The organism is Spirillospora sp. NPDC049024 (genome assembly GCF_040649235.1).
Classification (GTDB): Bacteria; Actinomycetota; Actinomycetes; order Streptosporangiales; family Streptosporangiaceae; genus Spirillospora.
Genome location: NZ_JBEZFD010000003.1, coordinates 1 through 56,599 on the forward strand (window position 1 = coordinate 1; position 56,599 = coordinate 56,599).

Sequence of the window (56,599 nt, forward strand, 5' to 3'; positions counted from 1 at the left end):
CAACCGACCCCGCGCTATCTTCGGATTCAAGAAGCCCAAGGAAGTGTTCGCCGAGCTACTGACCAGCGGAATTGCTTCCACCGGTTGAGGGCAGGATGACCAGCGGTCGGGGGCCATGGTCCGAGGTTGCCCTGTGGCATTGCTTTCGCATTTCCCAGCATGGCACTTTGCGCGATGCTCGGCCAGGGGATGCCGGAAACGAAGGTCGGAATGTTCGACCCGAACGTTTTGACAGTTCCCCATGAAACGGTCATAGCGGAATGCATTTTCGCAATCTGCCTGGCGAATCGGACAGGACGGAGCGGCTCGTCGTATGCATCCATTCACAAAGGACGTCGCGGGGATATGCGGCGAGGACGTTTCCACGCTCGTCCTCGAACCGGACGAGCAGGCGCCGGCCAGGGCGCGGCGGTTCGTCGCCGAGCGCTTCGCCGCTTGGGAGGTCAGCGACGACCACAACGGGCAAGTCATCGTCTCCGAGCTGGTCACGAACGCGCTGCTCCACGGGGAGGGGCCGATCGTCCTCCGGGTGTTCCGGGACGAGCGCGACGGCCTGCCCACGATCGAGGTCTGGGACGGCGGCGCGGGGCGGCCTGTCGTCCGGCAGGAGAGCCTCACATCCATCGGCGGGCGCGGTCTGCTGATGGTGGCCGCTCTCGCACTCGACTGGGGGACGCGGCCGCTGGTGGAGGGAGGGAAGCTCACGTGGGCGAAGTGCGGGCTGTAGCCGCCCTTGCCGAACGCCACCTGCTGCGGTGGCGCACCCGCCGGGGCCACGAGACGGCCGCGCGGTACCTGGACGAGCTGGCCGCCGTCCTGGCTCCGCAGGGCTGGCGGTTCGTGAAGTTCTACCGGCGCGAGGAGTTCCCCGTCCCGGTTCCGCTGCTGTGGATCCACGCGAGGGGGACCAAGGACGTCGGCATCGTGGTGAGCGTCCTCGCGACCCCGGGAGGCGCCTGGGCCTACCACGACGCCCAGCGGGGGCGGCACGGCTACCTGTGTCCGTGCGGCGACGTCAAGAAGGCGGCCGCGCAGATCGACCTCCTCCTGAAGCACCGCCTCTTCCCCTCCACCTGGTGACGGCCTCACTCGGCGGCGCGCCGGACACGCGTTCTATCGCGTTTTGTCGAAGGCGTCCTAGTCTGTCCCCGTGGCTGACTCCCTCCCCCTTGAGCCCGTCCCCAGCGGCTCGGTCGAGTTGAGGCTGCTGTCCGGGGTCGCGTGCCGGGGACGGGACGTCACGAGCCCGCGCCTGCGCGGGCTGCTCGCCCTCCTGGCGGACGAGCCCCGGGCGGGCGTGTCCGTCGTCCGGCTGGTGGACGGGCTGTGGCCGGAGGAGCGTCCGGAGAACCCGGTGAAGGCGCTCCAGGTCGTGGTCTCCCGGGCGAGGTCGCAACTGGGCACGGACGTCATCGCCAGCATGCCGACCGGGTACCGCCTCGGCTTGGACGAGTCCGCGGTGGACGCCTCCGCCGTGCTGCTCGCCGCGTCCGCGAGCGCGCGGAGTTCCCGCGACGGCGACCACGCGGGCGCGCTCGCCCACGCGGAGGTCGGGCTGGCGCTATGGGACGGGCCGCCCGAGCCGGACGACGGTGACGATCCGCTGTCCGTCCTGCGCGCGAACCGGGCCTCGACCTATTGGACGCTGACCCGGGCCCGCGCTCTGGCCCTGGCGCGCCTCGGCAGGCACGCGGAGGGCTTCGAGGCGCTCAGCGGCGTCGCACGGGACCGTCCGCGCGACGAGGAGGTGCTCGCGGAGCTGCTGCGCTGCGAGGCCGCGACGGCGGGTCCCTCGGCCGCGCTGGCGCGGTACGAGTCCTACCGGCGCTCGTTGCGGGACGATCTCGGCACCGATCCGGGAAGCGCGCTCCAGCGCGTCCAGCAGGAGTTGCTCCGGGACGAGGCGCCTGCCGTCCGGCGCGGCGTGGCGCACGAGCCGAACCAGCTGCTCGGCCGGGACGGGGACCTCGCCGCCGTCCTGGGCCTGCTGCGCACCTCCCGCGTCACCTCGATCGTCGGGGCGGGCGGGCTGGGCAAGACGCGGCTGGCGAACGCCGTCGCGCGGGAGGCTCCGGAGCGGGCGGTGCACTACGTCCCGCTCGCCGGAGTCGCGCGGGACGAGGACGTCGCGGGCGAGGTCGCGTCCGTCCTCGGGGTGGGCGAGTCGCCGCGGGCCCGCGGCCGCCTCGGCGGGCCGGGCGACCTGGCCTCGGCGATCGCCGAGGTGCTCGGGCCCGGCTCCGCCCTGCTCGTGCTGGACAACTGCGAGCACGTCGTGGAGGGCGCCGCCGGCCTCGCGGGCGCACTGGTGTCGACGACCGGGGACCTGCGGATCCTGACCACGAGCCGCGCGCCGCTCGGGCTGTCGTCGGAGTCGGTGTACCCGCTGCCCGCGCTGGACCCGCCGACCTCCGCCGAGCTGTTCCGCCGGCGTGCGCACGCGGCGCGTCCGGGTGTGGACCTGCCGCCCGGCCCGGTGGAGGAGCTGTGCCGCCACCTGGACGGGCTGCCCCTCGCGATCGAACTGGCGGCGGCACGCGTCCGGGTCATGTCCGCGGCCGAGATCGCCCGCGGTCTGGACGACCGGTTCGCCCTGCTGCGCGGCAACGCGCGCGACGCGCCGTCCCGGCACCGGACCATGCACGCGGTCGTGGACTGGAGCTGGAACCTGCTCTCCCCGTCCGGGCGGCAGGCCATGCGGCTGCTGTCGGTCTTCCCGGCCGGTTTCACCGCGGCGGCGGCGCGCCACGTCCTGGGCGGCGGCGACACGCTGGAGGTCCTTCAGGACCTTGTCGACCAGTCCCTGCTGGAACCGGCCGAGGGCGGTCCCGAGACCCGGTTCCGGATGCTGGAGAGCGTCCGCGAGTTCAGCGCGGCCCATCGGGAGGCGGAAGGGGAGACCGACCGTGCCGTGAGCGGCATGCTCGCCTGGGCACGGGAGTTCGGCGCGGCGCACCACGAGGCGCTGTTCGGCACCGAGCCGTTCGCGGCCGCAGAGCGCGTGCGGGTCGAGCAGGACAACCTCCAGCAGGCACTGCGCCACGGCCTCGCCCGCCGGGACGGCCCGGCCGTCGCGGCGGTGACCGCCCTCCTCGGCGGCGCCTGGACGCTGGAGGCGGCCTACAGCCGGCTGACCGTCCTGGCGGAGGAGACGGCCGGGCTCCTGAGCCGCCTGCGCCCCGGCCCGGAGGACATCGAGGTCACACGGGCGGCACTGTCCCTCAACGTCCTCGCGACGGGCCTGCTCAAGGGACCGCAGGCGACCCGCGCGCTCGTCGCGCTGCGCCGCCTCCCGCCCGCGCCGCCGACCGGCCTCGTCTCCGCGCTGGCGACGGTGCTGGCCGCCCTGCCGGAGATCCTCGCCCCCGGCGGCTCCGTCCTGGACGAGATGTGCTCCCGGGACGATCCGCTCGTCGCCGCCCTCGCGAACTGCGCCGCCGGATACGTGCGGGAACGCGACGGCGACGTGGCCGGGGCGCTCGCGGCGACCGAGGCCATGCTCGAGAAGACCTGCGAGCCGGACATCCCGTGGTGCCGGCTGCTCGCCCATTCCCGCCTCAGCGAACTGCTGATGCAGCTCGACCAGGCTGACCGGGCCCTGCACCATCTGCGGATATCGCTGGGGCTGCTGGAGCGGTACAGGTGGCCTGACATGTTCGGGCTGATGTGGGCCATCGCGTCGGGCCACCTCGCGCTCGGCGAGTACGACGAGGCCGAGCGGTGGCTCGACCGGTCGCTCGTCCACGGGCCGGAGGAGTCCTTCGGCACGGCCGCCTTCTACCTGGGAGCCCGTGCGGAGATCGCCCTCGGCCGCGGCGACGCCGACACCGGTCTGCGCCTCTGGCGGGAGGCGGTGGAGCGGCTCGCGGCCGAGGAGGGCCCGATGCCGCACACCGGCCTCGACCCGTGGACGGTGGAGGCCCACTGCGTCACCGCCGTCGCGCACGCCCGGCACGGCCGCGTCGCCCTCGTCGAGGACATCGTCACCGGCCTCCTCCCCAGACTGGCGACCCTGGTCGACAGTCCGCCGTTCCCGATGCCCGCGTTCTACATGGACCTGCCCGTCTGCGGCGGGCTGCTGCTCGCGCTGGCCATGGTCGACCTCGCCCGTCCCGATGCCGCCCAGACCGTCCGGACGCGGGCCGCCCGCGCGATCGCGCTGGCGCAGCGCCTCCACCACATCCGCTCCTTCCAGTCGACCATGTCCACGGCGGCGATCAGCCGCGCCGCGCTGGACGCCGACGGGCCGGCGTACCACGACGCGGTGTCGGAGTACGCCGGCCTGGGCCGTGCGGAACTGCTGGCCGCCGCCCGCGAACTCGCGCGCGAGTACACGGCGGGCTGAGCGGCGAGGCGCCGGGTTAGCGGGGCGCCTTCCGGTCGAACAGCACCTTGGAGAACGCGTAGCCGGCGACGGCGAGGCCGACGCACCAGGCGACGGAGACCGCCGCGTCCCGCCCGCTCGGCGTGCCCGCCAGCAGCCCGCGCAGCGTCTCGATCATCGGGGTGAACGGCTGGTACTCGGCGAACCACCGGACCCCGGCCGGCATCGACTCCGGCGGGACGATCGTGCTCCCGACGAACGGCAGGAACTGGATGATCAGCGGCGTGTTGCTCGCGCCCTCGGGGTTCTTCGCGAGCAGCCCGAGCGTGACGGCGACCCAGGTCAGCGCGAACGTGAGGAGCAGCAGCAGGCCGGCGGCCGCGAGCCAGTCCGCCGCGCCGGCGCTCGTCCGGAAGCCCATCGCGACCGCGACGAGGACGACGGCGGCGGTGCTGACCACCGTCTGGATCATGCTGCCCACGACGTGCCCGGTGAGCAGCGACGACCGTGAGATCGCCATCGTCCGGAACCGGTCGACGATGCCCTCGGTCATGTCGACGCACACCGAGACCGACGTCGCCATGCATCCGGACGCGATGGCCATGAGGATGATGCCCGGCGCGACGTACTGGATGTAGTCGCCCTTGGCCGCGCCGCCGACGCCTTCGCCGAGCGCGTTGCCGAACACGCCGACGAACAGCAGCAGGATCAGGATCGGCATCATCATCCCGCCGATCGTCAGGGACGGGTAGCGCAGCGCGTGCCGCAGGTTGCGGCGCAGCATCGTCGCGGAGTCGGCCGCCGCGTGCGTGAGCGTGGTCATCGCGAGGTCACCTTCTCGTCGGTCCTGCCGGACGTGCGGGTCGTGTCGGTCCTGCCGGTGAGGGCGAGGAAGACGTCGTCCAGATCGGGGGTGTGGACGGACAGTTCGCCGACCTCGATCGAGGCCTCCTCCAGCCGTCCGAGCAGCGCCCGCAGGGAGGCGACGCCGCCGTCCCCGGGCACCTGGAGGGCGAGCGCGTCGTCGTCCCGCGTCACCGGGCCGAGCGTCCGCGCCGCCGCGTCGAGCGACGCCTGGTCCGAGAACCGCAGCCGGACGTGGCCGCCGGGGACGAGCCGCTTCAGCTCGTCCGAGGTCCCCTCGGCGACGAGCCGGCCGCCGTCGAGGACCGCGATCCTGTCGGCGAGGTGGTCGGCCTCCTCCAGGTACTGCGTCGTCAGGAAGACCGTCACGCCGCCCCTGACCAGCTCGCGGATGATCTCCCACATGGTGCGGCGGCTGCGCGGGTCGAGCCCGGTCGTCGGCTCGTCCAGGAAGATGATCTGCGGGTCGCCGATCAGCGTCATCGCGATGTCGAGCCGCCGCCGCATCCCGCCCGAGTAGGTGGCGGCCGTCCGGTCCGCCGCCTCCACCAGGTCGAAGCGCTCCAGCAGCTCGGCGGCGGCCCGGCGCCCGCCGGCCTTGCCGAGCCGGTGCAGGTCCGCCATGAGGATCAGGTTCTCCCGGCCTGTCAGCAGCCCGTCCACCGCCGAGTACTGGCCGGTCACGCCGATCGCCCGGCGCACCCCGTCCGGGTCCCTTCCGAGGTCCCGGCCCGCCACGCTGACCTCGCCGCCGTCCGCGGGGATCAGCGTGGACAGGATCCGCACCACCGTCGTCTTCCCCGCCCCGTTGGGGCCGAGCAGGGAGAAGACCGTCCCGCGCGGGACCTCGAAGTCGACCCCGGCGAGGACGGTCTTGTCCCCGAACGCCTTCCGCAGCCCGGTCACCTGGATGGCCGTCTGCCGTGCCTCGATGTTCATGCCCCGAAGCGTGCGCGCCCCTGGCTTCAGGCCGCTTTCAACCGGCTTTCAGCCCCGGCTCCGAGCCCTTCAGGGACTGAAACTCACCAGGTCAGGGGCAGGGTCTCCAGGCCGAGGACGAGGCTGGCGTGCTCGACCGGCCGCGCGTCCGGGGCGATGCGGTAGTCGGGGATGCGTGCGTGCCACTCGCGCAGCGCGATCTGGAGTTCGAGCCGGGCGAGGTGGGAGCCGAGGCAGCGGTGCGGTCCCGCGCCGAAGGCCAGGTGCCGGGCCGGCGGCCGGTCGATGTCGACGGCGGAGGCGGCGGGCACGGCGCGCGGGTCGCGGGTCGCCATGGCGGTCGGGAGCATGACCATGTCGCCCGCCTTCATCGGGCAGCCGTGGATCTCGACGTCGCGGGTGAGCTTGCGGGCGGGCAGGACGGGCGCGTAGACGCGCAGGAACTCCTCGATCGCGTCGGGGATGACGTCCGGGTCGCCGGCCATGCGTGCGCGGGCGGCGCCGTCGCGCGCCAGATGCCAGAAGATGTAGGAGAGCTGGGCGGCGACGGTGTCGAGGCCGGCGAGGAACAGCAGGACGCAGAGTTCGAGCAGCTCCTCGTCGGTGACGGGCCGGCCGTCCACGGTGAACCCGGTCGCGGCGCTGATCAGGTCCTCGCGCGGACGGGTGCGGCGGTCCTGGATGAGCTCGGTGAGGCAGGCCGTCAGCGCCGCCATGGCCGCGCCCCGTCCTCCGGTGGAGGGAGGCGAGTGGAGGATGGCGTGCTCCCACTCGAGGAACTCCTCCAGCCGCTCGGTGGGCAGGCCCACCAGCTCCAGGAAGATGGCGGTGGGGTAGAGCCGGGCGAAGTCGGTGACGAAATCGCATGATCCCCGGGACGCGAAGCCGTCGATCAGCGCGGCGCAGTGCCGGGTGATCCGGTCCCGCAGGACGGCGGCGGCGACAGGGGTGAAGAACGGCCGGAGTAACCGCCGCCACGTCGTGTGGAGCGGCGGGTCCAGCATGACGGGGATCCACTGGTGCGCCGGGTCGGGGTCGGTGACGGCGATCGCGCGGCTGGAGAACGTCTCCGGGTCCTGGAAGGCCGCGAGGATGTCGTCGTACCGGGTCAGCACCCAGAACCCGTGCCCCGCCGTGCTGCGGAACGCCGGGCGCGCCTCGCGCAACTCGTCCATCCGCGCGTGGGACGCCCCGGCGGGGTACGGCCCGGCGAACGGATCGAACTCCACGCGCGGCCCGCCCTCCCCGCTCTGCCCTGTCAGGTCCTGCACGATGGCCTCCTCAGTCACGAGGGCGCGGGGCGGTCCGCACCGCCGCCTCCCCGCTGGATTCAGTTGTGTCCCGTTGGCCAGGATGACACGAGTCCCGGAGCCGGGCGCGGGGTCGGCGGCGCCCGCCAGGCGGGCGCTGCGAGCCGTCGCAGATCAACCCGCCGGTGCTACTCCGCGGTCCGGAGGGTCGGCGCCCGCCGGACGAGGGTCGTGGTGAGGAAGACGGCCAGAAGGGCGGCGATCAGGAGCAGGATTCCCGGGACGCCCACGGCCGGGGCGGCGAGGGTCACGAGGAGGACCAGGAGGGCCGTGGCGACGAGGAGCGCGGGATGCGCGCTCATGGACCCCATCGGAGCGTGCAGCACCCAGAGCATGACCAGGACGATCGCGACCGGGACGGTGACGGAGGCGGCGACCAGCCGCGGGCCCGCCTCGGCGTGATGGGCGAACGAGGCCACCGCCGTCTCCAGGCCCGCGCCGATGGCGGCGAGCGCGGCGAAGAAGACGTAATGGCCGTACCCCCACAGGAAGCGCAGGTCGCGGCTCCGCCCCAGGCCCTCCCCCGCCGGTTCGAGGTAGTAGATCCACCAGAGCGCGAACAGGATGGCCAGCCCCGCCAGGGCGATCGTGATCAGCTCGCCGCTGACCCCGTGGGCCACGGACTGCTGCACCGCGTCGGTGGAGGCGAACACGCTCTCGCCCAGCAGGATGATCGTGAACAGCCCGTACCGCTCGGCGATGTGGTGCGGGTGCCAGGCCGTCCCGCGCCGCCGCTCGGCGAGCGGCGGCACGGACAGGTCGAGCGCCGCGAGCAGGAAGAACACCCACGTCGGGCCCTGGTCCGGCAGGCCGAGCCGCGCCACCCAGAACACCTGGGTGACCGACAGGCCCACCGCGTACCGCAGGGCCGTGGCGCGGCCCTCGGGGTCCTCGACGGCCGCGCGCAGCCAGAGGGCGACCAGCCCGACGCGCATGACGAGGTAGCCCATGGTCATGGTGGTGACGTCGCCGTCGAACGCGGAGGGCACCCCGGCCGCCAGGACGAGGACGCCCGCCAGCTGCACGAACGCCATGAGCCGGTACGGGACGTCGTCGGTGTCGTAGGCGGAGGCGAACCACGTGAAGTTCATCCACACCCACCAGATCGCGAAGAACGTCATCAGGTAGGGCGTGAAGGAGCCGCCGAGGCGGCCGCTCTCGATCGCGCCGCCCAGGCGTCCGACGGTCTGGAACACCGCGGCGACGAACGTCAGGTCGAACAGCAGCTCCAGCGGGCTGGAGACCCGGTGCGGCTCGTCGGGGTCGCGGGCGACCATGCGGCGTCGGAGCGGCGGCATGGCGATCACTCTACGGGGTCGATCATCGCCCCAGAGTGACGCTCCGTCCGCGGTCAGAGGAAGGCGGGGCCCCGGCGCAGGAGGGTCTCGTACAGCATGTGCTGGACCCTCTCGCGGACGTGGTCGGTGAGCTCGAAGACCGTCATGGGGTCGTCGGCGGCGTCCTCGTCGTACTCGTCCAGCGTCATCGGCTCGCCGAAGCGGATCACCCACTTGGACGGGAGCGGGATGAGGCCGGCGGGACCGAGCAGCGGGAACGTCGGGGTGACCGGGAAGTACGGGAGGCCGAGCAGCCGGGCCAGCGGGCGCAGGTCGGCGATCTTGGGGTAGATCTCCTCGGCGCCGACGATGGCGCACGGCACGATCGGGACCCCGGCGCGCAGCGCGGTGCCGACGAAGCCGCCGCGGCCGAAGCGCTGGAGCTTGTAGCGCTCGGAGAAGGGCTTGCCGACGCCCTTGTAGCCCTCGGGGAAGACGCCGACGAGCTCGCCCTTGGAGAGCAGGCGGGCGGCGTCGGCGTGGCAGGCGAGCGTGTGGCCGGCCTTGCGCGACAGATGCCCGAGCAGGGGGATCTGGTAGACGAGGTCGGCGCCGAGGAGGCGGACCTGCCGGTCGGCGTGGTCGTGCAGGGCGACCGACAGCATCAGCGCGTCGAGGGGGATCGTGCCGGAATGGTTGGCGACGAGGAGGGCGCCGCCGTCCGGGATGTTCTCCAGGCCGTCGAGCTCGACGCGGAACCAGTGCTCGTAGAGGGCGCGGGCGAGCGGCAGGAGGACGGCGGAGTTGAACTCGGGATCGAAGCCGAACTCGTCGACCTCGTACTCGCCGGACAGCCTGCGCCGCAGGAACGCCAGGCCGGAGGCCAGCGCCCGTTCGAACTGGCCCGGTTCGGCCGGGTCCTTGCCGGGCGCCTCCCCGCCGGGCGCGCCCCCGCCCGGGCCGTCCCCGCCCGGGGCGTCGTCGCGGACCGCGGCGAGCCGGATGACCTGCGCGCCCTCGTCGTCCCCGGAGTGAGCGTCCATCGTCATCTCGGCTCTCCTTTCAGGCGCGTCCCGAACGGCTCAGGCCCGTCCCAGCAAGGCCGTCAGGCCGCCCCGGACGAAGCCCCGGGCGGCGGCGAAGTCGGCGAAGGCGGCCTCGGAGCTGTACTTCGGGTGCCAGGCCAGCTCCCGCTCCAGTGCCGTGGTGTCGATGACCCGGCCGTACGTCAGCCAGCGCAGCAGCTCCGGGGAGAAGCCGGACAGGCCCGCGAAGCGGCGCCCCATGTCGCCGAGCACCGAGATGGACGGCGCCGGGACCGGCAGGTAGGGCCGCCCCGCGCGGCGCAGGGCCTGCGACAGCAGCAGCACGCCGTCCCCGGCGACGTTGTAGCAGCCGGGGTGGTCCTCGACCGTCATGCGCCGCAGCACCTCGACGCCGTCGTCCTCGTGGACGAACTGCAGCCGCGGGTCGAACCCGAGCACGGTCGGGACGACCGGCAGGCGCAGGTACCGGGTGAGCGGCGAGTCGACGCCCGGGCCGAGGAAGTTCGCGAACCGCAGCACCGACACGGCCAGGTCGGAGCGCCGCCGCATCAGCCCGCGGACGTACCCCTCGACCTCGACGGCGTCCTTGGCGTAGCCGCTCTTCGGCGGCTCGACGGGCTCGTCCCGCTCGGTGAAGACGGCCGGGTCCATCGGGGACGAGCCGTACACCGCCGCCGACGACCGGACGACGAGCTTGCGCATGTCGGGCGAGCGCTGGCAGGCCGCGAGGAGCTGCATCGTCCCGATGACGTTCAGCTCCTTGACCTTCGCCCGCGGCACCGACGAGGAGGTCACCAGGTTGAGGTGCACCACCGTGTCCACCGCCGCCGACGCGATGATCTTCGCGATGCCGGGCGTGCGGATGTCGACCCGGACGAACTCGGTGCGGCCGAGCGACTCCGCCGGCGGCACCGTGTCCACCCCGATGACACGCTCGATGCCCGGGTCGGCTTGCAACGTGTTCGCGACCCGCGCCCCCAGGAAACGGGAGACGCCCGTGACGAGGACGACACGGGCCGCGGCGGCGGGCATGGAGGACACTGGGCCCTACCCCTTCACGGCTGGACGGCCGGTGCGGTCACTTCTTGTTGCGGCGCTGGATGCGCGTCTTCTTCAGCAGCTTGCGGTGCTTCTTCTTGGCCATCCTCTTGCGGCGCTTCTTGATGACAGAGCCCACGGAACCTCGCTCGGCGTATCGGGTGATGTGCAGGAGACGGGCGTGCCGCAGGAGAGCGACTCTCGGTGAGCGGGCACGGTCCGAGGCCCCAGGGTACCGCTGCGGCGGTGGAGATCATGCCGCGGCCTGCCCCGCGGCCCCGGAAAGGCGGGTACGGACGGCGGCCGGCACCGCGCGTAGCACGGCGCCGGGCACCGTTCCGTCCGGGCGGGCGTGGCCGCCGGCCAACGCCCGTCCGCTCGGTGTCCGGACCGTTCTGCCGGTCCTCGTCCTGCTTCCCCAGCTTCGGGACGGTCCCTCGGGACCCTCCCGACGCCCCCTGCACGGCCGGGTACTGAGTTCGCGGCGGGGTCATGCCCCGCCCTTACCCGTTATCCGGCTTCGATGTACGCGTCGCGCAGGTAATCGTGGACGGCCTGCTCGGGAACCCGGAACGAGCGGCCCACGCGGATCGCGGGAAGCTCGCCCGAGTGGACGAGGCGGTAGACGGTCATCTTGGACACCCGCATCACCGCCGCCACTTCGGCCACGGTCAGGAACCTGACCTCGCTCAGAGGTCGCTCGCCTGAGGTCATCGGACGCCCTCTTCCACACGTGCCGCGCACCGGCCCTTCGGGTGACTTTGATCACGCACGTGTACTTCCTCCAGCGTAAATCGCGCACCGGCAGTCGCAAGAGGGGAGTTCCGCACATTTCCGTCTCCGACCTGACCGTGGGGATACAGTGCTGATTCCCTACGGAGCGTGGAGCTGACGGCACCGCCCGTGCCATGACGAACGGTTGTCAACCAAAACCACGGATTGACCTGCGGTTTCGCAGCGTCCGACGGCTCCCGGCAAGCCCATGCGCCTCGTTACGGCAGCCCTGTCACACGCCGTGACAGGCGAGCGGTCGCCACCCAGGCGTCCCCCCGGAGTAAGCCTCCGGTACGGCCGGTCAGCCGGACGGGCGCAGGCCCGCTCGATCGAGGATGTACGCGGTCAGCGGCGCGTAGTGGTGCGCGGAGACCCCGTCGTCGAGCGGGACGACCACGTCGATCTTGCCCTCCGCGGCCCCGGCGAACAGCGCCGGGTCGTTACAGTCCGCGAACCCGACGGTGTCGATGCCCGCCTGCCCGGCGGCCCCGGCCCAGCCGTGGTCGGCGATGGCCAGATCCGGCCAGATATCGGGTTTAGCTTCCCCGCTCTCCCGAAAACCGGTAGTGGCGGCCTCGGAACCGGCGGCGGCGAGCTCCCTGAGCATGGCCTCCATCGGGTGCGGATCGTGCGTGTGGTGCGTGCGGAGGTCCTCGCCCTCCAGCATCGCGACGCCGGGGTCGGCGTACACGAGGCGGCGCAGCTCCGCGCCGCCGTACCCGGTCTCGACCTCGTAGGTCCAGCCGGCGGCGGGCGTCAGCACCCGGCAGCCCGCCTCCCGCAGCGCCCGCGCGACCGCCTGGTACAGCGGCGTCAGCGTGGCCGGATGGCCGGTCGCGACGACCACGCACTCCTTGCGGCGGGCGGCGAGGCCGATGCGCTCCCCCATCGCTTCGAGCGTGTCGAGCGTGATCTCGGGATCGATCGTGTCGTCCCCGTAGATGTGCCTCGGGTCGGGGTCGACGCCGCACCGCTCGACCATCATCTCCAGCACGGAACGCTCCGTCCACGACGGCTTCAGTTCCAGGCCGAACTGGTAGTACGGGTGGCCGTTGGCCATCCGCCGGAAGTGCAGCAGGTTGTTCTGGCGCGGCGTGGCCACGTCACCGGCGATCATCGTCCGGACCAGGTGGGCGCGCAGCTCCTCCCTGGTGGGCACGGGGTTGCCGGGCACCCGGTTCTCGGACACGGCGTTGTCGGGCACAGCGTTCTCAGGCACAGCGTTCTCAGGCACGGCGTTCTCAGGCACGGGGGTCATCGGGTCCCTGGGCGGAGGTCATGAGCGGGGTTCACTCGTCGGTCATCGGGTCGAGGCCGTGCTCGGGGAACACCGCCCGGCGGGTCGCCAGGACCGCCTGGTCCACGGGGTTCCCCGGGTCGTAGCCGTCCCCCCACCTGCTGACGTCGACCGTCTCCGTGCCGTCCGTCATGCGGCGCGGGGCGATCTCCTCGGTCCGCTGCCGGACGAACTCGCGCCAGTCGTCCGGCGTCGCGGTGGCCGGCGGGACGGGGCCGCCCGCCGCCTCGGCCAGCAGATGCGTCCACGCCCGCGGGACGACCTGGACCAGCTCGTAGCCGCCGCCCCCGGTGAGGACCCACCGGCCGCCCGCCGTCTCGTGCGCCAGCCGGTGCAGCATCGCGTAGGCCGTCCGCTGCCCGTCCACGCTGAGGATCAGGTGGGCCAGCGGGTCGAGCGCGTGGCCGTCGGCGCCCTGCTGGGTGACGAGGACGTCCGGGCGGAACCGGCGCAGCAGCGGCGGCACGATCGCCTCGAACGCGCGCAGCCACGGCCGGTCGCCGGTGCCGGGCGGCAGGGAGATGTTGACCGAGGTGCCGTCCACGCCGGTCTCGTCCGGGAATCCGGTGCCGGGGAACAGCGTCCGCGGCGACTCGTGCAGGCTGATCGTCAGCACGCGCGGGTCGTCGTAGAAGGCGGCCTGGACGCCGTCGCCGTGGTGGACGTCGATGTCGACGTAGGCGACGCGCTCGGCGCCGTTCTCCAGCAGCCACGCGATCGCGATCGCCGGGTCGTTGTAGACGCAGAACCCGCTGGCGGCGTCGCTCAGCGCGTGGTGCAGGCCGCCGGAGATGTTCGCGGCGTGCTCGGCGCGGCCCGTCCAGACCGCCTCGGCGGCGGCCACCGACGCGCCCGTGACCAGGGCGGACGCCTCGTGCATGCCGAGGAACACCGGGTTGTCGGGCGTCCCGAGGCCGTGCCCGAGCTCCGGCAGGCCGGTGGCCCCGGAGTGCTTGACCGCCGCGATGTAGGACTCCTCGTGGACGAGCCGGAGCAGCTTGTCGTCCGCCGCCGCGAACTCCGAGACCCGGACGTTCGGGCGGTCCAGGACGCCGAGCCCGCGGGCGAGCGCCATCGTCAGCTCGACCCGCACGGGGTTCATGGGGTGCCCGGGGCCGAAGTCGTAGGAGATGAGCCGCTCGTCCCAGAAGATCTCCAGCCCGCAGTTCTCGGGACCGGCGGACTGGGACGAATCGGAACTGCTCATGACCTCACGGTATCGCGAGGGGGACGTGACCCGGCTCACGGCACCCGCACCGCGGACGCACCGGGGCGGCCCGGCCGGGCCGCCGCCCGCAACACACCTGTGACGTGAATTACACGCAGGAAACGGGCATACCTACATCAGACAGATATCTCCTACGGGGGGGTAAATGGACGACGGCCCCAGCGTTCGCAGCCGCGCGATCAGCAATGCGCTCCGCCTGGGCGTTCGTCCCTTCCTGCACTACCTCCCCGGCCACGCCACCAGCATCCGCACCGCGCGCTCGACGGTGGACGCCGCGTCCCTGCTGCTGCGGCACAGCCCGCACGTGCGCGTCGAGTCCCTGAACGACCCGCCGCCCGACGACGAGGACGGCCGCCCGATCAGGGGCGAATGGATCGTTCCGCGGACTCCCTCCGAGAAGCACGCCGCAGAGGAGCACGCGGCCGAGAGGCGCGCGACGCGGAAGCACGCCGCCGAGGAGCCCGCCCCCGGCGCCGTCCTCTACCTGCACGGCGGCGGCTACGTCGTCTGCTCGCCGCGCACGCACCGCCCGATCACCTCGCGGCTCGCGCTGGACACGGGCCTGCCCGTCCTCGCGCCCCGGTACCGGCTCGCGCCCGAGCACCCGTTCCCGGCGCCGCTGGAGGACGCCGTCGCCGCCTACCGGTGGCTGCTCGCGCGGGGCGTCCCGGCGTCCGGCATCGTCCTCGCGGGCGACTCGGCGGGCGGGCACCTGTCCGCCGCGCTGACCGGCGAACTGTGCCGCCAGGGCCTGCCGAGCCCGGCCGGGCTCATGCTGTTCTCCCCGTGGGTCGACCTGACCTGCGAACTGTCCATGGGCGCGCAGAGCCGCGCCCGCGACCCCTACATCAGCGCGGCCTCCGCGCGCCGGATCGCCCGCCTCGTCGTGGGGCCGACCGGGTTCGAGGACCCGCGGCTGGCCCTGCTCACGTGCGCCTGGACCGAGATGCCGCCCGTCCTCATCCAGGTCGGCGGCGCCGAGGTGCTGCGCACCGAGGCCGAGGCGTTCGCCGACGCCCTGCGCCGCGCCGGCGCCCACTGCGACCTGCAGATCTGGAAGGGGCAGATGCACGTCTTCCAGATCCTGAACCGCGTGCTCCCGGAGGCGAGCGCCGCCATGCGGGAGGCCGCCCACTTCGTCCGGACGGTCACGGGCAGGCCGGCGAAGCGGGCCAAGGCCGGGAAGCGGACGAAGGCCGCCTAGCTCCGGCCGTCCTTCCGCTTCGCCAGGAGCCCGGCCAGCAGGGCCGCAGCGTGGTCTGCCATGAAGCGCGGGACCCGTGCTTTGAGGAGCGCCCTGTGCAGTGCGGACGCCGGGAACGGCATCTCGCCCGGACCTTCGCGCCGTTCTTCCATCCCGGCCCCCATTCCAAGATCAACTGGATGGTAGCCGGGCAGGGGCGGACATGACGCCGAAATCAAGATCTTTTCCTACGCCCCGCGCAAGCTCCATCACGCTGAGTCCACACCTCGCGGCGTCACTCCGCATGCCTTTCGCTCAACGCGCGCTTTCGGGTCCGCGCGGCCGGGCCCGGGTCAGCCGCTCGCGAGTTCGCGGCCCCGGTTGCGGGCCGCCTCGATGGCCTCCAGGACGGCGGCCCGGACGCCGTGCCGCTCCAGCTCGCGGATCGCCGAGATCGTCGTCCCGCCCGGGGAGGTCACGGCCTCGCGCAGCAGCACCGGGTGCTCCCCGGAGTCGCGGAGCATGATCGCGGCGCCGACCGCCGACTGGATGACCATCTCCAGCGCGGCGGCGCGGGGCATGCCGAGCAGGATGCCCGCGTCCACCATCGCCTCGACCAGGTAGTAGAAGTACGCCGGGCCGCTGCCGGACAGGGCCGTGGCGCCGTCCTGGAGCGACTCGGGGATGCGCAGCACCTTGCCGACCGGCGACAGCAGCTCCTCGGCCAGCTTCAGGTGCTCCTCGGCCGCGTGCGACCCGGGCGAGATGACGCTCATCGCCTCGTCCACGTGGACGGGCGTGTTCGACATGACGCGGACGACGGGCACGCCCTCGGGCAGCCGCGCCTCGATGAACCCGGTCGTGATGCCCGCCGCCATCGAGATCACCAGCCGGCCGGGCGGCACGTGCGGGCCGACCTCGTCCAGCAGGGCCCCCATGTCCTGCGGCTTCACCGCGAGGACCAGCGTGCCGGCCGTGGCGGCGGCCTCCGCGTTCGACACGATCTCGATGCCGTACCGCTCCCGCAGCAGCGCGCCCCGCTCCTCCCGGCGCGCGGTCGCCATCAGCTCGGACGGGCGGCGGCCGGCCCGGAGCACCCCGGACAGCAGCGCCTCGCCCATCTTCCCGGCACCCAGAATCGCGATCATCGACATACCTTGACGTGGGGTTCCAACGACCCGTCCAGCCTATCGCCGGGCCGGCCGGCCCCGCCGCGGGACCGCCCTAGGACCGCCCCGCCAGCGAGCGGATGAAGAAGCGCAGGTTGGCGGGCCGCTCGGCCAGGCGGCGCATGAAGTACTCGTACCATTCGCGGCCGTAGGCGACGTAGACGCGGACCTGCGCGCCGTCCGCGGCGAGGCGGCGCTGCTCCTGCGGACGGATCCCGTAGAGCATCTGGTACTCGAACGTGTCGTCGTCGCGCTCGTCCAGCACCGACAGCGCGGCGGCGACCTCGATGAGCCGGGGGTCGTGCGTGGCGAGCATCGGGTAGCCCTTGCCGGCCATCAGCACCTTCATGCAGCGCACGTACGACCTGTCGACCTCCTCCTTGTCGGTGAAGGCGACCGCCGCGGGCGCCGCATACGCGCCCTTGCACAGCCTCACCCGCGAGCCCTCGTAGGCCAGTTCCGCGCAGTGCTCCTCCGCGCGGCGCAGGTACGCCTGGACGACCGCGCCCACGTCCGGGTAGTCACGCCGCAGTTCGTGGACGATCCCCAGCGTCGAGTCGACGGTCGTGTGCTCTTCCATGTCCAGGGTGACGGTCGTACTGGCCGAGCGGGCGGCGGTGCACACCCGCCGCGCGTTCTCCAGGGCGAGGTCTTCGTCGAAGGTCTGCCCGACGGCCGAGAGCTTGAGCGACACCTCGGCACGCCTGCCGAACCCGGCGGCGCCCAGCCGTTCCAGGAGCTCCACATAGTGCGCGACGTTCGCCTCGGCGCGGCCCTTGTCGTGGGTGTCCTCGCCCAGGACGTCCAGGCTGACGAGCAGGCCCTCGCCGGTCAGCCCGCCGGTGACGCGCATGGCGTCGTCGATCGTCTCGCCGGCGACGAAGCGGCGGACCACGTCCTTGGTGAACGGCGCGGTCTCCACCAGCCTGCGCGCGCCGCCGCTGCGCGACGCGGCCAGCAACGCCTGACGAAGCACTGTGCGAACCCCTCGTCCCCGTGCGAACCCGGTCCCCGTGCGTACCGTTTCCTGGCTACCGTCCCAGGTTATGCCGCCGGGGCCCGGCGATCACGACACGGTGCCGAGGCTGTTCCCGGGCCCGTACTGCTGCACGTACTCCTGCATCTTCGCGGTCTTGACCGCCTCGAACAGGGTCTTGGCCTTCGGCCCGTCCAGGAACACGACGCTCTGCTTCTTGCGCATGCCGGTGCCCTTGTGCGGCAGCGTCATGAACATCACGTCGGACGGCCGGATGCCGCGCATGCTGAGCGCCAGCGAGCGCAGGTCGCCCGCCGACACCCCCTCGTCCACGCTGATCGACTTGGTGAGCGCCGACAGGAACCGGTCGAGCTTGAGCGGGTTGGTGAGCGTGCCCCGGTCGGCGGCCTGCTTGGCGAGGGCGCCGAGGAACGCCTGCTGGCGCTTGATCCGGTCGAAGTCGCCGTTCGGCAGGTTGTAGCGCTGCCGGACGAACAGCAGCGCGTCGTCGCCGTTCAGCTTCTGGCGGCCCGCCTCCCAGCGCTTCTTGCGCGCCGGGTCGTACACGCTCTGCTTGATGTTGACGGTGACGCCGCCGAGCGCGTCCGTCATCGACTTGAAGCCCTCGAAGTCGATCGCGCCGAAGTGGTCGATGCGGACGCCGGTGAGGTTCTCCATCGTCTCGATCAGCAGCTTCGGCCCGCCGAACGAGAACGCCGCGTTGATCTTCTGCGCCCCGTAGCCGGGGATCTCCACCCACGAGTCGCGGGGGAACGAGACGATGTAGGCCTTCTTCCGGTCCGCCGGCAGGTGCAGCAGCATGATCGTGTCGGTGCGCTGCTGCCCCGGCTTCCAGACCTGGTTGCCCTCGCCGGTGGTCGCGGAGTCGGCCCGCGAGTCCGAGCCGACGAGCAGCCAGTTCTCGGTCCCCTCGACGTTCTTGCCCGGCCGCCGCGCCCCGTCGTCCGGCATCACGCCCTTGATCCGGTCGATGTTGCCGTTGTAGGAGGACTGGCGCTGCCACGCCAGGCCGCCGATCCCGGCCACGACCAGCGCCAGGAACACGCCCACCGCGATCAGGACGCGGGGCCACCGCCGCTTGCGCCGCGTCTCGCCGCCGCCGTCCGAGCCGCCGCCCCAGAACGCGTCCTCGGCGCCCGGCCCGGGAGCGCCCGGAGCCTCGGCGGCCCCCGGCCCCGCGGGCGTACGCGCCCCCTCGTCGGACGCCTGCGGCCCGTGCGAGCCGTGAAGATCTGGGGAGGTCATGGCGCGAAGCTACCAGCCCCGCCGCGCGGGGACGGCCGACTTCGCCCGCTCTGTCCGCTTACGGCGCACTCGCCCGTCCGGGTAAACCCCGCCCCCCGTTCGCGGGTCGGGGGGCTGCACCAGGCGGGGCTCACGCGCTCCGGCGGCGGAGGGTCACCGCGCCCAGCAGGAGGGCGACCGCCACGAAGGCGGCCATCACGGAGACGTCGAGGGCCAGGGTGCCGCTGAAGTCGGGGCTGGTGCTGATCTGCTGCATGCCCTCGACCGCGTAGGTGAGGGGGAGGACGTCCGCGATCGCCTGGAGCCAGGACGCCATGTTCTCGCGCGGGACGATCAGGCCGCAGAGCAGCAGCTGCGGCAGGACGAACGCGGGCAGGAACTGGACGGCCTGGAACTCGGTGCGGGCGAACGCGCTGGCGAACAGGCCGAGCGCCATGCCGAGCACCGCGTCCAGCACCGACACCAGGACCAGGGACGCGAGCGAGCCGCTCAGGTCGAGGCCGAGCCAGGTCAGCGAGATGGACAGCACGACCGCGACCTGGACGAGCGTGAGCAGCCCGAAGGCGAGGGCGTAGCCGAGCAGCAGGTCGAGCTTGCCGAGCGGCATGGTCATCAGCCGTTCGAGGGTGCCGCCGGTGCGCTCGCGGAGGGTCGCGACGCTGGCCACGACGAACATGACGGTGAACGGGAACAGGCCGAGCAGCATGGGCCCGATCCGGTCGAAGACCATCGGCTGGTCGAACACGTACCGCAGCAGGATCATCAGCAGCGACGGCACGCCGACCAGCAGGGCGAGCGTGCGGTGGTCGTGCCTGAGCTGCGCCAGGATGCGGCGGGTCGTGGCGAGTGTGACGGCAGCGCTCATGTCGGGCTCCCGGCCCTCTCGTGGATCAGGTGGAGGAACGCCTCTTCGAGGTCGGCCGCGCCGGTGCGCGAGCGCAGGCCGTCCGGCGTCCCGTCGGCGAGGATCTCGCCCTCGCGCATCAGCAGCAGCCGGTCGGTGCGCCCCGCCTCGTCCATGACGTGGCTGGACACGACGAGGGTGGTGCCCCGGTCGGCCAGCTCGCGGAACAGCTCCCACAGCTCCTGCCGCAGCACCGGGTCGAGGCCCACGGTGGGCTCGTCCAGGACGAGCAGTTCGGGCGCGCCGAGCAGCGCGACGGCGAGGTTGAGGCGGCTGAGCTCCCCGCCGGACAGCGTCGCCGCCGTCTGGTGGCGGTTGCGGCCGAGCCCGACCTCGTCGAGGACGCGGACGACGTCCGAACGCGGGGCGCCCAGGACGGACGCGAAGTAGCGCAGGTTCTCGGTGACGGTCAGGTCGGCGTAGACGGCCGGCGTCTGCGTCGCGTACCCGACGCGGCGCCGCAGGCCGGGCGACCCGGCGGGCTCGCCGAGCACGGTCACCGTGCCGCTCAGCACGATCTGGACGCCGACCAGCGCCCTCATCAGGGTCGTCTTCCCGCAGCCGCTCGGGCCGAGCAGCCCCACGATCGAGCCGCGCGGGACGTCGAAGGCGAGGTCGTGCAGCACCTCCTGGCCGCCGCGGACGACCCGCAGGTCGCGCACCCGCACGGCGGCCTCGGACGCCTGGGCGGGACTAGAACTCATCATGTGTTGAATTTATGTCGGCATGGGGATCCGGTCAAGTGCCCGAAGGTCCTTTCGCGCAGGACGACCGTCGAGAGCGCGAGCACGAGAACTCGGCGCGGCCCGGTCGCGACCGGGCCGCGCCGAGGAAAAGGCGCGTCGGGAGCGACGACTGGACGAGCAGCGGTGAAGGGGCGGCGGCTCAGGGCGCCAGGTAGCGCTGGAGGGTCGGCGCCACCAGCTCGACCAGTTCCTCCGTGGAGGCGGAGGCCAGCGGTTCGATGCGCAGCACGTGCCGCAGCACCATCAGGCCGACCATCTGGCCCGCGGCCGCCTGGATGCCGAGCGGGGCCGCGTCCGTCGCCTGCGAGGCCCGCCCGAACAGCGCGGACGCGACGAACTCGCGCAGCAGCGCGGCCGCCCGCTCGTTCGTCATCGCCGAGCGGAGCATCGCGAGCATCGGGGCGCGGCGCTCGTCGTCCTCCCACACCTGGAGGAAGGTGCGCGCGACCGCCTCACCGCGGCGCTCCCGGGGGAACGCCAGGATGCGCGGCAGCAGGACGGCCGGATCGACCGGGAAGCGCATCGCCTCGATGAACACGCCCTCCTTGTTGCCGAAGAAGTGGTGCACCAGCGCGGGGTCGACCTCCGCGGCGCGGGCGATGGCGCGCAGCGACGCCCCGTCGTAGCCCTTCTCGGCGAACAGTTCCCGCGCCGAGGCGAGGATCTTCTCGCGCGTCTCGGTCGGGCCCGGCCGGCGTCCCGGACCCCGGCCGCGCGCCCTGGCGGGTTCCGCCGCCCCGCGCCGTTCCCGGGGTTCGCTCACCGGCGCACGCCCCGCCGGGTGACCTCCCCGGCCGAGGTGACCTCCCACGTGTGGGCGGCGGCGGCCAGGTGCAGGCGCGCGAACGCGAGGGCCTCGGCGAGGTCCTCCATCCGCTCGACGCGGCTGGACGCCCGCCGCGTGTTGACCTCCAGGACGATGTGCCCCTTGAAGCCGCCCTCGGCGAGGTTCTCCAGCATCGCCCCGCACGGCTGGTTGCCCCGGCCGGGGACGAGGTGCTCGTCCTTGTTCGTGATGCCGACCCCGTCGGCGAGGTGGATGTGCCGCAGGCGGTCGCCCAGGCTCCCCGCCATGTCGATGGCGTCCGAACCCGAGACGGCGGTGTGCGACAGGTCGAGGGTGACGTGCGGGTAGTCCTGGTCGACGGGGTTCCAGTCGGGCAGGTACATGCCCGCCTCCGCGCCGCGCGCCTTGAGCGGGAACATGTTCTCGACCGCGAACAGCACGTCCGTCTCGTCCTGCATGCGGGCGAGGCCCTCGACGAACTCCTTCGCGTACTCGCGCTGCCAGCGGAAGGGCGGGTGCACGACGACGACCTCGGCGCCCAGTTCCTCGGCCACGTCCTTCGAGCGCACCAGCTTGCCCCACGGGTCGCGACCCCAGACCCGCTGGGTGAGCAGCAGGCACGGCGCGTGGATCGACTTGATGGGGACCTGGTGGTAGTCCGACAGCCGGCGCAGGACGTTCAGGTCCTGGGACGAGGCGTCCGTCGAGACCATCACCTCGACGCCGTCGTAGCCCAGCAGCGCAGCGATCTCGAAGGCGCTCGGTACCTTCTCCGGGTACACGGACGCGGTGGAGAGCGTGATCGGCGCGTCCGGTACGCGGAGCGCCGGTGAAGGGACGCCGTTGTGCTGCGGAGTCAAGGCTTCCTCGCCAGGAATGATCGCTAGGCCGTGTTCGTGAAGCTGTCTCGCGAAAGCTGTGTTCGTAAAAGAGAGCCTATGCCGCCGCGGCCGTGATGAAACACTCGCCCGGAGTGATCTCGCTTGCTCTGCCCGGAGCGCGGCTACCCTCTGTCCCCGTGGCCGAGATCGCGCGGGGCGCCGTGCCGAGCCCCAACATCTGGAACTCCCCTCAGGTCTACGAGCTGGAGAACCGCGCCGTCGACCCCGACGGCGTGCTGGCCGGCGCCATGCGGGCGATCCGTCCCTGGAAAGGCGCCGACGTCCTCGACGTCGGCTGCGGCACCGGCTTCCACCTGCCCTTCTTCGCCGAGGACGCGCGCCGGGTGATCGGCGTGGAGCCGCACGCGGGCCTCGCCTCGGCCGCCGCGCGCCGGACCCGGGACCTCCCGGGCGTCACCGTACGCGTCGGCACCGCGCAGGCGCTGCCGCTGCCCGACGCGTCCGTCGACGTCGCCCACGCGCGGTGGGCGTACTTCTTCGGCCCGGGCTGCGAACCGGGCCTCGCCGAACTGGACCGGGTCGTCCGGCGCGGCGGCGCGATCTTCATCATCGACAACGACGCCACCCGCTCCACGTTCGGCCGCTGGTTCCGGCGCGGCCTGCCGAAATACGACCCCGCCGCCGTCGAGCGGTTCTGGACGCGGCGCGGCTTCCACCGGGAGCCGCTGACGATCCGGTGGGCGTTCCAGAACCGGGAGGACCTCGCGGCCGTCCTGCGCATCGAGTTCCCGCCCGACCTCGCCGACGCCTGCCTGCGCGAACACCCCGGCCTTGAGGTGGACTATGCCGTGAATTTGTGGTGGCGTTGCCCCTGAGTTACCAGTCGGTTGGGTCACGGGAGGAACGCACCATGGGTCGCGCCGCCGCCACGAGCCGAGTCACCGCCGGGAGGGCGCTCGGCGGTCTCCTCGCCGCCACCGCCCTCGGCGCGGCCGGCGCCGGCGCCGGGCTGGTCGCCCAGCGCCGCGCCATGCGCGCCCTGCAACTGCGCCCCGACCCGTTCGCGGGCGAGCCGTTCGGGTCGCTGCGCGGCCGCCCCCTGCCGGTCCGCGCCGACGACGGCACCCGCCTCTACGCCGAGATCGACGGCGAGGACCGCACCGACCTCGCCGTCGTGTTCTGCCACGGCTGGACGCTCACCCAGGACTCCTGGCACTTCCAGCGCAAGGCCCTGCGCGGCCTCGGCCGCCTCGTCTTCTGGGACCACCGCGGCCACGGCCGCTCCGACGGCGGCGCCCGCGACGGCTACGCCGTCCCCCGCCTGGCCCGCGACCTCGGCGCCGTGATCGACGCGACCGTCCCCGCCGAGACGCCCGTCGTCCTGGTCGGCCACTCGATGGGCGGCATGACGATCATGCGGTACGCCGACGAGAACCCCGAGCTGGTCGGACGCAAGATCCTCGCGGCCGGGCTGCTCTGCACGTCGTCCGGGGGCCTCGGCGAGGTCACCCTCGGCATGCCCGCGCTCGTCGCGCGCGTCGCCCACCGCGTCGTGCCCCGCGCCCTCGGCGCGCTGGGCGCGAGCTCCGGCGCCGTCGAGCGGGTCCGCCATCTGGGCCGCGACGCCGCCGCCCTCCTGGAGGACATGGTCGCCTTCGGCCCGGACGCCTCCCCGGCCGCGGTCGCCTTCGCCGAGCAGATGATGACCGACACCAGGATGGACGCCTTCGTCGACTTCCTCCGCTCCATGATCACCATCGACGTGATCAGCGACTGCGCGTCGCTCGGCGGCGCCGACACCCTCGTCCTCGGCGCGGAGAACGACATGCTCACCCCGGTCGAGCACAGCCTGAAGATCGCCGCCTGCGTCCCGTCCGGGCGGCTGGAGGTCGTCCCCACCGCCGGGCACATGGCCATGATGGAGCGGCCCGGCACGGTGTCCGACCACCTCGGCGACCTGATCGAGCGGGCCCGCAAGAACAGCTGACCTCGCCGCGCCCGCGCAGAAACCGGGACGAACCGGGCGCGGGACGGGTGCGGGACGAATACTGTCGGTGTCCGGCTCTACGCTTCCGCGCATGGCGAAGGCGAAGACGGCCAAGGCCGCCTACCGGTGCTCGGAGTGCGGGTGGCAGACGTCCAAGTGGGTCGGGCGCTGCGGCGAGTGCCAGACATGGGGAACGGTCACCGAGGCCGCGTCGGCGACCCCGGCCCGGGTCGTGTCGGCCGGGCCGGTCAGCTCACCGGCCCGCCCGATCGGGCAGGTCGACGTCCGGTCCGCGCAGACGCGCCCCACCGGCCTCGACGAACTCGACCGCGTCCTCGGCGGCGGCATCGTGCCCGGGGCCGTCCTGCTGCTGGCGGGCGAGCCCGGCATCGGCAAGTCGACGCTGCTGCTGGAGGTCGCCGCCCTGGCCTCGACCGCTTCCGGCGACACGGGCGGCTCGGGCGGCTCGGGCGGCTCCGCGGGGCCTGCGGGCGAGAACGTCCTGTACGTGACGGGCGAGGAGTCGGCCGAGCAGGTCCGGCTGCGCGCCGACCGCGTCGGCGCGATCACCGACCGGCTCTACCTGGCGGCCGAGACGGAGCTGTCCGCCATCCTCGGCCACATCGAGTCGGTGGATCCCGGGCTGCTCGTCGTCGACTCCATCCAGACGATCGGCACCTCCGAGGCCGACGGCGCACCCGGCGGCGTCACCCAGGTCCGCGAGGTCGCCGCCAACCTGATCAGGGTCGCCAAGGAGCGCGGCATGACCGTCGTGCTGGTCGGCCACGTCACCAAGGAGGGCTCGATCGCCGGGCCCCGCCTGCTGGAGCACCTGGTCGACGTCGTCCTGTACTTCGAGGGCGACCGGCACTCCCGGCTCCGGATGATCCGCGCCATGAAGAACCGGTACGGCCCCACCGACGAGCTGGGCTGCTTCGACCTGTCCGAGGTCGGCATCGTCGGGCTGCCCGACCCGAGCGGGCTGTTCCTCACCCGCCGCGAGGAGGCCGTGCCCGGGACCTGCGTCACCGTCACCCTCGAAGGGCGCCGCCCCCTCGTCGCCGAGGTGCAGTCGCTCGTCGCCAAGTCGCACCTGCCCGCGCCGCGGCGCGCCACCTCCGGGCTCGACACCTCCCGCGTCGCGATGGTCCTCGCCGTCCTCGCGCAGCGCTGCAAGATCTCCATGCACGAGCAGGACGTGTACGTCTCGACCGTCGGCGGCGTCCGGCTCGCCGAGACCTCCGTCGACCTCGCCCTCGGCCTCGCCGTCGCGGGCTCCACCGTCGAGCAGGCCCTCTCCACCAGCCTCATCGCGCTCGGCGAGGTGGGCCTCGCAGGGGAGGTCCGCATCGTGCCCGGCGTCCAGCGGCGGCTGGCCGAGGCGGCCCGGCTCGGGTTCAAGTACGCCGTCATCCCGCGCGGCTCCCTCGAACTGGCCGACGGGCCCCTCAAACGCGCGGATCCGCAGCTCAGCAGCTACGAGGGAATGAAGGTCATGGAGGTCGACAGCCTCCAGCAGGCGCTGCAGGTGGCCTTTACCGCGCCCTGACAGGCGTCCCGCCAGAGTATTACTTCACACAACGCACGCTTGCGACCTGGGGAGGAACCAGCGCGCGGCCCGCCTCGGTAAACTGGCGCCCGTCCAGCGACCTCCGGGGGTCAGGTGCCAGTACACGACAAGAGTCATGACGAACGACGCCGCGCCACCTTGGCCGCGGTGGCTCCGGGCACCCAGATCCGCGACGGGCTGGAGCGCATCCTGCGGGGCCACACCGGCGCGCTGATCGTGCTCGGCTACGACAAGCCCGTCGAGGACCTGTGCTCGGGCGGCTTCGAGCTCGACGTCGAGTTCTCCGCCACCCGGCTGCGCGAGCTCGCCAAGATGGACGGCGCGATCGTCCTCGACGACAGCCACACCCGCATCGTCCGCGCCGCCGTCCACCTCGTGCCGGACTCCACCCTCCCCACCGAGGAGTCGGGGACCCGCCACCGCACCGCCGAGCGCGTCGCCCGCCAGACCGGCCTGCCGGTCATCTCGGTGAGCCAGTCGATGCACATCATCGCGCTCTACCTCGACGGCATCCGCTACGTCCTGGAAGACTCCGCCGCCATCCTCTCCAAGGCCAACCAGGCCCTGGCGACGCTCGAACGCTACAAGCTGCGCCTCGACGAGGTGTCCGGCACGCTGTCGGCGCTGGAGATCGAGGACCTCGTCACCGTCCGGGACGTCAGCGCCGTCGTCCAGCGCCTGGAGATGGTGCGCCGCATCGCCGACGAGATCGAGGGCTACGTCGTCGAGCTCGGCACCGACGGCCGGCTGCTGTCCCTCCAGCTCGACGAGCTGGTCTCCGGGGTCGACGTCGACCGGCAGCTGATCGTCCGCGACTACCCGTCCGCCGACACCCGCACCCGCGGCGTCGACGCCATCCTGTCCTCCCTGGACACCCTCTCGGCCAACGAACTGCTCGACCTGTCCACGGTCGCCGAGGTGATGGGCTTCGCCGGCCCCGACGCCCTCGACCTGCCCGTGAGCCCCAAGGGCTTCCGGCTGCTCGCCAAGGTGCCCCGCCTGCCGAGCACGGTCGTCGAGCGGCTCGTCGAGCACTTCGGCGGCCTGCAGAAACTCCTCGCCGCCAGCATCGACGACCTCCAGGCCGTCGGCGGCGTGGGCGAGTCCCGCGCCCGGAGCGTCCGCGAGGGCCTCTCCCGCCTGGCCGAATCCTCCATCCTGGAGCGCTACGTCTGACCAGGCCCCCAGGCCACCCCTACCAAACCGCCCGCTGAGGTCCGCCCCACCAGGCCGAATCCTCCGTACTCGAACGCCTCGTCCAGCCCAGGCACCGGAATCAGCGAACCTGCCCCCCGGAGTGTCCGCGAGGCCTGCCCCGCTAGCCCGAATCCTCCATCCTGCGGCCCTTCATCCAGGGCGTGGTTCGAAGTGGGGTGAGCGCGTGAGCCTGACGCAGTCGGGTCTCCGGTAGATGGGTCTCGCCACGAAGGAACCCAACTACAGGGGCTGGGTCAGCGGAGGGTGAAGACCAGTTTCTTGGCCGTCGCGCCCTTCAGGGTGGCCACGTAGGTGCCGGGGCGGGCGCGGACCTTGCCCTCGCAGTCGCGCCGGCGGTTCCAGGCGACCTCGTCCACAAAGGGGATGCCGCGCTGGAGTGTCGCTTTGGGCTCGCCCTCCTTGCGGCACTTGGCCGACGACCAGATCCGGTCCGCGCCGGAGGTGATGCGAACGTCCAGCAAGCCCCTGTCGAACACGCACGAGCCCTCTCCCGTGCTGACGACCGTGACGCGGAACTCCGGCCGTTCGGTCCTCGCGTAGACGTTCTTCGCGGCGGACATGTTGACGACGAGCTCATCGGGATCGCAGGGGCCGCCGTCGGCCTGCCCCGCCCCGGGCGTGGTCGTCGTGGTGACGGTCACCGTGGGCATAGCGCTCGGCGGCGGCGGAGGGCTCGCGCCGTCGACCGCGCCCGCGTCGCGGACCCGCTCGTCCTCCCCGGCCCCGCCGGTGCCGCCTCCGCACGTCCAGGCCAGGAGGCCGACGGCGCCGAGGACGCCGGCCAGGGCCAGCGCGCGCCGCTTCCAGTACCGGTCGAGCCCGATACCATTTCCATCACTATCAGTGTTCGCCCCCATGCGGGCAGTATGCATTCGCCGAAGCGGAAAGAGCGGACGACCCGCCGCGTGCCACAATGGCGACGCGCCATGAACACCGACTCCGCCTACACCGCCCCGATCCTCGACTGGTACGACGCGAACGCCCGGGACCTGCCGTGGCGGGCGCCGGACGCGACCCCCTGGGGCGTCCTCGTCAGCGAGATCATGCTCCAGCAGACGCCGGTCTCCCGCGTCCTGCCCGTCTGGGACACGTGGATGACGCGCTGGCCGACCCCCGCCGCGCTCGCCGCCGAACCGTCCGGCGAGGCCGTCCGCGCGTGGGGACGGCTCGGCTACCCGCGCCGCGCGCTGCGCCTCCACGCGACCGCCCGCGCGATCACCGAACGGCACGGCGGCGACGTCCCCTCCTCGCACGCGGACCTGCTGGCGCTCCCCGGCATCGGCGCCTACACGGCCGCGGCGGTCGCCAGCTTCGCGTTCCGGCAGCGGCACGCCGTCCTCGACACCAACGTCCGGCGCGTCCTGGCCCGGCTGCTCACCGGCGTCGAGTACCCGCCGAAGACGCAGACCAGGGCCGAGGTCAGGCTCGCGGAAAGCCTCCTGCCGCTCGACCCGCCGACCGCCGCCCGCTGGGCCGTCGCCGTCATGGAACTGGGCGCGCTGGTCTGCACCGCCCGCTCGCCCCGCTGCGTCGACTGCCCGGTCATCGACAGGTGCGCGTGGCAGTCGAACGGCCGTCCCGCCTACGACGGTCCGCCCCGCCGGGGCCAGACGTACGCAGGCACCGACCGTCAGTGCCGGGGCCGCCTCCTCGCCGTCCTCCGGGACGCCGAGGAACCGGTCGCGAAACCGGCCCTCGACGTCGTCTGGTCCGACCCCGTCCAACGCGAACGCGCCCTCGACGCCCTCATAGCCGACGGCCTAGTAGACCCCCTAGAAGACGGCCGCTACGCCCTACCAACCTGACCCAGGGCCCGCGAGTACCGCGTGGAGCGCAATTCGGCGTCTTTAGGTAAGGCGGACGCCGGCTCTCTGGGCGCGGATTTCGGAGCGGACCAGTTCCAGAAGCCGTCCCACCCAGTTGCGGCCTTCGGCTCCGCGTGCAATCCAGTGGTCGGATCCGCTTCCGCTGTAGGCGAGCGGCGCGTCGGCCGTGTCGAGCAGGAGGTCCGCCAATTCCGAATGCTGCGCGTATTTGGCGCGCAGAAGCCCGCTCATCACCGCTGTCCTGACGTGCGGCCAGTCCTGACGGCGGGGCGCCCCTGCCGCGATCTCCCGGGCCTCGTAGGGGCGTTCAGCTGCGCGGATCCGCTCGCGGGCCTCGGGATCCTCTGTCGACAGGGCCCAGTAAGCGTGCGTGACCGTCGGGTAGACGACTCCGCCGACCTCGATCGGAGCCGGGTAGTCGTTCTGCAGGGCGTCGACTCCCGGGTCCGTCGGCCACCCCTTCGGAAACACGCGGCTGCCGAAGTGAATCGTCGCCGACACAGGTTCGGGTGAATCGTCGGCCGGGCGTTTCGCTTCGAACTCGGCGCGAGCGCGCTCCTCCTCGGCGAAGTAGTCGAAAGCCCATTCCCGCATGGCTTCGGTGACCACTTCGTCCTCGAACCAGCCGCCTATCGGACGCTCGCCGATATCGGTACAGAGGAAGACGATCGGCCGATCCTTGCTGTCCATGTCACCGAGCGCGTAATGGCGCTTGTGCTCGGGGATCGCCAGGTACGCCTCGCGCAGCGCCAGCCGGTCGGCCTCGTCCCTGGACTCCAGATACCGGTCCAGCACGGCCAGGCAGCGGTCGGTGGAGTCCGGACGTCCGTTGAGCCGCTCGATGTCGTCGGCCACCTCCCCCAGCAGCATCTCCGCGGTGAGGCCGAACATCGGGTCGGCGGCCTTCCACCGCCCCAGTTCGAAGGCGCTGATCTCGCCGCCCTCGGGTACCTCTGTGACCACCCAGCCGCATTCGAGCTTCTCCCGCAGGCCCTCCAGGTCGACCCACTCCCAGCAGTCGATCAAGCCGTCCGCGAAGACCCGGAGGTCCGTGAGGTGGTACGTGAAGTTGTGGATGAAGACGGGCCTCGCCACTCCCTCGATGCGCCGGCCGTCCTCAACGCGATAGATCCGTTTCAATGCGGGGACTCCTCAATCCTCGTCCAGTGGCGCGGAGCGCGGCCACTCGACCGTTGCCGGCTCACCGGGGGACGCGACACCACATCCCGGACATGCGCGTCCGGAAGATCATGGTCGGGCCTCCCACGGGCGTCAACGAATATTCGCTCGTCAGCCCCGGCCGCCGGCTCGTACCGTACGCACGTGCGCGATCTGCTCAGCCTGCCCAAAGCCCACCTGCACGTTCACCTTGAGAGCACCGTCCGCCACGCCACTCTCCGCGAGATCGGCGCCGCGAACGGCGTGCGGGTCCCGGACGATGTCGGCACGTTCAGTGACTTCGCCTCCTTCTTCGCGCAGAACGAACTCGTCCGCGCCTGCCTGCAGCGGGCCGACGACTTCCGCCGCGTCGCCTACGAGTTCTGCGAGGACGAGTCAGCCCAAGGCGTCCGGTACGCCGAGGTCTCGTTCACCGCCGCCGCGCATGGCGAGCGCCTCGGCGACCTCGGCATGCCCTTGGCGGCCGTCCTGGAGGGCCTGGAAGCGGGCCAGGAGGCCTTCGGCATCGAGTGCCGCCTGATCCTCGACCACTCCCGCCGCCGCTCCGTAGAGCGCGCCTGGAAGACCCTGGAGCTGGCCCGCCGGCACGACCGCGTGGTCGCCGTGGGCCTCGCGGGTGACGAGGCCCACCCCGGTGACCCCTTCACCGAGGTCTTCGCCGCCGCCCACGACACCGGGCTCCACGTCGTCCACCACGCGGGCGAGGGCGAGGGACCCGCCAGCATCCGTCAGGCCCTCGGCCCCGGCCGCACCGAGCGCCTGGGCCACGGCATCCGGATCCTGGACGACCCGGACCTGGTCGCCGAGGTCCGCGAACGCGGAATCGCCCTGGAAGTCTGCCCGTCCTCGAACGTAGCCCTGGGCTTCGTCCCGTCCCTGGACGCGCACCCCCTCCCCCGCCTCCGCGACGCGGGCCTGCTGGTGACCCTCAACACCGACATCCCCGCCCTGATCGACACCCCTCTCGCCACCGAGTACGCCCACGTCCGCACCGCCTTCGGCTACGACGACCCAGCCCTGGCCGAGCTGGCCCGCGCGGGCGTGACCGCCTCCTTCGCCCCGCCCCGCACCAAAGAGACCCTCCACGAAGCCATCACGGCCTGGCTCACGGCACCGCCCACCGCCCCTTGACCAAGCCCTCCCGTCCGCGCGACCCCGCCCCGAGCAGGCCCGAGCCGGACGGCCGGAGCGGGGCCGAAGCCCAGCCACTCTGAGCAGAACCAGCGGGATCCGACGAGCAAGACCCAATCCACCGTGGCTCTGATCCAAGGATCCGCGGCGGCGGCGGACGCCGGCGACCGAACGGCGTTCTGTGGATTACTCGACCGGGGCCTCGGGCTCGCGGATGAAGAGGCAGAACGGGTGCCCTATGGGGTCCAAGCAGACCCGGACGTCATCATCCGGCTGGAAGTCGGCCAGAACGGCCCCCACGGCCTCCGCGTGCTCCAACGCGGCGTCCAGGTCCTCCACCTCAAAGTCCAGGTGGACCATCTGCAGTTGGGCGCCCTCGGCGGCGGGCCAGGTGGGGGCCTTGTAGAGCGGCTCCGTCTGGAACGACAGGCCGGTGCCGCCACCCGGCGGACGCAGCTTCACCCAGTCGGGCTCGTCCTGCACGACCGTCCAACCGAGGAGCCGCCGATAGAAGTCCGCCAGCGCGTGCGGGTCAGGAGCATCGAGGACGGGGGCGGACAGGATCAGACGGCTCATCACGACTCCCGGGGGGCAGTTGATCATGTGAGAGGGATCCTGCCCATGAGAAACCCGGACATGCGGATGCCCGACCCGCGATGGCCCAGAATGTGCGGGCCGATGGTCCGCGGACGTCGAAGCCGCGTCCGCACAGGTGCGGTCGGCTCGACCCGCCTCCTGCGGCAGGACATGACGCTTAGCGCCCACCTCAGCCACTGTCCTCCGGCCAGCAACAACCGGCGGGCCTCGCGATCGCGTCCGAAGGCAGATTCGAGCGAAGCAAGAATCTGATCGCGCAGCGAGCCGCAAGGCGAGCCGCAGCGATGCCAGCGATCGCCGCAGTGCCCGACGCCTCTGGCACCCACCTCAGCCACCACCACAACCACGCAACGACCCCGACACCCGCGATCGCGTCCGAAGGCAGATTCGAGCGAAGCAAGAATCTGATCGCGCAGCGAGCCGCAAGGCGAGCCGGAGCGATGCCAGCGATCGCCGCAGTGCCCGACGATGGAGGGCCGCCAAGGCCCGAAGGAGGAGAGCGCTGCAATAGACACAGAACCCGCACCGGCAAACCGGTGCGGGCCCTTGTGCGCGGACGTCAGTCCTTGTTGAAGTTGACCGCGCCCTCGATGGGGGGCGGGCTGTCCGGGACGGTGGACGGCTTCGGCACGCCCTTGAACGTGAACTTGGCGTTCTCGGCCGAGTCCTTGTTCTCGGGGTCGAAGCCCTCCGTGCCGACGATCACGATCTGGCCGGGCTTGAGCTCGTTGTACAGGATCTTCTCGGACAGGTTGTCCTCGATCTCCCGCTGGATCGTGCGGCGCAGCGGCCGGGCGCCGAGCACCGGGTCGTAGCCGCGGATCGCGAGCAGGTCCTTGGCCTCCTGGCGGAGCTCGATGCCCATGTCGCGGTCGTGGAGCCGCTGGTCCACCTTGGCGATCATCAGGTCGACGATCTGGATGATCTCCTTCGGCGTGAGCTGGTGGAAGACCACCGTGTCGTCGACGCGGTTGAGGAACTCGGGCCGGAAGTGCTGCTTGAGCTCCTCCGAGACCTTCGCCTTCATCCGCTCGTACGAGCCCTGCTCGTCGTTCTGCCGGGCGAAGCCCATGGAGACGCCCTTGGAGATGTCCTTGGACCCCAGGTTCGTCGTCATGATGATGACGGTGTTCTTGAAGTCCACGACGCGGCCCTGCGCGTCGGTGAGGCGGCCGTCCTCCAGGATCTGCAGCAGCGAGTTGAAGATGTCCTGGTGGGCCTTCTCGATCTCGTCGAACAGGACCACCGAGAACGGCTTGCGGCGCACCTTCTCGGTGAGCTGGCCGCCCTCCTCGTACCCGACGTAGCCGGGCGGGGAGCCGAACAGCCGCGAGACGGTGTGCTTCTCCATGAACTCGGACATGTCGAGCTGGATCAGCGCGTCCTCGTCGCCGAACAGGAACTCCGCGAGCGTCTTGGAGAGCTCGGTCTTACCGACACCGGACGGGCCGGCGAAGATGAACGAGCCGCCGGGGCGCTTGGGGTCCTTCAGGCCGGCGCGGGTACGCCGGATCGACTGCGAGAGCGCCTTGATGGCGTCCTCCTGGCCGATGACGCGCTTGTGGAGCTCGTCCTCCATGCGCAGCAGGCGGGTCGACTCCTCCTCGGTCAGCTTGAAGACCGGGATGCCGGTGGCGGTGGCGAGGACCTCGGCGATCAGCTCGTCGGTGACCTCGGCGACGACGTCCATGTCGCCGGCCTTCCACTCCTTCTCCCGCTGCGCCTTCTGGCCGAGCAGCTGCTTCTCGGAGTCGCGCAGCGCCGCGGCCTTCTCGAAGTCCTGCGCGTCGATCGCGGACTCCTTGTCGCGCCGGACGTCGGCGATCTTCTCGTCGTACTCGCGCAGGTCCGGCGGCGCGGTCATGCGGCGGATGCGCATCCGCGAGCCGGCCTCGTCGATCAGGTCGATCGCCTTGTCGGGCAGGAACCGGTCGCTGATGTAGCGGTCGGCGAGCTGCGCGGCGGCGACCAGCGCGCTGTCGGTGATCGACACGCGGTGGTGCGCCTCGTAGCGGTCCCGCAGGCCCTTCAGGATCTCGATCGTGTGCGACAGCGACGGCTCGGCGACCTGGATCGGCTGGAAGCGGCGCTCGAGCGCGGCGTCCTTCTCCAGGTGCTTGCGGTACTCGTCCAACGTCGTCGCGCCGATGGTCTGCAGCTCACCGCGCGCCAGCATCGGCTTGAGGATCGAGGCGGCGTCGATCGCGCCCTCGGCGGCGCCCGCACCGACCAGCGTGTGCAGCTCGTCGATGAACAGGATGATGTCGCCGCGGGTGCGGATCTCCTTCAGCACCTTCTTCAGGCGCTCCTCGAAGTCGCCGCGGTACCGGGAGCCGGCGACCAGCGCGCCCAGGTCGAGGGTGTACAGCTGCTTGTCCTTGAGCGTCTCGGGCACCTCGCCCTTGACGATCTTCTGCGCGAGGCCCTCGACGACGGCGGTCTTGCCGACGCCGGGCTCGCCCACCAGGACGGGGTTGTTCTTGGTGCGGCGGGACAGCACCTGCATGACCCGCTCGATCTCCTTGTCCCGGCCGATGACCGGGTCGAGCTTGCCCTCGCGCGCCGCCTGCGTCAGGTTGCGGCCGAACTGGTCGAGCACGAGGGACGTGGAGGGAGCCGACTCCGAGGGACCGCCGGAGGCGGCCGGCTCCTTGCCCTGGTAGCCGTGCAGCAACTGGATGACCTGCTGGCGGACCCGGTTCAGGTCGGCGCCGAGCTTCACCAGCACCTGGGCCGCGACGCCCTCGCCCTCACGGATCAGACCCAGCAGGATGTGCTCGGTGCCGATGTAGTTGTGGCCGAGCTGCAACGCCTCGCGCAGCGACAGCTCAAGGACCTTCTTGGCACGCGGAGTGAACGGGATGTGGCCCGACGGCGCCTGCTGGCCCTGGCCGATGATCTCTTCAACCTGCTGACGCACGGCCTCAAGACTGATCCCCAGGCTCTCCAGAGCCTTGGCGGCCACGCCCTCACCCTCGTGGATCAGACCCAGGAGGATGTGCTCGGTGCCGATGTAGTTGTGGTTGAGCATCCTGGCCTCTTCCTGAGCCAGGACGACAACCCGCCGCGCGCGGTCGGTGAACCTCTCGAACATCTCGTCGCTCCTCACAGAGCGGTTGGGCAGAGTCCGGAACGTCCGGAACTGTCCTTCCGCATGCTAGCCCGCCCCGAGGAGGCCGCCCGGTGCACTCCCACCAGGAGACGTTCCCCAGCTATGCGCTGTTCAGTCTCATCCAACTACCGCATCGGTGCGTCATGTTCCCGCTACGCCCCAAGCGAACGGGGGACTTTTCGCAGGTCGGTCAAGGCGCGGGCCGAGAGTGCCGAATGGGGGTGGAGTTTCCACCCGCGCGCCCTGTGTACCTCACGGCGGACTCGGCGAACCGCGCGGACGCTACGCCACAAGCGAACGGCTCACCGGGAGAACGGCCGCCCTGCCGACGGAGCGCCCCGCTAACGGCGAACGGCCCGCCCCGCGAACGGTGACGGGCCGCCGGTGGTCCGGGCGGATCAGTTGGCCGCCTCGTACTGCTCGATCACGTGCGCCGGGATGCGGCCGCGCTCATTGACCTTGATGCCGTTGTTCTTGGCCCAGGCGCGGATCTCGGCACTGCGTTCGCGGCTGGAAGCGCCGCGCTGCCGGCGGCGGCGGTTGACCGTGCCCGCCTTACGGGACTTCTCGACGAACGGCTGCAGCGATTCCCGCAGCTTCGTCGCGTTGGCGCCACTGAGGTCGATCTCGTAGGAGGCGCCGTCGATCGAGAACGCTACGGTCTCGTCCGCCTCGCCACCGTCGAGGTCGTCGACGAGAAGCACCTGAACCTTCTGTGCCATGGGGACAGACCTTTCGGCTTGAGCAAACTCTAATCGAGTGCCAAAGATATACCTAGAACTTCGCAGATGACAATTCCGGCGTCCACCATGAACCGGCAGTCGAGGGAAACCGCCTTCCGCCCGTGACCGGCTGTAATCGGCCTCGTCGTTTCGGGTGCGCACAGACCTCGGATGACGCCCGGACCCGGCCCGGGCGCCATGAATTCCCCAACCCGCGGCGACGCGCCCGGGTTTTCAACCGTGACCGGCGTCACTGCGTACCGCGCTGACCTGCGCAGGGGTGCGCGCATTGGGCCGGGTTTGCGGACGGCGCCGCCCCGGCCGCGATTAACCTCCCGTATCGGGCACTAACCGCCTGCCCGCGCGGTAATGCGCAGGTGACCGCAGTGCCTGATCAACCCCCGGTACCGGTGGACGTGGACGAATAACGCCCGAGGGCCCGGCCCCGAAATCTGTTGCCGCGGCAGGACGGGCGCGGTCCTCGCCCTGCTCGCGCCGCGGAAGCGGGGTGCCGACCGGTGCCGCGAAATCAGGAGATCGGGACACAATCCCACCGTCTGCCCCAGTTCTTCAACCCGGCCCCGGAGACCGGCGGAGCCACGCCTCAGGCCCGGCTTCCACCGCGCGGGGCATGCCGTGCGAAAGGTCCGTTCCAAGGGCGAGGGCATGCCATCCGGAGTAAGTCCAGGCCCGCTATCAAGCGGTCGCGTTCTGGCCACGGCAACGGCATCGGAGGGAACTCTCAAAGCGGAGGCGACGTCCGGGACGCGACACATCCCGCCGGTTTCAAGACCGCAACCGGAAGGAACGGGCATATGCCGCCCGCCCCTGGGGCGCCGGAAACAGCGAGCATCTCGGCCAAAGCATGTATGGCGCATGCGAGCGGAGTCGCGTGCGCGCCGGCGCGCGCACGCGACTCCGTGGTATCGGACGGGCGGTATTGGAACCCCGCGAGCGCCTCCCGGCACCCGGGAGATGCCCTCAGAAGGCCGAGGATTCAGGCCGGGGGCGCTTTACCACGAGCGTCCCGGCGACCCTGTCGTGAACGGCCTGGCGGCTCGTGCCCTCGAACACGGCCCCCGCGTTCACGATCCAGAAGATGCTCGCGAGCAGACCGAGAACGGGAATCGGGCGCAGTCCGATCGGCACCGAATAGACGGCGGCGCGCAGAACGCAGCGCAGAACGTCCGGACGCGCGTGTGCACCGGAGGACTCGGCCTCCCCCGGAGACGCGCTCTCCTCGGGCTCGGGGGCCGTCACGGGCACGAATCCGGGCACGGAAACGGGTATGGCCGAGGCGCCCCCGGGACCGGCGGCGCCGGCGGCCTCCCCGGCCCCCTGTGCCGCCGCTCCAGAGGCCTCCTGAGCGGTCGCCGCGACCACCTCGATGCCCGCGACGCGCTTGCCGAGCGTCCGGCCCCAGAGGGCGAGCTGGACCGCCTCGTAGAGCAGCATGCATCCGGCCACGGCTGTCGGAGCCACGACGTCCGCCGTGTGCCCGGACACGAGCTCGCGGACGACGAGAACGACGGGGATGCCGACGACGAGCGTGTCGACGACGCGCGCGAGGAGCCTCTGTCCGGGCTCGGCGAGCGGTGCCGCCATCGTGGCCTTAGCCCGCGTACTCGGAGTACTCGGAATCGTCATATCCGACCCGCTCGTCGATGACGAGCGTGCCGGCGAAGCGGTCATGCAGTGACTGGTGCAGGGGCTGGTCCCAGATCGCCCAGAGGTAGGCCATGAGCGCGCCCGCCCAGACCAGCACCATCCCGTACGCGGCGTAGTCCCACACCATCACCGCCAAGACGAGGAAGAAGAAAACGCCGAGCTGGTAACCGACGTGGGTGATCCCCGCCCGCCAGACCGCCTGCGTCGTGGTGATCGGGCTGCCCGCAGGACGCGCCTGGACGACGCCAAGGCCGAGGACGCGCTTCCCAAGCGTGCGCCCCCACATGGACAACTGGACGGCCTCGTAGATGAACGGCAGCACGGACAGCACGCAGAAGAGGGTGAAGATGATGGGCCAGTTCCACACACCCCCCTCGTCCTCGGTCTTGCTGCCGGGCTTGCCCAGACCGAAGGCACCGATCGTCACCGGAAGGACGAGGGCGAATCCGAAGACCGCGACGAGCGCGTTGTCGATGATCCGGGCGCCCGCCCGGCGGTGGATCGGCGCCAGCGCCAGATCGCCGCCGTCGTCGTAGGAGCCGTGGTGGTCGTAGGAGCCGTGGTCGTCATAGGCGGGCTGCTGGTTCCACTGCTGCTGCGACTGCCACTGCTGCTGAGGCTGCTGGGGCTGCTGCCACTGCTGCTGGGACGACGGCTGCTGCTGCGGCTGCTGCCACTGAGGACCTTGGTACTGGGGCGGCGGGCCGTACGAACCCTGCCCCTGCTGGGGCCGATAAGGCCGCCCGCTGTGGGGGGAATCGCTCATTTGAGTCAGTCCTCCAGGCGAAGCAACATCCGGGTGTTGCCCAACGTATTCGGCTTGACCCGGTCGAGGTCCAAGAACTCTGCCACGCCTTCGTCGTAGGAGCGGAGAAGTTCCTCGTACACCTCAGGCGCCACCGGAGTCCCCAGGATCTGCTGGAAGCCGTGGCGGGCGAAGAACTCCACCTCGAAGGTAAGGCAGAACACCCTCCGCACGCCGAGTTCCCGTGCGGTCTCCAGGAGGCGGGTCACGATCCGGTGCCCGATTCCCCGTCCCCCGCACTCCTTCTCAACGGCGACCGAGCGGACCTCCGCGAGGTCCTCCCACATGACGTGGAGGGCGCCGCACCCGACGACGCGCCCAGGCGTCCCGTGCTGGATGTCCTCGGCGACCCAGAACTCCTGGACGTCCTCGTACAGCTTGACCGTCGTCTTCTTCAGCAGGCGCCGCCCCGACCCGGCGTACAGATCGACGAGCCTGCGTATCTCCTGGACGTCGGCGGTGCGGGCACGCCGGATCACGACTTCCACAAACAGGCGAGATTATCGAACGCCGCCGCTCGCCAGGGGCACCCCTCCGCGCAGGCGGCCGAACGCGCCGCCACCGCGCCGCGCCACCTGCGAATTCGCATGTTCTGGTTGGCATCCCATGCGGGTTCCGTTAGTGTCCATCGCTGACGTCGGCCGACCGCAGGACGGAGGCCGAACCGCCGAGTCCCAAGGCCGCAACCAGCGTCCTGGGAGCCGGGGACCCACTTTCGGAGCGTTTCGGGGGATCGCCCTGACGACCAACCGTGAGGGGTGAATCCGCAGCCGCGAGCGATCGGTCGCGCGCGGCCGCGGACGGGCTGCTCCGGCCCCAACCCGTCAGCTAACCCGGTAGGCGGCTGAGGAGAGGAGTATTCGTGAAGCGATCGCGGCATGCTTCCCTTTCACGCTTCTACGGGCGCGCGGCCACGGCGGTCGGCGCGCTCATCGTCGTTTCGGCCGCTCCGTACGCGCTCGTCCCGCACACGCTCGCCGTCGCGCACGCCGACCCCGACCCCTCGGCCAAGGAGCTGAGGACGAAGGCCCTCAAGCTCGCCGACCAGCTGGAGCAGCTCACCGAGCAGTACAACGGGCTGAAGGTCAGGCTCGCGCAGTCGCAGCGCGCCGCCAAGGTGGCCACGGAGAACGCCAAGCGGCAGGAGAAGACGCTAGAGACGCTCCGCCAGAAGGTCGGATCCCTCGCGGCGACGAGCTACATGCAGGGCGGCTCCGACCCCACGGTCTCCTTCGTCGCCTCCCAGGACCCGCAGTCCATCCTCGACCAGGCCGCGACCCTGCACTACTTCGCCAAGCAGGACAGCACCCAGGTGCTCGGGCTCATGCAGGCCATGCAGTCCGCGCAGCGGGCCCGCAAGTCCGCCGAGTCCCGCGCCAAGCAGGTGAAGGATCTGAAGTCGCAGCTCGAGTCGCAGCGCACGAAGGTCACCGACGCCTACGAGAAGATCCGCGGCAAGCTCGTCGACAAGGACCCCACCCAGCTCGCCAAGCTCCCGGTCGTCGGCACCGGCAAGGCCGCGCAGGCGCTCCGGTACGCGATGAGCAAGATCGGCCGCCCGTACGTGTGGGGCGCCGCCGGGCCGAGCACCTTCGACTGCTCCGGCCTCACGATGTGGGCCTACAAGCAGGTCGGCATCAACCTGCCGCACTACACCGGCAGCCAGTGGAACGCGGGAACGCACGTGTCGCGCAGCGAGCTGCAGCCCGGCGACCTCGTGTTCTTCTACTCCGACCTGCACCACATGGGCATCTACGTCGGCGGCGGCAAGATGCTGCACGCCCCGCAGACCGGAGACGTCGTGAAGATCGCCTCCATGGACGGACGCCCCTTCGCCGGCGGAGTGCGGGTCGCCTGACCGGGGCCCGGCAGGCAACGCGTACGACGATCGATACCGCCGTGGCTGCGGACTTCGCCGCGCCGACCGTGCCAGTGAGGGCGGACGTGTCGGGCAGGGCACACGTGGTGGTCCTGCCGGCTTTCGGGCCGGCTCAGGGGGCGTGCCCGGTTCGAACGCCGTCCGCGGCGGCGCCTTCTGCAGGGACCTACCTGCCAGGGCGCCGGCGCCGCCGCTGCGGGGTCGGACGGAATTCGAACGAGCCGCCAATTCTCCGGATGACGCCCGCCGTCCCCTGGCGAGCGTCGGGGGTGCAGGCTAGATGAGCTGCCTCCGGGCCGCCCACACCACGGCCTCGATAGGGGTGTTGACCTCCAGCCGGTCGCAGATCGTCCGCAGCCGGCGCCGCAAGGTCCGAGCGCTCAGTTCCAGCTTGCGTGCCGCCACATCGGCGGTGACACCGCTGGCGATCTGGGCGAGCAGTCGGATCTCCTCTTCGCTCAGCCCGAAATCGTCGGTGCCACGACGTGCGAGTGTGGCTGCTGTTTCCACTCCGTCCTCCCTCGTCCGTGGTGATGACCGCGGGGATGCAGCCGTCCGCTGCACAGGCACGGGTTGGCCTCGATCTGTACGCGCGTTGGGTTGCCGGGTCCGGACCCTTCCGGACTTAGATCATCGGGTTCCTTTGCTGTCTCACGCGCTTGGCCGGAGGTGGCCGCATGGCCGATTGCGGGGGTGTACGGGGGAACTCCGGGTGACGATTCACTCGTTGCCCCGCCGAGGGAGACGGGATGAGATCGCCAGCCATCCGCACCCGCCCCTCTCGCCGAACTCACCGGTCCTCGCAAGTGAACGAAGATCGTGAATCGTTTCAAGCTACGCTTCGGCTCGGAACGCTAGGCGGCCGGATCCGGCCCGTCAAGCGCCGGTCAAGAGCGCTACGCGCCCGTACGTTCACCATGTGTGACCGTGCATTCGGTGCCACGCCATGCAAAACTCCACTACCTGGGAAAACGCCCATGGAGCGGGACGAGGAGCGAGTTGCCACAGACCAGCATCCGTGAGGTCGCGAGGCGCGCGGGCGTCTCAGTTGGGACCGTTTCGAATGTCCTAAACCGGCCAGATCTCGTGGCCGAAGCTACCCGTGACCGTGTCCGCGCGGCGATCGAGGAGCTCGGGTTCGTCCGCAACGAGTCCGCGCGCCGGCTCCGCACGGGCCCCGAACGGACCGCGGGCGAGTTCGGCGACCAGCCGCGCCGGGCGTTCGGCGTGGTAGTGGAGGACCTCACCAACCCGTACGCGACCGACGTCGCGCGGGGCGCCGAGGCCGCGCTCAACGCGGCCGGACACGACGCGCTGTGGCTGTCCAGCGACCACTCCGCCGCCAAGGAGCGCCGCTCGCTGGAACTGCTCACCGAGCAGCAGGCCGCCGGGGTCCTGGTCATCCCGGTCAAGCTCGGCCCCCGCGACATCTCCCGGCTGCGCGCCGCGGGGATGAGCGTGGTGGTGATCGACCGGGACGCCGTCGACGTGTGCTCCGCCCGGGTCGACCACGTGGCGGGCGGCGAGACCGCCGCAGCCCATCTGCTCGGCATCGGACGCCGGCGCATCGCGTTCGTCACCGGCGTCCCAGAGCCGCAGCCCTGCGTGGAACGCCGCGCCGGAGCCGCCCGCACGATCGTCGAGGCGGGTCTCGGCACGCCGACCGTCCTGGTCAAGCACGCTCTGAGCCCGACCGAGGGGCAGGCCGCCGCACACGAGATCATGGCCATGTCGCCGGTGCCCGACGGCGTGTTCTGCGCCAACGACCTGCTGGCGATCGGCCTGATCAACGAGCTGACCCGGCTCGGCGTCCGCGTCCCCGACGACATCGCCGTGGTCGGCTACGACGACATCGAGCTCGCGGCGAGCGCCGCCGTGCCGCTCACCACCATCCGCCAGCCGCGCCGCGAGCTCGGCTGGGAGGCCGCCGAACTCGCCATGGCCGAGATCGGCGAGGGCAAGTCGCACCAGCACCGGCAGGTCGTCCAGCGGCCCGAGCTGGTGATCAGAGAAAGCGCTTAGCGGCCCCGTCCGGCCGCTATTGACATCTCGTCTCAGATTCGGGTCGGCTGGGGGCATGGAAGACAGGACGGGCCAGACCGTGGAGGCCGGGGCGACCGCGGTCCTGGGCTTCGATCCGGGCGATCCGGCTTTCCGGGCCGACCCGTACGCCCATTACCGGACGCTCGGGGCCGACGGCCGCAGCCTGCACCGGACGGACGTCGGGTTGCGCGTCACCTCGTCCTACGAGCTGTGCGAGCGCGTCCTGCGCGACCCGCGGTTCGGGCACCGCCCCACGGGCGGCGGCGTGTGGCGCGAGGCGCAGGGGCGGCACCGGTCGTTCCTGACCATGGACCCGCCCGACCACACGCGGCTGCGCCGGCTCGTCAGCAAGGCGTTCACTCCCCGCCTCGTGGAGCGGCTGCGGCCCCGGATCGATGAACTGGTCGACGCGCTGCTGGCGCCCGTCTCCGGCGAGACCGACCTGATCGCGACGCTGGCCTACCCGCTGCCCGTCATCGTGATCAGCGAGATGCTCGGCGTCCCCGCCGAGGACCGCGACCTCTTCAAGGGGTGGTCCGACAGCCTCGCGCGCGGGCTGGACCCCGACTTCCTGCTCCCGGAGGCCGAGATCGCCCAGCGGGACGCGGCGCGCGAGGAGTTCGCCGAGTACTTCCGGGAACTGGCCGCCGAACGCCGGGCCGAGCCGCGCGACGACCTCCTGAGCGCCCTTGTGAGCGTCTCTGACGGCGGAGACGTCCTTTCGGAACAGGAATTGCTGGCGACGTGCATCCTGCTGCTCGTGGCGGGCCATGAGACGACCGTGAACCTCATCGGGAACGGCGCGCTGGCCCTGCTCCGCGACCCCGCGCAGTTGCGGCTGTTCCGGGAGCGGCCCGAGAACGTCCAAGCGGCCGTGGAGGAACTGCTGCGCTTCGACCCGCCGGTGCAGCTGACCCTACGGTCGGCCCTGGAGGACGTCGACCTGAACGGAACGCTCGTCGAGCGCGGGAAGCTCGTCCTCCTGCTGACGGGCGCCGCCAACCGCGACCCGGCGGTCTTCGACGAGCCCGACCGGCTGGACCTGCTCCGCTACGCCGAGGGACGCGACACGCCGAAGCACCTGTCGTTCGGGCACGGCGTCCACTTCTGCCTCGGCGCCCCGCTGGCCCGGCTGGAGGGCCGCATCGCGCTCGGCAAGCTGTTCGAACGCGATGTGGCCCTCGCCGCCGACGACCTCGTCTACCGCGACAACCTCGTGCTGCGCGGGCTGCGCGAGCTTCCGGTCGTCATTCGGGCTTGACCAGCGGGAACAGGATCGTCTCGCGGATCCCCTTGCCGGTGAACGCCATGATCATGCGGTCGATGCCGGCGCCCATGCCGCCCGTCGGGGGCATCGCGTACTCGAGGGCGCGCAGGAAGTCCTCGTCCAGCTGCATGGCCTCGGGGTCGCCGCCCGCGGCGAGCAGCGACTGCTCGGTGAGGCGGCGGCGCTGCTCGACGGGGTCGACCAGCTCGGAGTAGGCGGTGCCGAGCTCCGTGCCGAACCCGATGAGGTCCCACTTCTCGGTGAGCAGCGGCTCCTCGCGGTGCTGGCGGGTCAGCGGGGACGTCTCGACCGGGTAGTCCATGACGAACGTGGGCTGGACGAGGGTGTGCTCGACCAGCTCCTCGAAGATCTCCTGGACGAGCTTGCCCTGGCCCCACTTGGGGTCCCAGGAGATGTCGCGGGCGTCCGCGAGCTTGCGCACGGACTCGATCGGCGTGTGCGGCGTGATCTCCTCGCCGAGCGCCTCGGACACCGCGCCGTACAGGGTGATCCGCGGCCACTCCGCGAGGCCGAGGTCGTACTCGGCGCCGTCATGGACGACCACGGTGGTGTCGAGGGCGGCGACGACCGCCTTCTGGTACATCCGCTGGGTCAGGTCGGCCATGTCGTTGTAGTCGAGGTACGTGCCGTAGGCCTCGACCATCGTGAACTCGGGGTTGTGCGTGGAGTCCGCGCCCTCGTTGCGGAAGTTGCGGTTGATCTCGAAGACCTTCTCGATGCCGCCGACGACGAGCCGCTTCAGGTACAGCTCGATCGCGATGCGGAGGTAGAGGTCCATGTCGTAGGCGTTGATGTGCGTCCTGAAGGGGCGCGCCGCGGCCCCGCCGTGGATCGGCTGGAGCATGGGCGTCTCGACCTCGAGATAGCCCTCCTCGTGCCAGAAGTCGCGGACCGCGCGGACGGTGGCGCTGCGCACTCGCGCCATCCGCCGGGCCTCGTCGTTGACGATCAGGTCGACGTAGCGCTGCCGGACCCGCGCCTCCGGGTCGGTCAGGCCGGCGTGCTTCTCCGGCAGCGGCCGCAGGCACTTGGAGGTGATCGCGAACCGGTCGGCCATGACCGACAGCTCGCCGCGGCGGGAGGTGATGATCTCGCCCTCGACGCCGACGTGGTCGCCGAGGTCGACCTCGCGCTTCCAGAAGTCGAGCTGCTCCTGCCCGACCTTGGCCAGCGACAGCATGACCTGGATGTCGCCGCCGGCGTCCCGGATGGTGGCGAAGCAGAGCTTTCCGGTGTTGCGGATCAGCATCACGCGACCGGTGACGCCGGCCTTCTCGCCCGTCTCGGTGCCCGGCTCCAGGCCGGTGTGTTTCGCGCGGATCTCGGCGATCGTCGCCGTCCGCGGGAAGGTCACCGGGTAGGGGTCGATCCCGCTCTCGCGGAGCCGGTCGAGCTTCTCCCGGCGCACGCGCATCTGCTCCGGGAGCTCGTCGAAGGTCTCGTCACTCACATCGCAAGGCTATCCAGCCCGTCCGGTGCGGGCGAACGACTTCGGCGCGATCACCGCGCCGAACGCGCCCCGGACGGGTCAGGGCGTGTTGCGCTCGTAGATGAGCCGGAGGCCGATGAGGGTGAGCCACGGCTCGAACTCGTCGATGCTGCGGGACTCCTCCAGGACGAGCGGGGCGAGGCCGCCCGTGGCGATGACCGTGACCTCGTCCGGGTCGTCGGCGAGCTCCTCCGACATGCGCTCGACGATGCCGTCCACCTGCCCGGCGAAGCCGAAGATGATCCCGGACTGGAGCGCCTCGACGGTGTTCTTGGCGATCACGTTGCGCGGCCGGACCAGCTCGATCTTGTGGAGCTGCGCGCCGCGCGACGACAGCGCGTCGATCGAGATCTCGATGCCGGGGGCGATCGCGCCGCCCACGTACTCGCCCTTGGCGGAGACCGCGTCGAACGTGGTGGCGGTGCCGAAGTCGACCACGATCGCGGGTCCGCCGTGGGTGTGGACGGCGGCGAGCGCGTTCACGATGCGGTCGGCGCCGACCTCCTTCGGGTTGTCCATCCGGACGGGGACGCCGGTCTTGACGCCCGGCTCCACGATCACCGCCTGCACGTCGCCGTAGTAGCGGCGGCACATCTCCCGCATCTCGTGCAGGACGGAGGGGACCGTGGAGCACAGCGCGATGCCGCTGATGTCGGTCTCGGCCAGCAGCGGGCTCTGCTGGACGAGCCCCTGAAGGACCACCGCGATCTCGTCGGCGGTGCGCCGCGGGTCGGTGTTGATCCTCCAGTGCTCGATCACCTCGTCGCCCTCGAAAAGACCGAGAACGGTCTGGGTGTTACCGACGTCGATGGTCAGCAGCATCAGGTCCCCGCTGTTCAGGTGAAGTCAAGGCCGATGTCGAACACGCGCGCCGAGTGCGTCAGCGCGCCGACCGCAAGGTAGTCCACCCCGGTCACGGCGACGTCTCGGGCCCGCTCCAGGGTAAGGCCACCACTGGCCTCGAGCTCCGCCCGCCCTGCCACGAGCCGGACCGCCTCGGTCATCTCGGCGTCGGTCATGTTATCCAGCAGGATGCTCGCGGCCCCCACGGCCAAGGCCTCCTCGACCTGCGCCAGGGTGTCGCACTCCACCTGGACGTGCAGGGACGGGTAGACGGCGCGGATCGCCTCGTAGGCCTTGGTGACGCCGCCGGCCGCCGCGATGTGGTTGTCCTTGATGAGCGCGGCGTCGTGCAGGCCCATCCGGTGGTTGACGCCCCCGCCGCAGTGCACGGCGTACTTCTGCAGGGCCCGCAGGCCGGGGAGGGTCTTGCGGGTGTCGCGGACCTTCGCCTTGGTGCCCTCCATGGCGTCCATCCACGCGCGCGTGGCCGTCGCGATGCCGGACAGGTGCGTGAGGAGGTTCAGCGCCGTCCTCTCGGCCCTCAGGATGGCCCTGGTGGATCCGCTGACCGCGATGAGGACCCGCCCGGGAGCGACCCGGTCCCCGTCCTCCACCTTCGCCTCGTAGGCGACGTCCAGCATCTCGAAGACGAGGCACGCCACGGGCACGCCCGCGACGACACCCTCCTCCCGGGCCTTCAGCTCCCCGCTCGCGGTGTCCTGCGGCGCGAAGATCGGCGTGCTGGTGACGTCGACCTCGCCGTCCTCGGCCAGCGCCGTCCGGACGAGGTTTTCCACAGCCTGTGGATCGAGCCCGGCGGCGCTCAGCCTCTGCGAGAGTTCCGGTGTCATGAGCGCTTCCCTTCCAGAGGTTCGTAGGTGGTCGTCAGGACGTTCCCCGCCAGCCGGGTGACGAGGTGGCCGCGCCACGCCTCGTCCGCGCGCTCGGGGAAGTCCTCCCGCCAGTGGCTGCCGCGCGTCTCCTCCCGGCGCCGCGCCGCCGCCACGATCGCGGACGCGACGGTGTGCAGGTTGGTGGCCTCCCAGGCGTCCACCCCGGGCTCCGCGCCTCCGGGCAGCGCGCCGGCGCGCCCGAGCGCCGCCAGCTCCCGCGCCGCCGTCTCCAGCCCCTCGGCCCCGCGCAGCACCCCGGCACAGGAGGTCATGATCCGCTGAACCTCCCCCCGCACCCCCGGCCCCAGCAGCCCGCCCCGCCCGCCTTCCGGCACACCGTCGGCACCTTCCGGCGTGCGGGGTGCCGGGGCGGCCAGGTCTTGGGGTAGGGCTTCGGCGATTCTCGCGGCGAAGACCAGGCCCTCCAGGAGGGAGTTGGAGGCGAGGCGGTTCGCGCCGTGGACGCCCGTGCAGGCGACCTCGCCGCAGGCGTAGAGGCCGGGGACGGACGTGCGGCCGTGCAGGTCCGTGCGGACGCCTCCGCTGGCGTGGTGGGCGGCGGGCACGACGGGGATGGGCTCGGTCACCGGGTCGATGCCGTGGTGGCGGCACGCGGCCAGGATGGTCGGAAACCGGCTCTCCCACATCGCCGCGCCGAAGTGGCGGCCGTCGAGCAGCATGTGGGACGCGCCCGTCTCGCGCATGCGGTTGATGATCCCCTTGGCGACGACGTCGCGCGGGGCCAGCTCGGCGAGCTCGTGCCGTCCCACCATGAAGCGCACGCCCTCGTGGTCGACGAGGTGCGCGCCCTCCCCGCGGACGGCCTCGGAGATCAGCGGCTGCTGGCCCGACGCGCCCTCGCCGAGCCACAGCACGGTCGGGTGGAACTGGACGAACTCCAGGTCGGTGACCTCGGCCCCGGCGCGCAGCGCGAGCGCGACGCCGTCGCCCGTGGAGACCTCGGGGTTGGTCGTGGCGGAGAACACCTGGCCGAGCCCGCCGGTGGCGAGCACGACGGCGCGGGCGCGGACGGCGCCGACGCCGCCCGGCTGCCCAACGCCCATGACGTGCAGGGTGACGCCCGCGGCGCGTCCCGCGGCGTCCTTCACCAGGTCGAGGACGAGCGCGTGCTCGATCACCTCGACGCCGGAGTCCTTGAGCGCGGAGAGGAGGGCGCGGCTGATCTCGGCGCCGGTGGCGTCCCCGCCGGCGTGCGCGATGCGGCGCCGGTGGTGGCCGCCCTCGCGGGTCAGCGCGATGTCGCCGCCGGAGCGGTCGAAGGCGGCGCCGAGCGCGATGAGGTCGCGGACGGCGTCCGGCCCCTCGGTGACGAGCGCCCGGACCGCGTCCTCGTCGCAGACGCCGACGCCCGCGGTCAGGGTGTCGGCCAGGTGCTCCTCGGGGGTGTCGTCGGGCGCGAGCGCGGCGGCGATGCCGCCCTGCGCCCACCGGGTCGACCCGGCGTCCAGGAGGGCCTTGGTGACGAGCAGCACCCGGCCGTGCGGGCGGCAGCGCAGGGCGGCGACCAGCCCGGCGATGCCGGAGCCGATGACGACGACGTCGGTGTCGGTGGTCCAGCCGGGCGCGGGGGCGTGCAGAACGGAAGGGATCACGAGCCCTCCTCCGGGATCGGTTCTCGTCATTATGACCCTAACCCCGGAGAGGCCGGACCCCCGGCCCCCGCCCAAGGGTCAGTTGCGGATCAGGTCGCCCCGCGTCGTGCTGGTTCCGGGGACGGGCTCGGCGGGGTCGGAGCCCAGCGAAATGATCTTGTTGGAGCGGTCGACGTGCACCACGGCGGGGACGAACTCGCGGGCCTCGGCGTCGGTCATCTGCGCGTAGCTGATGATGATGACGAGGTCGCCGGGCTGCACGAGGCGGGCGGCGGCGCCGTTGATCCCGATGACGCCGGAGCCGCGCTCGCCGGCGATCAGGTAGGTCTCCAGGCGGGCGCCGTTGTCGATGTCCACGATCGAGACCTGCTCGCCGGGCAGCAGGTCGGCGGCGTCCATCAGGTCCTGGTCGATGGTGAGCGAGCCGACGTAGTGCAGGTCCGCCTGGGTCACCGTGGCGCGGTGGATCTTCGACTTGAACATCGTCCGGAACATCAGTGCTCCTTGCCGAAATCGAGGGGAACGTTGTCGATGAGGTGGGTGGCGCCGACGCGGCCCGCGACGGCGAGGACGGCCCGGCCGGCGTGCGGTCCGGTGATCTCGGTGAAGGTCGAGGGGTCGACGAGGACCAGGTAGTCCAGCGCGAGGGGCGGGTCGGCGGCCTCGGCCTCGGCGAGGACGGCGCGCGCGGCCGCCAGGACGGCGTCCGGGCCGGAGGCGACGGCGTCGGCCCCGGCCCGCAGGGCGCGCGAGAGCCCGAGCGCGGTCCGGCGCTCGGACCCGGACAGGTAGCGGTTGCGGCTCGACAGCGCCAGCCCGTCCGGCTCGCGGACGGTCGGCGCGCCGAGGACCTCCACGGGGACGTTCAGGTCGGCGACCATCCGCCGGATCATCGCGAGCTGCTGCGCGTCCTTCTCCCCGAAGACCGCCACGTCGGGCCGGACGAGGTTGAGGAGCTTCAGCACGACGGTGAGCATCCCGTCGAAGTGGCCGGGGCGGGCGGCCCCCTCGACGACCTCGCCCATGGGCCCCGACTTGATCGTGACCTGCGGCTCGTCCGGGTACATGACGTCGCGGGTCGGCGCGAACACGATGTCCACGCCCTCGGCGGCGCAGGCCTCCAGGTCGGCGGCGAACGTGCGGGGGTAGCGGTCGAAGTCCTCGCCGGGCCCGAACTGGAGCGGGTTGACGAAGACGCTGACCGCGACCGTGTCCGCGCTGCGGCGGGCCTGCCGCATCAGCGACAGGTGCCCCTCGTGCAGGGCGCCCATGGTCGGGACGAGCGCCAGCGTGCCCGCGGTCTTCGACCGGGCCTGCGCCAGTTCCTCGCGCGTGCGGGCGACGATCGGTGTCACGCTCCGTCCCTCCTCTCACGCGCTAGCGGGCGCCGGCCCGGGCCGGACTCGCCGGAAACACCAGAAGCCAATGCCGTTCCCTTCCTCGTCATCCGGCCGGCGCTCACACATCCGGTCGGCCCTGTCGGTCGGTCAGCACTTTCAGTCGGTCAGCACTCTCGGGTCCAGCACTTTCGGGGCCGGTGCCGTCAGTCGGCCAGCGCTTCGAGGAGCCGTTCGGCGTCCTCCGGTCTGAGCATTCCGGCGCCGAGCGCGCGGTCGGCGGTGAGGCGGGCCAGCGCGACGTAGGCGCGGCGGCTCTCCGCCGACACCTTGGCCAGCTCGGCGACGTGGTCGGTCACCGTGCCGGCGTCGCCGCGCGCGACCGGGCCGGTGAGCCCGTCGATCCCGAGCCGCAGCCCGTTGTCGAGGGCGGCGCCGAGGAGCGGGCCGAGCATCCGGCCGGGCTCGGCCACGCCCGCGGCGCGCAGCAGGTCCATGGCCTCCACGACCAGGGTGACCAGGTGGTTCGCGCCGCCGGCGAGCGCCGCGTGGTAGAGCGGGCGCGCCTCCTCGGTGATCCAGACGGGCTCGCCGCCCATCTCCAGGACGAGGGCCTCGGCGACCGGGCGCAGCGGCTCGGGCGAGGTGACGCCGAACGAGATGCCGGTGAGCCGGTTGACGTCGTCCGGGCGCCCGGTGAACGTCATCACGGGGTGCAGGGCCAGCGGCAGCGCGCCCGCGCGGGTGAGCGGGTCCAGCACGGCGGTGCCGTACCGGCCGCTGGTGTGCAGGACGAGCTTGCCGGTGACCGGGACGCCCGCGGAGACCAGCCCGGCGGCCAGCTCGGGGAGCTCGTCGTCGGGGACGGTCAGCAGCACCAGGTCCGCGGCGGCGACCACGTCCTGCGGGTCGGCGACGCCGGCTCCGGGGAGGCGTTCCTCGACGCGGGCCCGCGACCGCTCGGACACGGCGGTCGCGGCGACCACGCGGTGGCCCGCGAGGGACAGCGCGGCGCCGAGCGCCGTGCCGACGCGGCCGGCGCCGACGACGCCGACCGCGAGCCGCGCGGGCCGGTCCTCCGGGGTCTCAGAACCGCCTTTTCGGGGGGTGTGGGGGGTCGTCCCCCCACCGGGAACCGGCCCGCTTTTCCGGGGGGTGTGGGGGGTCGTCCCCCCACCGGGAACCGGCCCGTTTCCGGGCGTGCCGGAAGGGGGCGTGGCCTGTGGGTCCATCGGTTTCGTTCCAGTCCTCAGGTAGGTACCGGACGTGCGCGCACCACAGTACCCGCGGGACCCGGCCGCGCGGTCCGGTGGGTGACGATCGTCACCCCGTCCCCCCATTCAGTCATGCGCGAGGGACTCCACGATGGACGTCTTCGCGGCGCGCCGCGCCGGCAGCACGGCGGCGAGCATCCCGGCCGCGCCCGCGAGCACCACGAACCCGGCGACCTGCAGGTAGGGCAGCGCGAAGATCGAGTCGCTCGCCATCGCGTTCGTCGCGGCCCAGCCGAAGCCCACCCCGAGTACGACGCCGGTGGCGGCGCCGATCACGGCCATGACCAGGGCCTCCACCGAGAGCATCCGGCGGAGCTGGCGCTTGGTGAGGCCGAGGGCGCGCAGGAGCGCCGACTCCCGGGTGCGCTCCACGACCGACAGGGTCAGCGTGTTGGCGATGCCGAAGAGCGCGATGACGATCGCCAGCCCGAGCATCCCAGCGAAGATCATCAAGACCGTGTCGATGGCCTTGGTCATCGACTCCTTGAACTCGGCGGACGAGGCAACCTTCGCCGCCGGGTAGGGGCGCGCGGCCTCGTCCACGGCCCGGCGCGCCTGGTACGCGGGCAGGTCGTCGCGGGTCCTGACGTAGACGGCCTCCGGGTCCGTGGCGCCGAAGTACCGGGTGAAGTCCGCCTCCGGGACGATGATCCCGTCGAGGCTCGCGCCCGCCCCGTAGACGGCGGTGATCTTCACCGGGACGATGCCGTGCGCCGTCCGGACCTGCAGGGTCTTCCCAAGGCCCCGGTCGGGCGCCTTGGCCGTCTCCTCGTCCACCATCGCGGTGCCCGGCTTCAGCGCGGCGTCCAGCGACCCCTGCTTGAAGTCCGGCTTCAGGAGCCTGCCGAGCGCGGACGTGGTGATCGTCGAGACGGCGTCCTCGTCACCGCCGACCCGGGTCTCCTTGCGGCGGGTCTCGACCGTGTCGGTGACCTCGGGCCGGGTGCGCAGCGACTCGGTCAGCGCATGCGGGAGGGTCCCGTCGAAGCTCTGCGGCCTGATCTGGAACTGGACGGGGAACTGCTCCTCCAGCTTCTGCGCCGCCGTCGCCTTGGCGCTCGCCGCGACCACCGCGAACAGGCTCATCAGCCCGACCCCGACGGTCAGCGCGATCGTGGTCGTGGCGGTGCGGCGGGGCGCGCGCTGCGCATTCGCCACGGCCAGCCGCCCGGGGACGCCGCCGAGCCGCGCCGGGGCCGCGCCCGCGATCCGTCCGAGCGGACGGACGAGCGCCGGCATCGCCGCGATCACGCCGAGGAAGAACACGCCGCCGGCGAACGCGACCGCGTACATCGCCGTCTCGCCCTTGTGCATGACGAGGGAGCCCGCTACGCCGATGGCCAGGCCCGCGGCGCCGAGGAGGACGGCGAGGGCGGTGCGCACGAGGCCGAGCCTGAACCGTCCGCTGCCCGGTTCGAGGTCCGCGCGCAGCGCGGCCACCGGCGCGACCCGGGTCGCCGCGCGGGCGGGCAGCAGCGCGGACAGGACCGTCACCACGATCCCGACCGCCAGGCCGACCGCGACCGTCCGCACCGTCAGGGACGGCCCCGCGACGGCGATGCGCTCGTTCAGCTTGTTCACCACGACCAGCGCGCCCTCGCCGAGGCCGACCCCGGCGACGATTCCGAGCAGCGAGCCGACCAGGCCCACCACCGCGGACTCCACCACCACGCTCCCGAACACCTGCCGGCGGGTCGCGCCGACGCAGCGCAGCAGCGCCATCTCCCGCATCCGCTGCGCGATCAGGATCGAGAACGTGTTGTAGATGACCAGGGCGGACACCAGCATCGCGACCAGACCGAAGATCAGCAGCCCGGTCCTGATGATCTTGGTGTCGGCGCCCGCCGCCTTGGCCAGCCGCGCGCCGAGCTCCTCGCCCGTGTAGACGCGGTCGGAGCCGCCGGCGGCGGCCTTGACCGCCGCCAGGGACCCGCCCGCGATGTCGAGTTCGCGGTAGGTCTTCTCGCCGGTCATCCGCATCGCGGTCGCCGGGTCGAAGCCCACCGCGCCGCGGAAGCTCGCGTCCTGGTCGATGCCGAAGTCGACCAGCCCGACGACCGTGAACCTGTGCGGCCGGTTCCCGTGGTCGAGGATCGTGACCGCGTTCCCGACCGAATAGCCCTCCCGCTTGGCCAACTGACCGTCGAGGACGGTCTCGCCGGCGCCGGCCGGAGGCCGTCCCTTGTCGATCTCGTAACGCAGCAGGCGTCCGGACGGCACGGACATCCCGACCGTCGGGAAGTCGCCGACCGCCTTGCCGTCCTTGCCGACGAGCGCCGCGTCGCCCTTCACGGCGCCCTGGACGTCGGTGACGCCGGGGAGCGCCCTGATCTCGCGGAGCAGGGCCGGTGAGATGCCCTGGTCGGGGTCGTCGCTCTTGGGCAGCACCGCATAGTCGACCTTGTCGGCCGACTTGGCGAACGTCTTGGAGACGCCCTTGTCCAGCGTGTCCGTCAGGACGAACGTCCCCGAGATGAAGCCGACGCCGAGGGTGATGGCCACCGCCGTGAGCAGCAGCCGCAGCTTGTGGGCGCGCAGGCCCGCCAGTGTCGTCCGCAGCATCACGCCCCCAGCGCCTTGAGCCGGTCGAGGACGGCGTCCGGGGTCGGCCGGAGGATCTCCGACACGATCTCCCCGTCCCGCAGGAACACCACCCGGTCCGCGTACGAGGCGGCCACCGGGTCGTGGGTGACCATCACGATCGTCTGCCCCATCTCGCGGACCGAGGCGCGCAGGAACCCGAGGACCTCGGCGCCCGCGCGGGAGTCGAGGTTGCCGGTCGGCTCGTCCGCGAAGATCACCTCGGGGCGGGCGACGATCGCGCGGGCGCACGCCACCCGCTGCTGCTGGCCGCCCGACAGTTCGCTCGGACGGTGCCCGAGCCGGTCCCGCAGCCCCAGGGTCTCGACGACCCGGTCGAACCACGCCGGGTCGGGCTTGCGGCCGGCCAGCTCCATCGGCAGCAGGATGTTCTGCTCGGCGGTCAGCGTCGGCAGCAGGTTGAACGCCTGGAAGACGAACCCGACGCGGTCGCGGCGCAGCATCGTCAGCTGCCGGTCGCCCATCCCGGTGATCTCGACGCCGCCGAGGACGATCCGCCCGCCGCTGACGGTGTCCAGCCCGGCCAGGCAGTGCATCAGCGTGGACTTCCCGGACCCCGACGGGCCCATGATCGCGGTGAACGCGCCCTTGGCGAACCCGACGCCGACCCCGCGGAGCGCGTGGACGGCCGCGTCACCGGACCCGTACACCTTGGACACGCCCTCGGCGGTGACGGCCGGCGGCGCCGAGGCGGCGGGGGCTCCCCCTGGGGGTTCGGCGAACGTGCTGGTCACGGTGGCTCCTTCATGGTCGTGGAGGGACGCGCTCCACGCTAGGAATCCGCGCCGTCCCTGCCATCGACCCGGCGGCCACGCTCCGCCTCACTCTCACGGCCATTCGGGGCTTCTTCGTACGACCTGAGTCGTACTCCCCCGTCCCCCCATCAACCGACCTCACCAGGCCGCGCACGCGGAGGCGCCGGAGACCTCACGGGTCACCGGCGCCTCGTTCACGGCCCAGGCATCCGCCCCGGCGACGGGGATCAGGCCGCGATCGCGGTCTACGCGGGCGGGTCGGTCTGGCCGCTTCGGACGAGTCCCGTCTCGTAGGCGAACACCACGGCCTGCACCCGGTCACGCAGGCCGAGTTTCATCAGAATCCGCCCCATATGGGTCTTCACGGTGGCCTCCGAGACGTACAGCCGTGCGGCGATCTCCGCGTTCGACATCCCGCGCGCCACCAGCCGGAGGACCTCGTTCTCCCGGTCGGTCAGGCTCTCCAGCGCCCCGCTCGCCTTCTGCCGCGCGTCCGGCAGATGCACCGCGAACCGGTCGAGCAGCCGCTTCGTCGTGCTCGGCGCCACCACCGCGTCCCCCGAGTGCACCGCCTTGATCGCCTCGATGAGCTGCGCCGGGCCCGCGTCCTTCAGCAGGAACCCGCCCGCGCCCGCCTTGATCGCGGCGAACGCGTACTCGTCCAGGTCGAACGTGGTCAGGATGACGACCTTCGGCCCGGACCGCGCCACCACCTGCCGCGTCGCCTCGATCCCGTCCATGCGCGGCATCCGGACGTCCATCAGGACCACGTCCGCCCGCGTGCGGCGCAGCAGGTCCAGCGCCTGCAGCCCGTCGCCCGCCTCGCCGGCGACCTCGATGTCGGGCTGCGCGTCCAGCACCATCTTGAACCCGGCCCGCACCAGCTCCTGATCGTCCACGAGCACCACCCGGATGGGCGCCGCCACGTCGTCGACGTCCGTCGTCATGCAACCTCCCTGTTCACGACACCCCACACGCCCGGCGAAAGCCGCCGCAGGCCCCGGTCCCGCCCGCCGCGGCCGGTCACGCGGCGACCTCCTCGCGCACCGGGAGGCTCGCGGCCACTTCGAAACCGCCGCCGGCGCGCGGACCGGCGTGGACCGTGCCGCCGTACACGGCGACGCGTTCGCGCATCCCGGCGAGGCCGTGGCCGCGCCCGTCGTCCGGCGCGGCGGCGCCCCGTCCGTCGTCGACCACGCGGATCTCCACCGCGTCGCCGGAGTAGTGCAGCCGGACCGACACGCTCACCTGCGGGCCACCATGCTTGAGCGTGTTGGTCAGCGCCTCCTGGACGATCCGGTAGACCGTGAGCTGCCGTCCCTCCGACATGGCCGCGGGGGATCCGTCCACCTCGAACGCCACCGCGAGGCCCGCCGCGCGGACCTGTTCGACCAGGTCGTCCAGCTGCGCCACACCCGGTTGCGGCGCGTACGCCCCCGCGTCGTCGTTCTCGCGCAGGACGCCGAGGAGCCGCCGCATCTCCGCCAGCGCCAGCCGTCCCGTCGAGGAGATCGTGTCGAGCGCCTGCCGGGCCCGCCGCACGTCGCTGTCGATGGCATAGGACGCCCCGTCCGCCTGCACCACGATCACGCTGACGTTGTGGGCCACCACGTCGTGCAGCTCGCGGGCGATGCGGGCGCGCTCGGCGGCCATCGCCACCTTGACCTCGTTGTCGCGCTCGCGCTCCAGCCGCTCGGCCCGCTCCTCGACCGAGCGCAGGTACGCCCGCCGCGTGCGCATGTGCAGGCCGAGGACGTAGACGCCCGCCACCAGCACCGTCATCATGACGAACGTCAGCCGCCGGTCGTTGGCGCCGGACGGGTAGCGGTAGGTCACCATGACCGATCCCACCTCGCCGACCAGCGCCGCCGCGAGCCCCCAGCGGAACGTGCACCCGGCCGTGACCGTGTAGAGGCCCATCAGGACGGCGACGTTCGCCGGTACCGGGACCACCCCCAGCACGCACTGGACGCAGGAGACCAGCGCCACGAAGGCGAAGACCGCCCGGGGGAAGGTCCGGCGCAGCACCAGCGGCCCGATCAGCAGGGTCGCCAGCAGCAGGTGGCGCACCGTGGCGACCTGGGCCGAGCCCCCCAGCAGCGACGGCAGGGAGAGGAACACCACGGGGAGCGCGTAGAAGGCGTCGACGAGCGGCTTCCTGCCCCGCAGCCACTCCCATGAGCTCGCCACCATGCCGACAGCGTACGTACGCGCTGGTCAGTCCGGGATCAGCCGCAGGTCGGACCCGCCTCCACCGCGAGGATGGCCCGTCCGGACTCCGCCACTCACGGTAACGTCGCTGGTGTGGAGTCGCTGGTTTCCGGATGGCTGACGTGGCGCACCGCGATGGAGCGGGCCCTGTACGGGGAGGACGGCTTCTACCGGCGCGAACGCCCCGCCGAGCACTTCCGAACCTCGGTGCACGCCTCGCCGCGGTTCGCCGCCGCCCTCACCCGCCTGCTGGTCGAGGTCGACGCCCTGCTCGGCCGCCCCGACCGGCTCGACGTGGTCGACATCGGCGCCGGGTCGGGCCGCCTGCTGAGCAACATCCTGGCCTGCGCGCCACCCGAGCTGGGCGCCCGGCTCGCCCCGACGGCGGTGGAGCTCGCGCCGCGTCCCGCCGACGTCCCGTCCCGGATCGTCTGGCGCCCCGACCTGCCCTCCGGCGTCACCGGCCTCGTCGTCGCGAACGAGTGGCTCGACAACGTGCCGCTGGACGTGGCGGAACGCACCCCCGACGGCGTCCGGACCGTGCTGGTCGACCCGTTCACCGGCACCGAGCGCCCGGGGCCGCCGCCG

52 protein-coding genes and 1 riboswitch (1 of these 53 cut by a window edge) are annotated in these 56,599 nt (G+C 71.9%); of the genes, 14 read left to right on the top strand and 38 right to left on the bottom strand.

Features of this window, described 5'->3' with window-relative positions; translation table 11 throughout:
• Positions 1-313: 313 nt before the first annotated feature.
• The 3 genes from AB0C21_RS05580 (at position 314) to AB0C21_RS05590 (ending at position 4,345) form a co-directional block, all read left to right on the top strand.
• Entirely contained in the window at positions 314-727 is a 414-nt protein-coding gene (locus tag AB0C21_RS05580) for an ATP-binding protein (protein WP_500202869.1), read from the top strand.
• Positions 706-1,080 carry a hypothetical protein gene (locus tag AB0C21_RS05585; protein ID WP_500202870.1) on the top strand — a complete coding sequence of 125 codons (375 nt, stop codon included), beginning with the start codon at positions 706-708 and terminating at the stop codon, positions 1,078-1,080. The genes AB0C21_RS05580 and AB0C21_RS05585 overlap by 22 nt, the downstream gene beginning before the upstream one ends.
• 70 nt (positions 1,081-1,150) lie before the next feature.
• Positions 1,151-4,345: an ATP-binding protein gene (locus AB0C21_RS05590; protein WP_500202871.1), complete on the top strand. Its 3,195-nt coding sequence runs from the start codon at positions 1,151-1,153 to the stop codon at positions 4,343-4,345.
• Positions 4,346-4,361: 16 nt separating this feature from the next.
• Here AB0C21_RS05590 and AB0C21_RS05595 read toward each other — a convergent pair whose 3' ends face one another.
• From AB0C21_RS05595 to AB0C21_RS05640, 10 genes are all read right to left on the bottom strand, one after another.
• Positions 4,362-5,147: an ABC transporter permease gene (locus AB0C21_RS05595; protein WP_500202872.1), complete on the bottom strand. Its 786-nt coding sequence runs from the start codon at positions 5,145-5,147 to the stop codon at positions 4,362-4,364.
• Complete coding sequence (locus tag AB0C21_RS05600) at positions 5,144-6,127, bottom strand: ATP-binding cassette domain-containing protein (protein WP_500202873.1); 984 nt, start codon at positions 6,125-6,127, stop codon at positions 5,144-5,146. The genes AB0C21_RS05595 and AB0C21_RS05600 overlap by 4 nt, the downstream gene beginning before the upstream one ends.
• An 83-nt stretch (positions 6,128-6,210) precedes the next feature.
• Entirely contained in the window at positions 6,211-7,398 is a 1,188-nt protein-coding gene (locus tag AB0C21_RS05605; RefSeq protein ID WP_500202875.1) for a cytochrome P450, read from the bottom strand.
• A 167-nt stretch (positions 7,399-7,565) separates the two neighbouring features.
• Complete coding sequence (locus tag AB0C21_RS05610) at positions 7,566-8,735, bottom strand: low temperature requirement protein A (protein ID WP_500202876.1); 1,170 nt, start codon at positions 8,733-8,735, stop codon at positions 7,566-7,568.
• A 53-nt stretch (positions 8,736-8,788) separates the two neighbouring features.
• Positions 8,789-9,763 carry a lysophospholipid acyltransferase family protein gene (locus AB0C21_RS05615; RefSeq protein ID WP_500202877.1) on the bottom strand — a complete coding sequence of 325 codons (975 nt, stop codon included), beginning with the start codon at positions 9,761-9,763 and terminating at the stop codon, positions 8,789-8,791.
• Between the two features lie 33 nt (positions 9,764-9,796).
• Positions 9,797-10,792, bottom strand: coding sequence for an NAD-dependent epimerase/dehydratase family protein (locus AB0C21_RS05620; protein WP_500203306.1), 996 nt, complete (start codon positions 10,790-10,792; stop codon positions 9,797-9,799).
• 46 nt (positions 10,793-10,838) lie between these two features.
• Positions 10,839-10,937, bottom strand: a complete 99-nt coding sequence (locus AB0C21_RS05625; protein WP_018654693.1) for a 30S ribosomal protein bS22 — start codon at positions 10,935-10,937, stop codon at positions 10,839-10,841.
• A gap of 371 nt (positions 10,938-11,308) precedes the next feature.
• On the bottom strand, positions 11,309-11,512 hold the full coding sequence (locus tag AB0C21_RS05630) for a helix-turn-helix domain-containing protein (RefSeq protein ID WP_021591693.1): 204 nt from the start codon (positions 11,510-11,512) through the stop codon (positions 11,309-11,311).
• A gap of 361 nt (positions 11,513-11,873) precedes the next feature.
• On the bottom strand, positions 11,874-12,731 hold the full coding sequence (locus AB0C21_RS05635) for a phosphatase (protein WP_500203307.1): 858 nt from the start codon (positions 12,729-12,731) through the stop codon (positions 11,874-11,876).
• A 130-nt stretch (positions 12,732-12,861) separates the two neighbouring features.
• Positions 12,862-14,076 (bottom strand): acetoin utilization protein AcuC, encoded by a 1,215-nt coding sequence (locus AB0C21_RS05640; RefSeq protein ID WP_500202878.1) that lies wholly within the window; start codon positions 14,074-14,076, stop codon positions 12,862-12,864.
• Between the two features lie 166 nt (positions 14,077-14,242).
• Here AB0C21_RS05640 and AB0C21_RS05645 point away from each other — a divergent pair, with 166 nt between their 5' ends.
• The gene (locus tag AB0C21_RS05645; protein ID WP_500202879.1) at positions 14,243-15,301 is read left to right on the top strand and encodes an alpha/beta hydrolase; all 1,059 of its coding nucleotides are present in this window, start codon (positions 14,243-14,245) and stop codon (positions 15,299-15,301) included.
• Here the strand turns inward: AB0C21_RS05645 and AB0C21_RS05650 are convergent.
• The 8 genes from AB0C21_RS05650 to AB0C21_RS05685 form a co-directional block, all read right to left on the bottom strand.
• A complete protein-coding gene (locus tag AB0C21_RS05650) occupies positions 15,298-15,453 on the bottom strand; it encodes a hypothetical protein (RefSeq protein ID WP_500202881.1) in 156 nt (51 codons plus the stop codon). The two genes, AB0C21_RS05645 and AB0C21_RS05650, sit on opposite strands and share 4 nt — an antisense overlap.
• 180 nt (positions 15,454-15,633) lie before the next feature.
• A complete protein-coding gene (gene proC, locus AB0C21_RS05655) occupies positions 15,634-16,428 on the bottom strand; it encodes a pyrroline-5-carboxylate reductase (RefSeq protein ID WP_149259747.1) in 795 nt (264 codons plus the stop codon).
• 76 nt (positions 16,429-16,504) lie between these two features.
• Positions 16,505-17,425: a proline dehydrogenase family protein gene (locus tag AB0C21_RS05660; RefSeq protein ID WP_500202882.1), complete on the bottom strand. Its 921-nt coding sequence runs from the start codon at positions 17,423-17,425 to the stop codon at positions 16,505-16,507.
• 90 nt (positions 17,426-17,515) lie between these two features.
• Positions 17,516-18,691: an LCP family protein gene (locus tag AB0C21_RS05665; RefSeq protein ID WP_500202883.1), complete on the bottom strand. Its 1,176-nt coding sequence runs from the start codon at positions 18,689-18,691 to the stop codon at positions 17,516-17,518.
• A 130-nt stretch (positions 18,692-18,821) separates the two neighbouring features.
• On the bottom strand, positions 18,822-19,556 hold the full coding sequence (locus AB0C21_RS05670) for an ABC transporter permease (protein WP_500202884.1): 735 nt from the start codon (positions 19,554-19,556) through the stop codon (positions 18,822-18,824).
• Entirely contained in the window at positions 19,553-20,302 is a 750-nt protein-coding gene (locus tag AB0C21_RS05675; protein WP_500202885.1) for an ABC transporter ATP-binding protein, read from the bottom strand. The genes AB0C21_RS05670 and AB0C21_RS05675 overlap by 4 nt, the downstream gene beginning before the upstream one ends.
• 178 nt (positions 20,303-20,480) lie before the next feature.
• A complete protein-coding gene (locus AB0C21_RS05680) occupies positions 20,481-21,104 on the bottom strand; it encodes a TetR/AcrR family transcriptional regulator (RefSeq protein WP_500202886.1) in 624 nt (207 codons plus the stop codon).
• Entirely contained in the window at positions 21,101-21,988 is an 888-nt protein-coding gene (locus AB0C21_RS05685; protein WP_149259752.1) for a sugar phosphate isomerase/epimerase family protein, read from the bottom strand. The genes AB0C21_RS05680 and AB0C21_RS05685 overlap by 4 nt, the downstream gene beginning before the upstream one ends.
• A gap of 158 nt (positions 21,989-22,146) precedes the next feature.
• Here AB0C21_RS05685 and AB0C21_RS05690 point away from each other — a divergent pair, with 158 nt between their 5' ends.
• From AB0C21_RS05690 to disA, 4 genes are all read left to right on the top strand, one after another.
• A complete protein-coding gene (locus tag AB0C21_RS05690) occupies positions 22,147-22,845 on the top strand; it encodes a class I SAM-dependent methyltransferase (RefSeq protein ID WP_500202887.1) in 699 nt (232 codons plus the stop codon).
• Between the two features lie 35 nt (positions 22,846-22,880).
• Positions 22,881-23,957: an alpha/beta fold hydrolase gene (locus tag AB0C21_RS05695; RefSeq protein ID WP_500202888.1), complete on the top strand. Its 1,077-nt coding sequence runs from the start codon at positions 22,881-22,883 to the stop codon at positions 23,955-23,957.
• A 91-nt stretch (positions 23,958-24,048) separates the two neighbouring features.
• Positions 24,049-25,506: a DNA repair protein RadA gene (radA, locus tag AB0C21_RS05700; RefSeq protein WP_500202889.1), complete on the top strand. Its 1,458-nt coding sequence runs from the start codon at positions 24,049-24,051 to the stop codon at positions 25,504-25,506.
• A 114-nt stretch (positions 25,507-25,620) separates the two neighbouring features.
• Positions 25,621-26,703: a DNA integrity scanning diadenylate cyclase DisA gene (gene disA, locus AB0C21_RS05705; protein ID WP_149259756.1), complete on the top strand. Its 1,083-nt coding sequence runs from the start codon at positions 25,621-25,623 to the stop codon at positions 26,701-26,703.
• Positions 26,704-26,978: 275 nt separating this feature from the next.
• Here the strand turns inward: disA and AB0C21_RS05710 are convergent, their stop codons facing one another.
• Positions 26,979-27,602, bottom strand: coding sequence for a hypothetical protein (locus AB0C21_RS05710; RefSeq protein WP_500202890.1), 624 nt, complete (start codon positions 27,600-27,602; stop codon positions 26,979-26,981).
• A 69-nt stretch (positions 27,603-27,671) separates the two neighbouring features.
• Between AB0C21_RS05710 and AB0C21_RS05715 the strand changes: the two genes are divergently transcribed.
• A complete protein-coding gene (locus tag AB0C21_RS05715) occupies positions 27,672-28,550 on the top strand; it encodes an iron-sulfur binding domain-containing protein (RefSeq protein ID WP_500202891.1) in 879 nt (292 codons plus the stop codon).
• A 42-nt stretch (positions 28,551-28,592) separates the two neighbouring features.
• Here AB0C21_RS05715 and AB0C21_RS05720 read toward each other — a convergent pair whose 3' ends face one another.
• Positions 28,593-29,711 (bottom strand): NADAR family protein, encoded by a 1,119-nt coding sequence (locus AB0C21_RS05720; RefSeq protein WP_500202892.1) that lies wholly within the window; start codon positions 29,709-29,711, stop codon positions 28,593-28,595.
• Positions 29,712-29,894: 183 nt separating this feature from the next.
• Between AB0C21_RS05720 and add the strand changes: the two genes are divergently transcribed.
• Positions 29,895-30,881, top strand: coding sequence for an adenosine deaminase (gene add, locus AB0C21_RS05725; RefSeq protein ID WP_500202893.1), 987 nt, complete (start codon positions 29,895-29,897; stop codon positions 30,879-30,881).
• A gap of 186 nt (positions 30,882-31,067) precedes the next feature.
• On the opposite strand, the gene AB0C21_RS05730 is transcribed toward add, so the two are convergent.
• From AB0C21_RS05730 to AB0C21_RS05755, 6 genes are all read right to left on the bottom strand, one after another.
• Positions 31,068-31,457 (bottom strand): VOC family protein, encoded by a 390-nt coding sequence (locus tag AB0C21_RS05730; protein WP_500202894.1) that lies wholly within the window; start codon positions 31,455-31,457, stop codon positions 31,068-31,070.
• Between the two features lie 580 nt (positions 31,458-32,037).
• Complete coding sequence (locus AB0C21_RS05735; RefSeq protein WP_149259762.1) at positions 32,038-34,572, bottom strand: ATP-dependent Clp protease ATP-binding subunit; 2,535 nt, start codon at positions 34,570-34,572, stop codon at positions 32,038-32,040.
• A gap of 416 nt (positions 34,573-34,988) precedes the next feature.
• Positions 34,989-35,312 (bottom strand): histone-like nucleoid-structuring protein Lsr2, encoded by a 324-nt coding sequence (locus AB0C21_RS05740; protein WP_089316904.1) that lies wholly within the window; start codon positions 35,310-35,312, stop codon positions 34,989-34,991.
• Positions 35,313-36,293: 981 nt separating this feature from the next.
• Complete coding sequence (locus AB0C21_RS05745; protein ID WP_500202895.1) at positions 36,294-36,917, bottom strand: RDD family protein; 624 nt, start codon at positions 36,915-36,917, stop codon at positions 36,294-36,296.
• Between the two features lie 7 nt (positions 36,918-36,924).
• Positions 36,925-37,746: an RDD family protein gene (locus tag AB0C21_RS05750; protein ID WP_500202896.1), complete on the bottom strand. Its 822-nt coding sequence runs from the start codon at positions 37,744-37,746 to the stop codon at positions 36,925-36,927.
• A gap of 5 nt (positions 37,747-37,751) precedes the next feature.
• Positions 37,752-38,273: an amino-acid N-acetyltransferase gene (locus AB0C21_RS05755; protein ID WP_375708332.1), complete on the bottom strand. Its 522-nt coding sequence runs from the start codon at positions 38,271-38,273 to the stop codon at positions 37,752-37,754.
• 180 nt (positions 38,274-38,453) lie between these two features.
• Positions 38,454-38,644: riboswitch (cyclic di-AMP (ydaO/yuaA leader) on the top strand.
• Between the two features lie 3 nt (positions 38,645-38,647).
• On the opposite strand from AB0C21_RS05755, the gene AB0C21_RS05760 reads away from it, so the two are divergent.
• On the top strand, positions 38,648-39,643 hold the full coding sequence (locus AB0C21_RS05760) for a C40 family peptidase (protein WP_149259765.1): 996 nt from the start codon (positions 38,648-38,650) through the stop codon (positions 39,641-39,643).
• 297 nt (positions 39,644-39,940) lie between these two features.
• Here AB0C21_RS05760 and AB0C21_RS05765 read toward each other — a convergent pair whose 3' ends face one another.
• Positions 39,941-40,174 (bottom strand): transcriptional regulator, encoded by a 234-nt coding sequence (locus AB0C21_RS05765; protein ID WP_141580236.1) that lies wholly within the window; start codon positions 40,172-40,174, stop codon positions 39,941-39,943.
• A 489-nt stretch (positions 40,175-40,663) separates the two neighbouring features.
• Here AB0C21_RS05765 and AB0C21_RS05770 point away from each other — a divergent pair, with 489 nt between their 5' ends.
• On the top strand, positions 40,664-41,686 hold the full coding sequence (locus tag AB0C21_RS05770) for a LacI family DNA-binding transcriptional regulator (protein ID WP_500202897.1): 1,023 nt from the start codon (positions 40,664-40,666) through the stop codon (positions 41,684-41,686).
• Positions 41,687-41,741: 55 nt separating this feature from the next.
• Complete coding sequence (locus AB0C21_RS05775) at positions 41,742-42,968, top strand: cytochrome P450 (protein WP_500202898.1); 1,227 nt, start codon at positions 41,742-41,744, stop codon at positions 42,966-42,968.
• Here AB0C21_RS05775 and lysX read toward each other — a convergent pair.
• The 11 genes from lysX to AB0C21_RS05830 all read right to left on the bottom strand — a co-directional run bounded on the left by lysX (position 42,955) and on the right by AB0C21_RS05830 (position 55,993).
• The gene (gene lysX, locus AB0C21_RS05780; RefSeq protein ID WP_500203308.1) at positions 42,955-44,409 is read right to left on the bottom strand and encodes a bifunctional lysylphosphatidylglycerol synthetase/lysine--tRNA ligase LysX; all 1,455 of its coding nucleotides are present in this window, start codon (positions 44,407-44,409) and stop codon (positions 42,955-42,957) included. The genes AB0C21_RS05775 and lysX overlap by 14 nt on opposite strands.
• A 114-nt stretch (positions 44,410-44,523) precedes the next feature.
• On the bottom strand, positions 44,524-45,306 hold the full coding sequence (locus AB0C21_RS05785) for a type III pantothenate kinase (protein WP_500202899.1): 783 nt from the start codon (positions 45,304-45,306) through the stop codon (positions 44,524-44,526).
• Between the two features lie 14 nt (positions 45,307-45,320).
• Entirely contained in the window at positions 45,321-46,178 is an 858-nt protein-coding gene (nadC, locus tag AB0C21_RS05790) for a carboxylating nicotinate-nucleotide diphosphorylase (protein ID WP_500202900.1), read from the bottom strand.
• A complete protein-coding gene (locus AB0C21_RS05795) occupies positions 46,175-47,833 on the bottom strand; it encodes an L-aspartate oxidase (RefSeq protein WP_500202901.1) in 1,659 nt (552 codons plus the stop codon). Before AB0C21_RS05795 ends, nadC begins: the two co-directional genes overlap by 4 nt.
• A 78-nt stretch (positions 47,834-47,911) precedes the next feature.
• Complete coding sequence (gene panD, locus AB0C21_RS05800) at positions 47,912-48,328, bottom strand: aspartate 1-decarboxylase (RefSeq protein ID WP_089316894.1); 417 nt, start codon at positions 48,326-48,328, stop codon at positions 47,912-47,914.
• The gene (gene panC, locus AB0C21_RS05805; protein WP_500202902.1) at positions 48,328-49,188 is read right to left on the bottom strand and encodes a pantoate--beta-alanine ligase; all 861 of its coding nucleotides are present in this window, start codon (positions 49,186-49,188) and stop codon (positions 48,328-48,330) included. The genes panD and panC overlap by 1 nt, the downstream gene beginning before the upstream one ends.
• A gap of 188 nt (positions 49,189-49,376) precedes the next feature.
• On the bottom strand, positions 49,377-50,402 hold the full coding sequence (locus AB0C21_RS05810) for a Rossmann-like and DUF2520 domain-containing protein (protein WP_500202903.1): 1,026 nt from the start codon (positions 50,400-50,402) through the stop codon (positions 49,377-49,379).
• A gap of 108 nt (positions 50,403-50,510) precedes the next feature.
• Complete coding sequence (locus AB0C21_RS05815) at positions 50,511-53,006, bottom strand: ABC transporter permease (protein ID WP_500202904.1); 2,496 nt, start codon at positions 53,004-53,006, stop codon at positions 50,511-50,513.
• Positions 53,006-53,779 carry an ABC transporter ATP-binding protein gene (locus tag AB0C21_RS05820; protein WP_500202905.1) on the bottom strand — a complete coding sequence of 258 codons (774 nt, stop codon included), beginning with the start codon at positions 53,777-53,779 and terminating at the stop codon, positions 53,006-53,008. Before AB0C21_RS05820 ends, AB0C21_RS05815 begins: the two co-directional genes overlap by 1 nt.
• A 266-nt stretch (positions 53,780-54,045) precedes the next feature.
• Positions 54,046-54,747, bottom strand: a complete 702-nt coding sequence (locus tag AB0C21_RS05825; protein WP_149259775.1) for a response regulator — start codon at positions 54,745-54,747, stop codon at positions 54,046-54,048.
• A gap of 76 nt (positions 54,748-54,823) precedes the next feature.
• Positions 54,824-55,993, bottom strand: a complete 1,170-nt coding sequence (locus tag AB0C21_RS05830; RefSeq protein ID WP_500202906.1) for a sensor histidine kinase — start codon at positions 55,991-55,993, stop codon at positions 54,824-54,826.
• A 111-nt stretch (positions 55,994-56,104) separates the two neighbouring features.
• Between AB0C21_RS05830 and AB0C21_RS05835 the strand changes: the two genes are divergently transcribed.
• Positions 56,105-56,599: the beginning of an SAM-dependent methyltransferase gene (locus tag AB0C21_RS05835; RefSeq protein WP_500202907.1), read on the top strand. Its footprint extends 519 nt past the window's final position; only the first 495 of its 1,014 coding nucleotides appear in the window; its start codon is at positions 56,105-56,107; the stop codon falls past the right edge of the window.

Excerpts from the sequence above, each read along its gene's own strand:
- AB0C21_RS05580 (WP_500202869.1), top strand. The coding sequence starts at position 314 with ATGCATCCATTCACAAAGGACGTCGCGGGGATATGCGGCGAGGACGTT.
- AB0C21_RS05595 (WP_500202872.1), bottom strand. The coding sequence starts at position 5,147 with ATGACCACGCTCACGCACGCGGCGGCCGACTCCGCGACGATGCTGCGC.
- AB0C21_RS05600 (WP_500202873.1), bottom strand. The coding sequence starts at position 6,127 with ATGAACATCGAGGCACGGCAGACGGCCATCCAGGTGACCGGGCTGCGG.
- AB0C21_RS05610 (WP_500202876.1), bottom strand. The coding sequence starts at position 8,735 with ATGCCGCCGCTCCGACGCCGCATGGTCGCCCGCGACCCCGACGAGCCG.
- AB0C21_RS05615 (WP_500202877.1), bottom strand. The coding sequence starts at position 9,763 with ATGACGATGGACGCTCACTCCGGGGACGACGAGGGCGCGCAGGTCATC.
- AB0C21_RS05620 (WP_500203306.1), bottom strand. The coding sequence starts at position 10,792 with ATGCCCGCCGCCGCGGCCCGTGTCGTCCTCGTCACGGGCGTCTCCCGT.
- AB0C21_RS05630 (WP_021591693.1), bottom strand. The coding sequence starts at position 11,512 with ATGACCTCAGGCGAGCGACCTCTGAGCGAGGTCAGGTTCCTGACCGTG.
- AB0C21_RS05640 (WP_500202878.1), bottom strand. The coding sequence starts at position 14,076 with ATGAGCAGTTCCGATTCGTCCCAGTCCGCCGGTCCCGAGAACTGCGGG.
- AB0C21_RS05645 (WP_500202879.1), top strand. The coding sequence starts at position 14,243 with ATGGACGACGGCCCCAGCGTTCGCAGCCGCGCGATCAGCAATGCGCTC.
- AB0C21_RS05650 (WP_500202881.1), bottom strand. The coding sequence starts at position 15,453 with ATGGAAGAACGGCGCGAAGGTCCGGGCGAGATGCCGTTCCCGGCGTCC.
- proC (WP_149259747.1), bottom strand. The coding sequence starts at position 16,428 with ATGATCGCGATTCTGGGTGCCGGGAAGATGGGCGAGGCGCTGCTGTCC.
- AB0C21_RS05665 (WP_500202883.1), bottom strand. The coding sequence starts at position 18,691 with ATGACCTCCCCAGATCTTCACGGCTCGCACGGGCCGCAGGCGTCCGAC.
- AB0C21_RS05670 (WP_500202884.1), bottom strand. The coding sequence starts at position 19,556 with ATGAGCGCTGCCGTCACACTCGCCACGACCCGCCGCATCCTGGCGCAG.
- AB0C21_RS05675 (WP_500202885.1), bottom strand. The coding sequence starts at position 20,302 with ATGATGAGTTCTAGTCCCGCCCAGGCGTCCGAGGCCGCCGTGCGGGTG.
- AB0C21_RS05695 (WP_500202888.1), top strand. The coding sequence starts at position 22,881 with ATGGGTCGCGCCGCCGCCACGAGCCGAGTCACCGCCGGGAGGGCGCTC.
- radA (WP_500202889.1), top strand. The coding sequence starts at position 24,049 with ATGGCGAAGGCGAAGACGGCCAAGGCCGCCTACCGGTGCTCGGAGTGC.
- AB0C21_RS05710 (WP_500202890.1), bottom strand. The coding sequence starts at position 27,602 with ATGGGGGCGAACACTGATAGTGATGGAAATGGTATCGGGCTCGACCGG.
- AB0C21_RS05715 (WP_500202891.1), top strand. The coding sequence starts at position 27,672 with ATGAACACCGACTCCGCCTACACCGCCCCGATCCTCGACTGGTACGAC.
- AB0C21_RS05730 (WP_500202894.1), bottom strand. The coding sequence starts at position 31,457 with ATGAGCCGTCTGATCCTGTCCGCCCCCGTCCTCGATGCTCCTGACCCG.
- AB0C21_RS05735 (WP_149259762.1), bottom strand. The coding sequence starts at position 34,572 with ATGTTCGAGAGGTTCACCGACCGCGCGCGGCGGGTTGTCGTCCTGGCT.
- AB0C21_RS05740 (WP_089316904.1), bottom strand. The coding sequence starts at position 35,312 with ATGGCACAGAAGGTTCAGGTGCTTCTCGTCGACGACCTCGACGGTGGC.
- AB0C21_RS05745 (WP_500202895.1), bottom strand. The coding sequence starts at position 36,917 with ATGGCGGCACCGCTCGCCGAGCCCGGACAGAGGCTCCTCGCGCGCGTC.
- AB0C21_RS05750 (WP_500202896.1), bottom strand. The coding sequence starts at position 37,746 with ATGAGCGATTCCCCCCACAGCGGGCGGCCTTATCGGCCCCAGCAGGGG.
- AB0C21_RS05775 (WP_500202898.1), top strand. The coding sequence starts at position 41,742 with ATGGAAGACAGGACGGGCCAGACCGTGGAGGCCGGGGCGACCGCGGTC.
- lysX (WP_500203308.1), bottom strand. The coding sequence starts at position 44,409 with ATGCGCGTGCGCCGGGAGAAGCTCGACCGGCTCCGCGAGAGCGGGATC.
- AB0C21_RS05785 (WP_500202899.1), bottom strand. The coding sequence starts at position 45,306 with ATGCTGCTGACCATCGACGTCGGTAACACCCAGACCGTTCTCGGTCTT.
- nadC (WP_500202900.1), bottom strand. The coding sequence starts at position 46,178 with ATGACACCGGAACTCTCGCAGAGGCTGAGCGCCGCCGGGCTCGATCCA.
- panD (WP_089316894.1), bottom strand. The coding sequence starts at position 48,328 with ATGTTCCGGACGATGTTCAAGTCGAAGATCCACCGCGCCACGGTGACC.
- AB0C21_RS05810 (WP_500202903.1), bottom strand. The coding sequence starts at position 50,402 with ATGGACCCACAGGCCACGCCCCCTTCCGGCACGCCCGGAAACGGGCCG.
- AB0C21_RS05815 (WP_500202904.1), bottom strand. The coding sequence starts at position 53,006 with ATGCTGCGGACGACACTGGCGGGCCTGCGCGCCCACAAGCTGCGGCTG.
- AB0C21_RS05825 (WP_149259775.1), bottom strand. The coding sequence starts at position 54,747 with ATGACGACGGACGTCGACGACGTGGCGGCGCCCATCCGGGTGGTGCTC.
- AB0C21_RS05830 (WP_500202906.1), bottom strand. The coding sequence starts at position 55,993 with ATGGTGGCGAGCTCATGGGAGTGGCTGCGGGGCAGGAAGCCGCTCGTC.